General features: G+C 60.7%; 48 protein-coding genes and 4 tRNA genes (1 of these 52 only partly in view). 18 read left to right on the top strand and 34 right to left on the bottom strand.

Features of this window, described 5'->3' with window-relative positions; translation table 11 throughout:
* Window positions 1-139 precede the first annotated feature (139 nt).
* The 4 genes from rpoH to ftsY all read right to left on the bottom strand — a co-directional run bounded on the left by rpoH (window position 140) and on the right by ftsY (window position 4,436).
* Window positions 140-997 carry an RNA polymerase sigma factor RpoH gene (rpoH, locus tag M6G53_RS12725; protein WP_253331900.1) on the bottom strand — a complete coding sequence of 286 codons (858 nt, stop codon included), beginning with the start codon at window positions 995-997 and terminating at the stop codon, window positions 140-142.
* Window positions 998-1,313: 316 nt separating this feature from the next.
* Window positions 1,314-2,267: a permease-like cell division protein FtsX gene (ftsX, locus tag M6G53_RS12720; RefSeq protein ID WP_033636680.1), complete on the bottom strand. Its 954-nt coding sequence runs from the start codon at window positions 2,265-2,267 to the stop codon at window positions 1,314-1,316.
* The gene (gene ftsE, locus M6G53_RS12715) at window positions 2,257-2,928 is read right to left on the bottom strand and encodes a cell division ATP-binding protein FtsE (protein WP_004934337.1); all 672 of its coding nucleotides are present in this window, start codon (window positions 2,926-2,928) and stop codon (window positions 2,257-2,259) included. Before ftsE ends, ftsX begins: the two co-directional genes overlap by 11 nt.
* A gap of 5 nt (window positions 2,929-2,933) precedes the next feature.
* Window positions 2,934-4,436 carry a signal recognition particle-docking protein FtsY gene (gene ftsY, locus M6G53_RS12710; protein ID WP_253331898.1) on the bottom strand — a complete coding sequence of 501 codons (1,503 nt, stop codon included), beginning with the start codon at window positions 4,434-4,436 and terminating at the stop codon, window positions 2,934-2,936.
* 242 nt (window positions 4,437-4,678) lie between these two features.
* On the opposite strand from ftsY, the gene rsmD reads away from it, so the two are divergent.
* Both rsmD and M6G53_RS12700 read left to right on the top strand, forming a co-directional pair.
* Window positions 4,679-5,299, top strand: coding sequence for a 16S rRNA (guanine(966)-N(2))-methyltransferase (gene rsmD, locus M6G53_RS12705; RefSeq protein ID WP_253331896.1), 621 nt, complete (start codon window positions 4,679-4,681; stop codon window positions 5,297-5,299).
* Entirely contained in the window at window positions 5,289-5,561 is a 273-nt protein-coding gene (locus M6G53_RS12700) for a DUF1145 family protein (RefSeq protein WP_004934327.1), read from the top strand. The genes rsmD and M6G53_RS12700 overlap by 11 nt, the downstream gene beginning before the upstream one ends.
* A 3-nt stretch (window positions 5,562-5,564) precedes the next feature.
* On the opposite strand, the gene M6G53_RS12695 is transcribed toward M6G53_RS12700, so the two are convergent.
* Window positions 5,565-5,921: a DUF2500 domain-containing protein gene (locus tag M6G53_RS12695; RefSeq protein WP_253331894.1), complete on the bottom strand. Its 357-nt coding sequence runs from the start codon at window positions 5,919-5,921 to the stop codon at window positions 5,565-5,567.
* Between the two features lie 163 nt (window positions 5,922-6,084).
* Here M6G53_RS12695 and M6G53_RS12690 point away from each other — a divergent pair, with 163 nt between their 5' ends.
* Window positions 6,085-6,711: a lysoplasmalogenase gene (locus M6G53_RS12690; protein WP_253331892.1), complete on the top strand. Its 627-nt coding sequence runs from the start codon at window positions 6,085-6,087 to the stop codon at window positions 6,709-6,711.
* 37 nt (window positions 6,712-6,748) lie between these two features.
* Here M6G53_RS12690 and M6G53_RS12685 read toward each other — a convergent pair whose 3' ends face one another.
* Both M6G53_RS12685 and M6G53_RS12680 read right to left on the bottom strand, forming a co-directional pair.
* Window positions 6,749-7,126, bottom strand: a complete 378-nt coding sequence (locus M6G53_RS12685; protein ID WP_253331890.1) for an AprI/Inh family metalloprotease inhibitor — start codon at window positions 7,124-7,126, stop codon at window positions 6,749-6,751.
* Window positions 7,127-7,181: 55 nt separating this feature from the next.
* Window positions 7,182-8,645: a serralysin family metalloprotease gene (locus M6G53_RS12680; RefSeq protein WP_253331888.1), complete on the bottom strand. Its 1,464-nt coding sequence runs from the start codon at window positions 8,643-8,645 to the stop codon at window positions 7,182-7,184.
* A gap of 682 nt (window positions 8,646-9,327) precedes the next feature.
* Between M6G53_RS12680 and M6G53_RS12675 the strand changes: the two genes are divergently transcribed.
* Window positions 9,328-11,646 (top strand): zinc/cadmium/mercury/lead-transporting ATPase, encoded by a 2,319-nt coding sequence (locus M6G53_RS12675; RefSeq protein ID WP_253331886.1) that lies wholly within the window; start codon window positions 9,328-9,330, stop codon window positions 11,644-11,646.
* A gap of 59 nt (window positions 11,647-11,705) precedes the next feature.
* On the opposite strand, the gene M6G53_RS12670 is transcribed toward M6G53_RS12675, so the two are convergent.
* The 3 genes from M6G53_RS12670 to tusA all read right to left on the bottom strand — a co-directional run bounded on the left by M6G53_RS12670 (window position 11,706) and on the right by tusA (window position 12,485).
* Window positions 11,706-11,981, bottom strand: a complete 276-nt coding sequence (locus M6G53_RS12670) for a type II toxin-antitoxin system RelE/ParE family toxin (protein WP_253331884.1) — start codon at window positions 11,979-11,981, stop codon at window positions 11,706-11,708.
* A complete protein-coding gene (gene relB / locus M6G53_RS12665) occupies window positions 11,981-12,178 on the bottom strand; it encodes a type II toxin-antitoxin system RelB family antitoxin (RefSeq protein WP_253331882.1) in 198 nt (65 codons plus the stop codon). Before relB ends, M6G53_RS12670 begins: the two co-directional genes overlap by 1 nt.
* 61 nt (window positions 12,179-12,239) lie before the next feature.
* Window positions 12,240-12,485 carry a sulfurtransferase TusA gene (gene tusA, locus M6G53_RS12660; RefSeq protein ID WP_025304890.1) on the bottom strand — a complete coding sequence of 82 codons (246 nt, stop codon included), beginning with the start codon at window positions 12,483-12,485 and terminating at the stop codon, window positions 12,240-12,242.
* Window positions 12,486-12,705: 220 nt separating this feature from the next.
* Here tusA and M6G53_RS12655 point away from each other — a divergent pair, with 220 nt between their 5' ends.
* From M6G53_RS12655 to M6G53_RS12645, 3 genes are all read left to right on the top strand, one after another.
* The gene (locus tag M6G53_RS12655; RefSeq protein ID WP_253331881.1) at window positions 12,706-13,365 is read left to right on the top strand and encodes a 7-cyano-7-deazaguanine/7-aminomethyl-7-deazaguanine transporter; all 660 of its coding nucleotides are present in this window, start codon (window positions 12,706-12,708) and stop codon (window positions 13,363-13,365) included.
* Between the two features lie 56 nt (window positions 13,366-13,421).
* On the top strand, window positions 13,422-13,856 hold the full coding sequence (locus tag M6G53_RS12650) for a GNAT family N-acetyltransferase (RefSeq protein WP_253331879.1): 435 nt from the start codon (window positions 13,422-13,424) through the stop codon (window positions 13,854-13,856).
* Between the two features lie 80 nt (window positions 13,857-13,936).
* On the top strand, window positions 13,937-14,500 hold the full coding sequence (locus tag M6G53_RS12645) for a DcrB family lipoprotein (RefSeq protein ID WP_253331877.1): 564 nt from the start codon (window positions 13,937-13,939) through the stop codon (window positions 14,498-14,500).
* Between the two features lie 35 nt (window positions 14,501-14,535).
* On the opposite strand, the gene glpC is transcribed toward M6G53_RS12645, so the two are convergent.
* Genes glpC through glpA form a run of 3 tightly spaced genes read right to left on the bottom strand, consistent with a single transcriptional unit; the run spans window position 14,536 to window position 18,639 of the window.
* Complete coding sequence (glpC, locus tag M6G53_RS12640; RefSeq protein WP_253331875.1) at window positions 14,536-15,735, bottom strand: anaerobic glycerol-3-phosphate dehydrogenase subunit GlpC; 1,200 nt, start codon at window positions 15,733-15,735, stop codon at window positions 14,536-14,538.
* Entirely contained in the window at window positions 15,732-17,000 is a 1,269-nt protein-coding gene (gene glpB / locus M6G53_RS12635) for a glycerol-3-phosphate dehydrogenase subunit GlpB (RefSeq protein ID WP_253331906.1), read from the bottom strand. Before glpB ends, glpC begins: the two co-directional genes overlap by 4 nt.
* Window positions 16,990-18,639: an anaerobic glycerol-3-phosphate dehydrogenase subunit A gene (gene glpA, locus M6G53_RS12630; RefSeq protein ID WP_253331873.1), complete on the bottom strand. Its 1,650-nt coding sequence runs from the start codon at window positions 18,637-18,639 to the stop codon at window positions 16,990-16,992. The genes glpB and glpA overlap by 11 nt, the downstream gene beginning before the upstream one ends.
* 364 nt (window positions 18,640-19,003) lie before the next feature.
* Here glpA and glpT point away from each other — a divergent pair, with 364 nt between their 5' ends.
* On the top strand, window positions 19,004-20,359 hold the full coding sequence (gene glpT / locus M6G53_RS12625) for a glycerol-3-phosphate transporter (RefSeq protein WP_004934295.1): 1,356 nt from the start codon (window positions 19,004-19,006) through the stop codon (window positions 20,357-20,359).
* Window positions 20,360-20,442: 83 nt separating this feature from the next.
* The gene (gene glpQ / locus M6G53_RS12620) at window positions 20,443-21,522 is read left to right on the top strand and encodes a glycerophosphodiester phosphodiesterase (protein WP_049200045.1); all 1,080 of its coding nucleotides are present in this window, start codon (window positions 20,443-20,445) and stop codon (window positions 21,520-21,522) included.
* Between the two features lie 43 nt (window positions 21,523-21,565).
* Here the strand turns inward: glpQ and yigL are convergent, their stop codons facing one another.
* A complete protein-coding gene (gene yigL / locus M6G53_RS12615) occupies window positions 21,566-22,363 on the bottom strand; it encodes a sugar/pyridoxal phosphate phosphatase YigL (RefSeq protein ID WP_047729429.1) in 798 nt (265 codons plus the stop codon).
* 4 nt (window positions 22,364-22,367) lie between these two features.
* Window positions 22,368-23,411 carry a lysophospholipase L2 gene (gene pldB / locus M6G53_RS12610; protein WP_253331871.1) on the bottom strand — a complete coding sequence of 348 codons (1,044 nt, stop codon included), beginning with the start codon at window positions 23,409-23,411 and terminating at the stop codon, window positions 22,368-22,370.
* Window positions 23,412-23,558: 147 nt separating this feature from the next.
* Between pldB and rhtB the strand changes: the two genes are divergently transcribed.
* Complete coding sequence (gene rhtB, locus M6G53_RS12605) at window positions 23,559-24,179, top strand: homoserine/homoserine lactone efflux protein (RefSeq protein ID WP_253331869.1); 621 nt, start codon at window positions 23,559-23,561, stop codon at window positions 24,177-24,179.
* Window positions 24,180-24,227: 48 nt separating this feature from the next.
* Here rhtB and rhtC read toward each other — a convergent pair whose 3' ends face one another.
* Together rhtC and recQ are read right to left on the bottom strand one after the other, a co-directional pair.
* The gene (gene rhtC / locus M6G53_RS12600; protein WP_253331867.1) at window positions 24,228-24,848 is read right to left on the bottom strand and encodes a threonine export protein RhtC; all 621 of its coding nucleotides are present in this window, start codon (window positions 24,846-24,848) and stop codon (window positions 24,228-24,230) included.
* Between the two features lie 12 nt (window positions 24,849-24,860).
* Window positions 24,861-26,693: an ATP-dependent DNA helicase RecQ gene (gene recQ, locus M6G53_RS12595; RefSeq protein ID WP_253331866.1), complete on the bottom strand. Its 1,833-nt coding sequence runs from the start codon at window positions 26,691-26,693 to the stop codon at window positions 24,861-24,863.
* A gap of 199 nt (window positions 26,694-26,892) precedes the next feature.
* Here recQ and M6G53_RS12590 point away from each other — a divergent pair, with 199 nt between their 5' ends.
* Both M6G53_RS12590 and rarD read left to right on the top strand, forming a co-directional pair.
* Window positions 26,893-27,363, top strand: coding sequence for a thioesterase family protein (locus M6G53_RS12590; RefSeq protein WP_033636656.1), 471 nt, complete (start codon window positions 26,893-26,895; stop codon window positions 27,361-27,363).
* 66 nt (window positions 27,364-27,429) lie between these two features.
* Window positions 27,430-28,317: an EamA family transporter RarD gene (gene rarD / locus M6G53_RS12585; RefSeq protein ID WP_253331865.1), complete on the top strand. Its 888-nt coding sequence runs from the start codon at window positions 27,430-27,432 to the stop codon at window positions 28,315-28,317.
* Between the two features lie 16 nt (window positions 28,318-28,333).
* Here the strand turns inward: rarD and corA are convergent, their stop codons facing one another.
* On the bottom strand, window positions 28,334-29,284 hold the full coding sequence (gene corA, locus M6G53_RS12580; protein WP_004934262.1) for a magnesium/cobalt transporter CorA: 951 nt from the start codon (window positions 29,282-29,284) through the stop codon (window positions 28,334-28,336).
* 444 nt (window positions 29,285-29,728) lie between these two features.
* Here corA and M6G53_RS12575 point away from each other — a divergent pair, with 444 nt between their 5' ends.
* Window positions 29,729-30,202, top strand: coding sequence for a WbuC family cupin fold metalloprotein (locus M6G53_RS12575; protein WP_148875362.1), 474 nt, complete (start codon window positions 29,729-29,731; stop codon window positions 30,200-30,202).
* A 45-nt stretch (window positions 30,203-30,247) separates the two neighbouring features.
* Here M6G53_RS12575 and uvrD read toward each other — a convergent pair whose 3' ends face one another.
* From uvrD to lptM, 6 genes are all read right to left on the bottom strand, one after another.
* The gene (gene uvrD, locus M6G53_RS12570; RefSeq protein WP_038874108.1) at window positions 30,248-32,410 is read right to left on the bottom strand and encodes a DNA helicase II; all 2,163 of its coding nucleotides are present in this window, start codon (window positions 32,408-32,410) and stop codon (window positions 30,248-30,250) included.
* Between the two features lie 78 nt (window positions 32,411-32,488).
* A complete protein-coding gene (yigB, locus tag M6G53_RS12565; protein ID WP_253331864.1) occupies window positions 32,489-33,205 on the bottom strand; it encodes a 5-amino-6-(5-phospho-D-ribitylamino)uracil phosphatase YigB in 717 nt (238 codons plus the stop codon).
* On the bottom strand, window positions 33,205-34,116 hold the full coding sequence (gene xerC, locus M6G53_RS12560) for a tyrosine recombinase XerC (RefSeq protein WP_253331863.1): 912 nt from the start codon (window positions 34,114-34,116) through the stop codon (window positions 33,205-33,207). Before xerC ends, yigB begins: the two co-directional genes overlap by 1 nt.
* The gene (locus M6G53_RS12555; protein WP_038874100.1) at window positions 34,113-34,826 is read right to left on the bottom strand and encodes a DUF484 domain-containing protein; all 714 of its coding nucleotides are present in this window, start codon (window positions 34,824-34,826) and stop codon (window positions 34,113-34,115) included. Before M6G53_RS12555 ends, xerC begins: the two co-directional genes overlap by 4 nt.
* Window positions 34,823-35,647: a diaminopimelate epimerase gene (dapF, locus tag M6G53_RS12550; RefSeq protein ID WP_253331861.1), complete on the bottom strand. Its 825-nt coding sequence runs from the start codon at window positions 35,645-35,647 to the stop codon at window positions 34,823-34,825. Before dapF ends, M6G53_RS12555 begins: the two co-directional genes overlap by 4 nt.
* A 71-nt stretch (window positions 35,648-35,718) precedes the next feature.
* Window positions 35,719-35,925: an LPS translocon maturation chaperone LptM gene (lptM, locus tag M6G53_RS12545; protein ID WP_301286201.1), complete on the bottom strand. Its 207-nt coding sequence runs from the start codon at window positions 35,923-35,925 to the stop codon at window positions 35,719-35,721.
* A gap of 78 nt (window positions 35,926-36,003) precedes the next feature.
* On the opposite strand from lptM, the gene cyaY reads away from it, so the two are divergent.
* A complete protein-coding gene (gene cyaY, locus M6G53_RS12540; protein WP_004934237.1) occupies window positions 36,004-36,324 on the top strand; it encodes an iron donor protein CyaY in 321 nt (106 codons plus the stop codon).
* A 36-nt stretch (window positions 36,325-36,360) separates the two neighbouring features.
* Here cyaY and M6G53_RS12535 read toward each other — a convergent pair whose 3' ends face one another.
* Complete coding sequence (locus M6G53_RS12535; protein ID WP_253331857.1) at window positions 36,361-38,913, bottom strand: class I adenylate cyclase; 2,553 nt, start codon at window positions 38,911-38,913, stop codon at window positions 36,361-36,363.
* A 316-nt stretch (window positions 38,914-39,229) separates the two neighbouring features.
* On the opposite strand from M6G53_RS12535, the gene hemC reads away from it, so the two are divergent.
* From hemC to hemY, 4 genes are read left to right on the top strand one after another with little or no spacing between them, the layout of a single operon-like run.
* On the top strand, window positions 39,230-40,171 hold the full coding sequence (gene hemC, locus M6G53_RS12530; RefSeq protein ID WP_253331855.1) for a hydroxymethylbilane synthase: 942 nt from the start codon (window positions 39,230-39,232) through the stop codon (window positions 40,169-40,171).
* Window positions 40,168-40,908: a uroporphyrinogen-III synthase gene (gene hemD, locus M6G53_RS12525; RefSeq protein ID WP_253331853.1), complete on the top strand. Its 741-nt coding sequence runs from the start codon at window positions 40,168-40,170 to the stop codon at window positions 40,906-40,908. The genes hemC and hemD overlap by 4 nt, the downstream gene beginning before the upstream one ends.
* Window positions 40,909-40,930: 22 nt before the next feature.
* The gene (hemX, locus tag M6G53_RS12520; RefSeq protein ID WP_253331851.1) at window positions 40,931-42,055 is read left to right on the top strand and encodes a uroporphyrinogen-III C-methyltransferase; all 1,125 of its coding nucleotides are present in this window, start codon (window positions 40,931-40,933) and stop codon (window positions 42,053-42,055) included.
* Window positions 42,056-42,058: 3 nt separating this feature from the next.
* Window positions 42,059-43,255: a protoheme IX biogenesis protein HemY gene (hemY, locus tag M6G53_RS12515; protein ID WP_253331849.1), complete on the top strand. Its 1,197-nt coding sequence runs from the start codon at window positions 42,059-42,061 to the stop codon at window positions 43,253-43,255.
* Between the two features lie 724 nt (window positions 43,256-43,979).
* Here the strand turns inward: hemY and M6G53_RS12510 are convergent.
* The 9 genes from M6G53_RS12510 to wzxE form a co-directional block, all read right to left on the bottom strand.
* Window positions 43,980-44,056: transfer RNA gene (locus M6G53_RS12510), tRNA-Pro, on the bottom strand.
* A 74-nt stretch (window positions 44,057-44,130) separates the two neighbouring features.
* Window positions 44,131-44,217, bottom strand: a tRNA-Leu gene (locus M6G53_RS12505).
* 41 nt (window positions 44,218-44,258) lie between these two features.
* Window positions 44,259-44,334: transfer RNA gene (locus M6G53_RS12500), tRNA-His, on the bottom strand.
* A gap of 63 nt (window positions 44,335-44,397) precedes the next feature.
* A tRNA-Arg gene (locus M6G53_RS12495) sits at window positions 44,398-44,474 on the bottom strand.
* Window positions 44,475-44,609: 135 nt separating this feature from the next.
* Window positions 44,610-46,013 carry a bifunctional threonine/serine APC transporter ThrP gene (gene thrP / locus M6G53_RS12490; RefSeq protein WP_038874078.1) on the bottom strand — a complete coding sequence of 468 codons (1,404 nt, stop codon included), beginning with the start codon at window positions 46,011-46,013 and terminating at the stop codon, window positions 44,610-44,612.
* 365 nt (window positions 46,014-46,378) lie between these two features.
* Window positions 46,379-47,119: a lipopolysaccharide N-acetylmannosaminouronosyltransferase gene (wecG, locus tag M6G53_RS12485; protein ID WP_253331847.1), complete on the bottom strand. Its 741-nt coding sequence runs from the start codon at window positions 47,117-47,119 to the stop codon at window positions 46,379-46,381.
* 14 nt (window positions 47,120-47,133) lie between these two features.
* Window positions 47,134-48,501, bottom strand: coding sequence for an ECA oligosaccharide polymerase (wzyE, locus tag M6G53_RS12480; protein ID WP_253331845.1), 1,368 nt, complete (start codon window positions 48,499-48,501; stop codon window positions 47,134-47,136).
* The gene (locus M6G53_RS12475; protein ID WP_253331843.1) at window positions 48,498-49,583 is read right to left on the bottom strand and encodes a TDP-N-acetylfucosamine:lipid II N-acetylfucosaminyltransferase; all 1,086 of its coding nucleotides are present in this window, start codon (window positions 49,581-49,583) and stop codon (window positions 48,498-48,500) included. Before M6G53_RS12475 ends, wzyE begins: the two co-directional genes overlap by 4 nt.
* Window positions 49,580-50,720, bottom strand: the 3' portion of a protein-coding gene (gene wzxE / locus M6G53_RS12470; RefSeq protein WP_253331842.1) for a lipid III flippase WzxE. The gene runs 110 nt beyond the window's last position; the window shows 1,141 of its 1,251 coding nt (coding positions 111-1,251); its start codon lies off the right edge, out of view; its stop codon occupies window positions 49,580-49,582. The genes M6G53_RS12475 and wzxE overlap by 4 nt, the downstream gene beginning before the upstream one ends.

Below are 50,720 nucleotides of genomic sequence, written 5' to 3'. Positions count from 1 at the left end.
GGTGAGGGAATCGATAGAAATTTACAACGGAGAGCGGCCTCACCAGTCGCTAAAATATAAAACGCCCGATGCGGTGCATCAGGCGTTTTACAGGCATAAAAGTGTCAACCTATGCCAGGACTAGTCATATCGCATCGACTCAGGCTTCGATCGCCATTTTCAGTTTCTTCATGGCGTTCTTTTCCAGCTGGCGCACGCGCTCGGCGGAAACGCCGTACCGATCGGCCAGCTCCTGCAGCGTCGACTTGTTGTCGTCGTCCAGCCAACGGGCGCGGATGATATGCTGGCTGCGCTCGTCCAGACCTTCCAGCGCATAGGCCAGTTTGTCTGCGGCGTTGCTTTCCCAGTTATCTTCCTCGATGCCTTCGGCAAAGTCGGAGCTCTTGTCCTGCAGGTACAGCACCGGCGCCATCGCCTGGCCATCGCGGGCCTCGTCGTCCGGAGTCGGATCGAAGGTCATGTCCTGCGCCGCCATGCGCGATTCCATCTCGCGCACGTCTTTGCTGGTTACGCCCAGCTCGCGGGCTACCAGTTCCACTTCGTCCTGGTTGAACCAGCCCAAACGCTGTTTGGTTTTGCGCAGGTTAAAGAACAGCTTGCGCTGCGCTTTGGTGGTCGCCACTTTCACGATGCGCCAGTTGCGCAATACGTACTCGTGGATTTCCGCCTTAATCCAATGCACCGCAAAGGAAACCAGACGCACGCCGACTTCAGGGTTGAAGCGGCGAACAGCTTTCATCAGGCCGATATTACCTTCCTGAATCAGATCTGCCTGCGGCAGACCGTAGCCTGAATAGTTGCGGGCAATATGAGCGACAAAGCGCAGGTGAGACAGGATGAGCTGCTTAGCGGCATCCAGATCGCCCTGATAATGCAGCCGTTCAGCCAGCTCCCGCTCTTCCTCTGCCGTCAGCATCGGATAGGCGTTGGCTGCCCGGATATAGGCTTCCAAGCTACCTTGGGGTACTAAGGCTAAAGTTTGCATTTCTTTGGTCATTCAAACCCTCTCTATGAGAATACAAAATCATGCAGGTGATTATTACAGCGGGGAAATGATTGATTCTACGGCAGTTGCTGAAGCAAAAGCGGTTCCACACGCCGGGCACCTTAACATTTGCTGCAATTTTTGACCGTACTCCGCCCTATAAGTTCACCCTTTTTTAATCGCATTGTTGCTGACAATACGTGACGAGGGTGCAGGCCGATAGGGAATTTGTGCGCTAAGAAGAGAGGGTGGTGCTGACTTCGCTTGAGGTCACTCTTCTCCCGCAATGCGATCAAAAGCAGCAGGAGAAGAGTATACCAAAAAAATCTTACTGTGGTGTAAATCGGCGTAAATGTTGCACCGTCGCCAGCCAGGCGGCGATCCAGCCAATCATCGCCGAGATGATCAGCAGCAGCAGCGCCTCGTCCCAGCCCAGCCCGTGCAGGGTGAAGGTGGTGCCGAATACCTTGGCTACCCCGGCGACGACCGACTCCAGCTGCCACACCAGCGCACCGGAGAGCACCAGCGACAGCAGCGCGCCGGCAAAGCCGAGCATCGCCCCGCCGTTGAGGAACGGCCGCAGGATAAAGCCGTCGGTGGCACCGATCAGCTTCATCACGTTGATGGTGTCGCGACGGCTGAAAATGCTCAGACGCACGCTGTTGCCGATCACCAGGAACACCGCCACGATCATCAGCACGCCGATGATCGCCGCAATCTGGCCCGCCAGCCCGGTGAGCGCCGCCAGGCGGGCAAACCAGCTGTCATCCATACGCACTTCTTCCACGCCCTGCACCGCCGCTACGCGATCGCGCAGGGTGTTGAGGGTGTCCGAACTCTGGAAGCTCATCTTCGGCGTGACGATCGCCACCGCCGGCAGCGGGTTCTCTTCCAGCATGTCCAGCGCGCCGCCAAAGCCCGACCAGTTGCGGAACTCGCCGCGCGCTTCTTCACGCGACAGGTAGTTCACCTTCTCCACGCCGGCTTCCGCCTTGATGGCGTCGAGCACTTTCAGCGCCGCGTCGTCATCGAGCGATTTATCCAGGTAGACCGTCAGCTGCGGCGTCGGATACCACTGGCTGGCCGCGGTGCTGACGTTTTTCCACACGATGTAGCACACGCTCGGCAGCGTTAGGGAGATGGCGATCACCATCACCGTCAGCAGCGTCGCCAACGGCTGACGCAGCATGTCTTTGATGGCGTTCATCCAGGCGTAACGCCACTGTTCGCGCCAGCCGCCGCGCAGCGCCTTGCTCTTGGCGGTTTTAGCGTTATTGGCCATGGTGAGCGCCCCCTTGCATGCGGCCCTGGCTCAGCGTCAGGATGCGGTAATTGCGGCGGGCGATAAGCCCGGTGTCGTGGGTCGCCATTAATACGGTGACGCCGACGCGGTTGAATTCTTCAAACAGGCGCAGAATGCCTTCCGACAGCGCGTCGTCCAGGTTGCCGGTCGGTTCATCCGCCAGCAGCACAGCCGGCTTGTTCACCACCGCACGGGCGATGCCCACGCGCTGCTGCTCACCGCCGGACAGCTGAATCGGGAAGTTCTTCGCTTTATCCAGCAACCCGACCTTGTCCAGCGCGGCGGAGACGCGGCGGCGGATGTCTTCGGTGCTGGCGCCGGCGATGATCAGCGGCATCGCCACGTTGTCATACACCGTGCGATCCAGCAGCAGGTGGTGATCCTGGAAGATCATGCCGATCTGCCGACGCAGGAACGGCACCTCGCGGTTTTTCAAACGACTGATGTCGTGGCCGCCAAACCAGATGTGGCCGGCGCTGGGCCGTTCGATACCGCAAATCAGTTTCAGCAGGGTACTTTTCCCCGCGCCGGAATGGCCGGTCAGAAACGCCATTTCCGCCGGGCGCAGATGGAAATCGACCCCCTGCAGCGCTTGCCGTCCGCCCAGATAAGCTTTACTGACCTGTTCAAAGCGAATCATCCGTATTAATCCTCTCGGGCAAAAAGTGCCTCAATAAAATCGTCAGCCTTAAACGGCCGCAAATCTTCGATGCCTTCCCCGACGCCGATATAGCGAATCGGGATTGCGAACTGATCGGCGATGGCGAAGATCACCCCGCCCTTGGCGGTACCGTCCAGTTTAGTCAGCGTGATGCCGGTTAAGCCCACGGCCTCATTAAATAATTTCGCCTGACTGACCGCATTTTGGCCGGTGCTGGCATCGAGCGTCAGCATAACCTCATGAGGGGCCTGGTCGTCCAGTTTTTTCATGACGCGGACGATCTTCTTCAGCTCTTCCATCAGGTGCGATTTGTTCTGCAGACGGCCGGCGGTATCGGCGATCAAGACATCGATGCCGCGCGCCTTGGCGGCCTGCACCGCATCGAAGATCACCGAAGCGGAATCCGCGCCGGTATGCTGCGCCACTACCGGGATGCGGTTGCGCTCGCCCCACACCTGCAACTGCTCCACCGCCGCGGCGCGGAAGGTATCCCCCGCCGCCAGCATCACCGACTTGCCTTCCGCCTGGAACTGGCGCGCCAGCTTGCCGATGGTGGTGGTTTTACCCACGCCGTTCACGCCGACCATCAGGATGACATACGGGGTTTTCCCGCTGACATCCAGCGGCTGATCGACCTTGGCCAGAATTTCGGACATTTCCTCCTTCAGCTTGCCGTACAGCGCTTCGGCGTCTTTCAGCTGTTTGCGGCTGGCGTGCTGGGTCAGGGAGGTGATGATCTTGCGCGTGGTTTCTACGCCGACATCGGCGATCAGCAGCTGTTCTTCCAACTCGTCGAACAGGTCGTCGTCGATCTTTTTACCGCGGAACAGCCCCATAAAGCCGGAGCCGAGGTTCTGCTTGGTCTTCAGCAGGCTGCGCTTCAGGCGAGCGAAGAAGCCCTCTTTGGTCGGGCGCTCCTGTTCTTGCGCAGCGGCCGGCACCACAGGTTCAAGCGGCTTTTCTTCTTCCGGCTCAGGCTCGACGACCGGCTCGGGCTCGACGACCGGCTCAGGCTCAACGACCGGCTCAGGCTCAACGACCGGCTCGGGCTCGACGACCGGCTCAGGTTCAATCACCGGCTCGGGTTCGACGACCGGCTCGGGCTCGACGACCGGCTCAGGCTCAACGACCGGCTCGGGCTCGACGATCGGCTGCTGCTGCGCTACTACCTGCTCGGTCACGCTGACAATCTCTTCGGCCAACGCTTGCGCCGTTGGGTGCTCGGCCGCCGCCGGCAGGTTCTCCGCGATTTGTTCGCCGGCCTGACCGTTATCCCACTCTCCCAGGGTGTCGACGGAGGCGGCAGGTTCAGATTCCTGGGCGGGGAGCTTGTCATCCAGCTTGGCGGCGACCGGTTCAGCCGGCGTCTCCGCGGCCTGAGGCTCCGCCTGCTCTACCGGCTGCTCAGGTTGCTGTTGCGCTTCTTCCTTTTCCTTCTGGCCAAAGCCCAGCCAGGAGAAAAACCCACGTTTCTTATCTTTTGCCATGTTATGACTCTACTCCGTACCGAAGGCTCGCTTACCCTACATACCTGAAGGATATATGCTGACAATAATCCGCCGAGTCTATCACTTTCCCTCGCGCAGCAACACGCATCCGGCATGCTTTCCGGTGTGAAATCAGACAACAAAGTTTTACCGTTCCCCCCGACGCCCGTCACCGGTAGAATAGGGACAACTTTTCGTTAACCTCTGCGGCCCCGCGCCGCAAAAGAAATCAAACAACGCTTATGACAAGACTCTCGCCACGGGCGGCGGCCAAAAAACCGCCCCAGGCCGCAGCCGGACAGATCCGCATCATCGGCGGCCAATGGCGCGGTCGCAAGCTTCCGGTGCCGAACAGCCCGGGGCTGCGCCCCACCACCGATCGGGTGCGCGAAACCCTGTTCAACTGGCTGGCGCCGGTGATTCAGGGCGCGCGCTGTCTGGACTGTTTCGCCGGCAGCGGCGCATTAGGGCTGGAAGCGCTATCGCGCTACGCCGGCAGCGCCACGCTGCTGGAATTTGAGCGGCCGGTGGCGCAGCAGCTGGAAAAAAATCTGGCGCTGCTGCAGGGTAAAGGGGTGGTTATCAACACCAATGCGCTGGGCTGGCTGGCGGGCGAGGGCCAACCGTTCGACGTGGTGTTCCTCGATCCGCCGTTTCGCAAAGGCCTGCTGGCGGAGACCGCCTTACTGCTGGAACAGCGAGGCTGGCTGGCCGACGAGGCCTGGATCTATGTAGAAGCCGAGGCGGAAAGCGCCGCAGCGGACGTGCCTGCCAGTTGGCAGCTGCACCGGGAAAAGGTCGCCGGCCAGGTGGCCTATCGCCTTTATATTCGTTCGCAAGAGAAAACCGACCATGCTGATTAATCTGGGCCGCCTGCTGATGCTGTGCGTGTGGGGCTTCCTGCTCTCTAACCTGTTCCATCCGTTTCCCAAGCCGCTGAAGTATTTCATCGACGTGGCGCTGTTCTTTATGGTGGTGATGCACGGCCTGCAGCTGGTGCTGTTGAAATCCACCCAGCCGAAGGATCAACCGATCAGCTACTGGCAAGAAGCCAAGATCTTTATCTTTGGCGTGTTCGAGCTGCTGGCCTGGCAGAAGAAACAGCCGCCCATCAAGAAAAAGTGACCGCTACGGCTGAACGGTGAAAGAGACGAAGCGCGTGCCCTGCATGTTCAACGTGCCCTGCGCGCCTTTTTCTATCGGGTTGTATTGCCACTGTTTCAGCCGCAGCGTGACGTCTTCACCGCCCTGTCGCGGGCTGAACACCACCTCGTAATACATCGGCTCATTGACCAGCGGTTCGCGCTGCGGCGCGCGGGTCTTGGCAACCGGGAAACTCCGCTTGTCGCTTACCGTCACCTGCAGACTGCGCATCGGCGCACGATCGTTTTCCGCCTCCTGCTGGCGCTGTTTGAAGTAGCGCTGCGTGGCCAGCACGGCGATCAACGCAATCACGGCGACAAAAAATAACGGTGGTTTACTCATCGGTTTCCCATTTCCTTCGCGGCCAAATCGGCGTAAACATAGCATTCTCAAGAAAGCATTGTCGATCGTCGGCAGGCTACCTACACTGAAATGAAGAAGTGACATTGGTGACAGTTTGGAGCCGGTTGTGGTTGCGGCTCCCTCATGCATAAGGAAGACATAAATGAGTTGGCCGTTCCTTGCCGTATTCTTTTCCGGTTGGCTATTCGTCGACGCCTCTTACCGTGGGCCGCGCTGGCAACGCTGGGTGTTCAAACCCGTCACGCTGCTGCTGCTGCTGCTGCTGGCCTGGCAAGCGCCGGTGCTCGGCGCGGCAGGTTATCTGATCGTACTCGGCCTGTTGGCGACGCTGATTGGCGATGCGTTGCTCTTGTTGCCGCGTGAGCGGGTGCTGTACGCCATCGGCGCCTTTTTCCTGTCCCACCTGCTGTATACCTTGAGCTTCGCCAGCCAGATGACGTTCAGTCTGTTCTGGCCGCTGCCGCTGACGCTGCTGGCGATCGGCGCGTTGCTGCTGGCCACCCTTTGGACCCGGCTGGAAGAGATGCGCTGGCCGATCGTCACCTACGTGGCGATGACGCTGCTGATGGTCTGGCTGGCGGGTGAACAATACTTCCTGCGCAGCACCGATTTCGGCTTCTCGCTGCTGACCGGCACCTCGCTGCTGCTGCTGGCCAACGTGGTTTGGCTGATCAACCGCTACCGTTTCACCTTCCGCGCGGCGGACGCCATCGTGGCTTTCTGTTACTTCTCCGGCCACTTCCTGATCGTACGTTCGCTCTACCTGTAAATACCTGCCGCGGGTTCGGCGTGCCGAACCCGTTTTATCAAACCAGCGCTTTCAACGTCAGGGCATCATCGGCGCCCAGCTGATTGCGATACAAATCGCCGTCGCGCGAGAAGAATGCCAGCGTGCTGCCATCCGCCCGCAGCAGGGCGATGCCGTCCGGCGCCGGGCGCCAGCCTACCACCTCGGCCGCAAACACGCTTGGCAGACAACCCTGCCGATCCACCAGCTGGTAGCCGTTGGTCTCGCTTTGTTCATTCGCCAGAAACTCGATTTGGCATTGCCGTTCGCTGTCGGCGACCTGCCATTGCCCCGCCAGCGACTGTGCGGTCGGCAGCGTCAAACTGCCGGCCATGACCGCACTGGTCATCATCATGCCGCCCGCCGCCAGAGCGGTGCGCGTTAAAGTACCTTTCATACCGGGCTCCCGCATCACGCCCGGCCGAGACTGCGCCGGGCGTTCCATTACTGTGTTACACGATAAAGTCGGTGGCGACGTCTACCTGACCGACGATTTTCACCAGGAAGTCCGGCGCCTGATGCCCCCCGATGTTCACCGCCAGATCGGTCACGTTGTTGGAAGCATTGTAGCTCAACAACGCTTCACCGGCCGCGCCGCTGAAGTGATCGACAAAGTGGATGAAATCACTGCTCTGCGCTTCTTTGTTGAAGAACGACAGGTCAATTTTGTCGATCCCTTTCTGGAAGTCGCGGATCCAGTCCGAAGCGCCCGGTGCGGAATCGCTGGCGGCGGAGTAGACGAAGATATCCTTACCGGCGCCGCCCCACAGCTCATCCGCCCCACCGCCGCCGAACAGCACGTCGTTACCCGCGCCGCCTTTCAGCACGTTGTTGGCCGCGTTGCCGACGATCACGTCGTTGCCGGAACCGCCAATGGCGTTTTCGATGGTCACACCGGCGGCGATCGACACGTTGCCCTTCAGACCGCCCACATCGGAGAACGATTTCTCGTTCAGGTTGATGCGCTGGTTAGCGGTATAGCCGGAGAAGTCGAAGGTATCGTTGCCGCCTGCATCCCAGACCGCAAAGATCAGTTTTTGCGCGTTGCTGGTGGTGCTGAGGAAGTCACGACCGGTGTTAGAGTTAAAGCCGTATACGGTGTCGCCGGTACGGGTAGACAGGTTGGCGCCATACAGGTGCTGAATGGCGGCAATGTCGTCCAGCAGCGGAGCAGCGGCGTAATGACCGCCATTATCGCCACCGGTGTTGGTTTCACTCCAGTAGCTCATCAGGCTGAATTGACGAGTGTCTTCCGCATAGGTGGCGTCACGGTAGGTCGGGTTACCCTGACCAGCGTTGTAATCACCCGGGTGGCTCAGGCCCAACGCATGGCCAATCTCATGGGTGAACGTCTGACGGCCGTAGTCTTCGGTCGCCGGATGCTTCACGTTGGATTGGTTGACGTTGTACCAGGTCTGGCCACCCAGATCCTGGCCCTGCCAAATGGTATTCGGCAGGAAGGCGTAGGCCTGAGTGCCGTAATCATAATGGCCGGGACGGTCCTGGCTGTAGTTGCCGAAGGTGATGTTGGCCTTTTGACCGGCCGCCACTTCGGTGAAGGTGATGTTGGCAACGTCGGCCCAGGACTGCAGCGACAGCTTAGCCTGCTGTTGCTGTTCCGCGCTGAACTTGCTCAGCCCGGTGTCGCCGGCGACGTTGGTGGCAGAGAACTTATAGTCCGGGAAGGAGAAAGTTAATTTGACCGGCTGGCCAAATACCTTGTAACCGTTCCAGGTTTGGTTCTCACGGGTAATAAACAGCCCAGCCTGCTCGTTAGAAAATGAATCCTTCCCATTAATCTGAATCCCGTTACCACGCTCATGATAATGCAGCAGGTCGTCTACAGCATCGTAGCCGGTTGCTGCGGCTGCAAGGCTGGATTCAGTAATATCAATTGCCTTTTTAGTAGATTGCATTGGTTCGATTCCACTCATTACCTGATTGATATCAATCAGACAGATAGACACAACCTCCCCGTAAGCCACGGTTAATGAACCTTAAAGCTTGCTGGAAGGGGCTTATGCGCCGTTGCCGGCAGTGTGTTAGGTAGAATTAATGCATATATATCAGCAAATAAGATCACCATTAAAAATGGTAATCGATTCCAATTATAGGCAGGGCCACAAAACTGCACATAAAATAATCAACCATTTATTAGCTCAGCGAAAGATTGTTATGCTACTTTATTGTCTTATTTACAAAACAAATGAAACTTAAGCAGGATAAGTTGGCACCAAACTTCAATGACAACGCGGCCTGCAGGCACAAGCGAATCATGCTGGCTGACTGAGTGCAAAAAGATAAATTTTACTAAAGCGTTATAGATTAATAACTCTTTATTATTAGGTCTGGCGATTTTTTAGTTTCTATAGGAATATTATTTTCTTATTTACACTAACGGCGGCGAGCCTTTTCATTGAAATAGGTAATAAGTAAAACCAATAGATTGAAATCCGCATTATTCATTATTGAATGAATGCCCCTTTAAACCTTCGAACGCCGTTAGCAATAATTCTCATCCTGCGCTTGACTCTGGAGTGGACTCCAGGGTGTAGAGTCAGCTGAGCAAACCCGGTTAACTGCCCGAAGGGGGACGTTATGCACAATCAGCAAAACCATAATCATCAGGAACATCACCACGCCGAAGGTGGATGCGGCTGCAACCACAGCCACAGCAAAACGCAGCATGGCTGCAGCAGCGAGCCGAAAAACGCCGCCGCACAGGCCGAACACGCCCACCACCATCACGATCATGGCGATGGCGGCTGCTGCACCGCCGCACCCGACGATCCGGACGAGGAAAGCGACAGGCTGGCCGCCGCTCCCCCTTCCGGCAGCCAACGTTTCAGCTGGAAAGTCACCGGTATGGACTGCCCCAGCTGCGCCAAAAAAATCGAAAATGCCGTCACCGCTCTCCCCGGCGTCGACAGCGCGCGCGTGTTGTTCGCCACCGAGAAACTGGTGGTCGACGCACAGTCCGACATCAGCCTGCGGATCCAGGACGCGGTCGCTCAGGCTGGCTTTACCCTGCTCGGCACTCAGGCCGCCAAAACCGCCGCGCCGAAAACCTCACGCTTCGCCGAATTCGCACCGCTGCTGCTGTTAACCACTCTGATGGTCGTCAGCTGGGTGCTGGATCGGGTTAACCCGGAGCTGGGCCGCATCGCCTTTATCGCCACCACGCTGGTCGGGTTGACGCCGGTCGCCGCCAAAGCGCTGCGTCTGATTCGTTCCGGCACGCCGTTCGCCATCGAAACCTTGATGAGCGTGGCGGCCATCGGCGCGCTGTTCATCGGCGCCACCGCCGAAGCGGCGATGGTGCTGCTGCTGTTTATGGTCGGTGAACTGCTGGAATCCTACGCCGCCAACCGCGCACGGCGCGGCGTAACGGCGCTGATGGAGCTGGTGCCGGAAGATGCGCTGCTGCTGCAAGGTGCGGAGCGCAAACGCGTGCCGGTCGCCAGTCTGCGCCCTGGCGACGTGATTGAAATCGCGCCCGGCGGGCGCCTGCCGGCCGACGCCGAGCTGCTCAATCCGTTCGCCAGCTTCGACGAAAGCGCCCTGACCGGCGAATCGGTGCCGGTCGAGCGCCAACAGGGTGAGAAAGTGGCCGCCGGTAGCCTGTCCGTCGATCAGGCGGCGCAGATGAAGGTGATCTCCGAGCCCGGCAAAAACGCCATCGACCGCATTTTGCAGCTGATTGAAGAGGCCGAAGAGCGCCGCGCGCCGATCGAACGCTTCCTCGATCGGTTCAGCCGTTATTACACCCCGGCCATTATGCTGCTGGCCGTCGCGGTGATCCTGGTGCCGCCGCTGCTGTTCTCGCAGCCGTGGGATACCTGGATCTATCGCGGCCTGACGCTGCTGCTGATCGGCTGCCCATGCGCATTGGTGATCTCGACCCCGGCGGCGATCACATCCGGGCTGGCGGCCGCCACGCGGCGCGGCGCGCTGATTAAAGGCGGTGCGGCGCTGGAGCAACTGGGCCAGATACAAACTATCGCCTTCGATAAAACCGGCACCCTGACCGAAGGCAAGCCGACGGTGACCGACGTGCTGCCGATCGGCGCGCTCACCGAACAGCGGCTGCTGCAGCTTGCCGCCGCGGTGGAAGCCGGTTCACATCACCCGCTGGCGCAGGCGATCATCAGCCGCGCCGCCGAAAGCGGGGCTGAGCTGCCGCTGGCGCAGGCGCGCCGCGCGCTGGCCGGCGTCGGCGTGGAAGGGATCGTGGACGGCAAGACCGTGCTGATCAGCGCGCCGGGCAAGCTGGCACCGGGCCTGCTCGACGCCCAATGGCAGAGCCAGGTAGACAAGCTGGAAAACGCCGGCAAAACGGCGGTGGTGGTGCTGGAAGACGGCGCGCCCATCGGCTTGCTGGCGCTGCGCGATACGCTGCGCGGCGACGCCAAACAGGCGATAGCCGAACTGAACGCGCTGGGTATTCGCGGCGTGATGCTGACCGGCGACAACCCGCGCGCCGCCGTGGCGATCGCCGGCGAGCTGGGCCTCGACTATCGCGCCGGTCTGCTGCCGGAAGATAAGGTCAGCGCGGTCACCGAACTGAGCGAACTGCGCCCGACGGCGATGATCGGCGACGGCATCAACGACGCCCCGGCGATGAAGGCCTCCAGCATCGGCATCGCGATGGGCAGCGGCACCGACGTGGCATTGGAAACCGCCGACGCCGCCCTGACCCACAACCGGCTGGTAGGCGTCGCGGAGATGATCCGCATCTCGCGCGCCACCCACGCCAATATCCGGCAGAACATCACCATCGCGCTGGGGTTGAAAGGGGTCTTCCTGATCACCAGCCTGCTGGGGCTGACCGGTTTGTGGCTGGCGGTGCTGGCCGACTCCGGCGCCACCGCGCTGGTCACCGCCAACGCGCTGCGGCTGTTGAAAAAGCGCCAATAACGCGGCGCCAGGCCGGGTTCCTCAAGGGGAGCCCGGCATTATCGATTGCAGCGGCGATATTAAGGATATTGTCGGCGCGTATGTAAAACCCGCAACACCCGGATGTGAGTTTCCAGCACCTGGTAAACCAGGAGATAATGGGGATGCAGGGGGATTTCATGCGTGCCGTCCACTCTGCCACGCCGGAAAATTCGAGGATGTCTGGCGGCGGGAATGACGGCCTCCATGATGAGAACCTTCATTTTTCTGGTCGCCAGAGGGTCATCATTGGCGATGAATCCCACAATCTCCACCAGATCCTGACGTGCGGCTCGAGTCCATTCGATGTTGAGCATTATGCCTGCTTCGCTTTAATCCTGGCTTCTGCAGCAGCGATAACAGCATCCATTTCAGCCATCACGTCATCATGAGGAATACCTGGCTGCGGCTCATCCATGGCTTCCTGAACTTTTTCAAGAAACCAGCGCTCATAGCCCTGTGTACGTTCCTCATTTTCCATCTTGGCAACCGTAGGCAGTAGTAAAATACTCATCGTTTGTCCCCTTCGAACGCTCCCCGATCGCAGGGAGCTTATCTCACGAGGCGATTAAAAACTATACACCTTTACGTAACAGATAACGGTATGGCGCCTGCTCGGTCTCCTGCGCCACCAGCGTGTGCTCCATAAAGCGGCAGAACCCCGGTATATCGCGGGTGGTGGCCGGATCGTCGGCGATAATCAGCAGCGTTTCGCCGTTGTCCATATGGCGCACGGTTTTGCGCACCATCATCACCGGTTCCGGGCAACGCAGGCCCAGCGCGTCGAGCGTCTGGTCTGCCTGGGCAAATAAGTCAGTCATGCAATTTTTCTCGTTCAAAAACGATCGGCGAACGCTCGCCGCATCTCATTAGCGCCTAGTTTACGCCGGTAGTTTTTCTGCGCAAGATGCGTTAACGTTTGCGTTAAATTTAACCATTGCATTGGTTGCGCAAACGCGTATCATGCCGCCGCGCAGCGTTTTTTGCTGTTTTAACAAGACACACTGGGTTCCCTCACCCCACTGCTAAAAAGGCTACAACATGTATTCGTTTACCGCACAGCAGCGCTTCACGGCGTTGGTCTGGCTTTCGCTGTTTCATATCGCCATCATTACCTCCAGCAACTACCTGGTGCAGCTGCCGATCACCGTTTTCGGCTTCCATACCACCTGGGGCGCCTTTACCTTCCCGTTTATCTTCCTGGCAACCGATCTGACCGTGCGCATTTTTGGCGCGCCGCTGGCGCGGCGGATTATCCTGGCGGTAATGGTGCCGGCGCTGTTCATCTCTTACGTGATCTCCACCGTCACCTATCAGGGAGAGTGGCAGGGATTCGCGGCGCTGGGCAGTTTTAACCTGTTCGTGGCGCGCATCGCCGTCGCCAGCTTTATGGCCTACGTGCTCGGCCAGATCCTCGACGTACACGTCTTCAACCGCCTGCGCCAGCGCAGCGCCTGGTGGGTGGCGCCGGCGGCGGCGATGTTCTTCGGCAACATCAGCGATACGCTGGCGTTCTTCTTCATCGCCTTCTACAAGAGCAGCGATCCCTTCATGGCCAGCAACTGGGTGGAGATCGCGCTGGTGGATTACAGCTTCAAGGTGATGATCTGCCTGCTGTTCTTCCTGCCGATGTACGGCGTGTTGCTGAACATGCTGCTCAAACGCATCGCGGCGCGCAGCGGCAGCCTGCAGCTGAGCTGAGCTGAGCTGAGCTGAGCCGTGCTATTCTGGGCGGCCCTATCCTTTGGAGGCCGCCCATGACCCCAATCGTTCGCAACGCCACGCTCGAAGAAATCCACCGCCTTTACCAACGCATCCCCGAATTCGGCAGCCTGCATAGCCTGGCCGATCTGCAGCGGCGCATCGGCCCCGCCCCCGCCAGCCTGTTGATCGCCGAGATAGGCGGCCAGCCAGCCGGTTTCAAGCTCGGTTATCAACAGCGGGAAACGGTGTTTTACAGCTGGCTGGGCGGCGTGCTGCCGGCATTTCGTCGCCACGGCGTGGCACAGGCCTTGTTGGCCGAACAGGAACGCTGGGCGCGGGCGCAGGGCTATCGCCAGCTGACGGTTAAAACCCGTAACCGGTTCCGCGCCATGCTGACGATGCTGCTCGCCCACCACTATCAGATTGTTCAGCTGGAAAAGAAAGGCGAAGTGGCTGATTATCGGCTATTACTGGAAAAAAACTTGTGACAACATCTGCCTTGCATTTCAACCTGGAATAGGTTGCGATACGACAGTAAATCCCTACCGGAAAGGAAGAAGGAAGCCCGATGCGTAAAGTAGCGAAATTGATGGGTATCAGCCTGCTGGCGCTTGGCCTCGCGGCCTGCGACGGCAACACCAAAGACACCAAGGCAGCGCCAGACGGCGCGGCGGCCAGCGCGCCGGCCGGGCAGCAGGTGAGCCTGCTGGACGGTAAACTGGCGTTCACCCTGCCGGTCGGCATGGCGGATCAGAGCGGCAAACTGGGCAACCAGGCCAACAACATGCATGTTTACGCAGACAGCACCGGCCAGCGTGCGGTGATCGTGATCCTGGGCGACAAGACCGCCGACAGCCTGGAGACCCTGGCCAAGCGCCTGGAGAATACCCAGCGCGCGCGTGACGCCGACCTGCAGGTGATCACCAACAAGGCGCTCGACGTCAACGGCGTGCCGCTGCGTCAGCTGGACAGCATCATCACCAGCGGCGGTGAAAAAGCCTATTCTTCCGTCCTGATCGGCTCGCTGAACAACAATATGCTGACCATTCAGGTGACGCTGCCGGCGGACAATCAGCAACAGGCGCAGACCGAAGCCGAAGGCATCATCTCTACCCTGAAGCTGAAGCAGTAATCCCACAGAGGGCCGGCTTGCCGGCCCTTTCGTTTTTATGCCAGCGCCTGTGCCAGCAGGGTGATCGGATGTTCGCAGCGCTTGCTGGTGGACATTTCTATCTGCCATTTGCAGGTCTCGCAGTCGGTCACCACCAGATCCACCCCGCTCTCTTCTATCTGCCGGAACAGCGGCGCGCCGATGCCTTGCGAAGTGGCGTAGTTCTCCGATTTGAACCCGTAGGTGCCGGCGATGCCGCAGCACTGCGAATCCAGCACCACCAGCTCCAGTCCCGGTATCTGCCGCAGCAGCTCCAGGGTGTAGGCAGTCCACCCCATCTTCTCCATATGGCAAGGGGTGTGATAAGCCACCCTCAGCGGCGTGGGTTTCAGCGGCAGGCTGCGCCCCTGATTGATCAGGCGGTAGAGATAGCGCGTCGCCAGCTCCACCCGATCGCGCACCGGGGTGGTATCCACGTCCAGCAGATGAGGGTATTCGTCGCGCAGGGTGAAGGTGCAGCTCGATGAGGTCGCCACCACCGGAATGCCGCGCTCCAGCACCGTTTCATGCAGCGACTCGGCGTTGACCCTGGCCTGCTTTTTGGCCTGCTCGATAAACCCGTTGGCGATCAGCGGCACGCCGCAGCATTTCTCGCGTTTCAGCAGCTGCACGCCGATATCCAGCGCGTTGAACACGCGGATCAAATCCTTGCCCAGCTGCGGATGGTTATAGTTGACGAAGCAGCCGTGGAAAAACGCCACCTGCTCGGCATAACGCTGCTGAGCCTGCGCCTGTTGCCGGTACCAGCGGCGGAAAGTGCCGAACGAGTATTTCGGCAGTTCGCGACGGTGATCGATCTTCAGCGCCTTGTCCAACAGCTTGCGCACCGGTTTCAGCCCGGTAGCAGCGTTGACGATCGGCGCGAACGGCGTCGACAGCGAGCCCATGATGTCGGTGTGGCTGAGGATAGCGTCGCGCAGCGTCGGCTTGCTCTGGGCGAAGTCGGCGCGGGCGCGCTGAATGATGTCGCCGATTTTGACGTCGGACGGGCAGGCCACTTCACAGCGCTTGCAGTTGGTGCAGTATTTCAGCGCTTCGTCGTACAGCGCCGGATCTTTCAGCCGCAGCCGCTCGCCGTCCGGCCCCGCCTGTTTTGGCCCCGGATAGAGCGGGTTCACTTTGGCGACCGGGCAGTAGGTGGTGCAGACGGTGCATTTGATGCAGCTTTCAAAGCTGTGGTCCTGATGCAGGCTCATGCGTTTTCCTCCGCGGCGATCTGCTGCGCGACATGCAGCGCGCCGATCAATGACACGCCGGCGCCGCAGCCCTGCTGCAGCGGATCGTAGCCGCCGGCGACCGCACCGATGGCATACAGATTGTCGAATGGCATGCCCTGCTTCATCGCCCGCAGCCTGCCGTCGGTGCGCACGCCAAACCGCAGATAAGGCTGCGGCGCGAACAGCTCGCGCCGGCTCCAGTCGGCGCGATCCGCCCGGCTGTGCACGTCCAGCCCGAAGACCGGCTCACGCACCCCGTCGAAATCCGCCACCAGCCCGTTGCTGAAGAAGCTGCCGCTGGCCAGCACCACCTGCTGCGCCCGCAGCGGAATATCGCCGTGGTTGCGGGTATACAGGCCGGTGACGCGGCCGGCCTCGCACTCGGCGCGCAGCACGCTGTCGCCAGGCATGACAACGCCGCCAAGCTGCTGGAAACGCCGCCGCAGCGCCTGATGCAAGCGCATGCCGGGCACCGAAGGCGGCAGCGTCGGCAGCAAGCGAATCGGTTTGCCGACCGCATCCTGCAACACCGCCAGCGACGCATCGTCCTCCAACCCCAAACAGGCCGGCAGGAAGAGCGCGTCGGCCTCGCCCGCCAGCCGCCGCAGCTCCTCGGCCATCGGCGGCAGGCTTTCCATCAAATCCAGCACCCGGGCGATGTTCACCGCGCGGAATTCGCTGGGGTTATTACGCAATCTGTCCAGCGCCGGCATGTGCAAATAGGCCACATCCGTCTGCACGCCCAGCTCCCGGCTCAGGGAGTCGGCGGCCATCTGCGGCTGGAAGTCGAGGAACCCCTCGATGCCGATCACCGCGATGCGCCGCCACGGCAGTTGGCCGGTCAGCGGCAGCGTCGGGATCGCCTGCGGGCTGAGCCAGGTGGCGCGGCGCGTGCCCAGCGGCGTAATGCGCAGATGGTTATTGGCGCCCTCGCCCTGCAGGTTCAGCCCGCAGCGCTCCAGCAGCCGCTGTGCGGCGGCGGACAGCGCCGCCACCCGGCCGGACCCGATCAGGGCATACGGATGCTGCGGCGCCTGCTGCGCCAGCTGCGGTAACGCCGCCAGCGGCATCTCGACCGGCGTGCCGTCCGGCAATCTCGCCAGCAGATCGAGCGAACCGGAGGAGAAGTAGAGCGCGCTCTGGCCAGAACTGACCACCGCACAGCGTTTGCCCTGTTCGGCCACGGCAATGGCGCAGCTCAGGCCCGCCAGGCCGCCGCCAATCACCACTACGTCAAATCGCATCATCCGCCTCCTGCTCCTTATCGGCCTGGGCCTCAAGCCCGCATAACCCCTGGTAAACCCAGCTGGTAAATTCGCTCTCGCGCAGCGCATCGCCCCAGGCGATCGGCCGTACGCCTTTCCACCGTTCGTTGAGGAACTGCGACAGCTGCGCGATGGACTGCTGCGGCGTGCTGACCTTGAAGCGCGTCAGCAGCCCGGCGGCGCGGCAGGCGCAGAGTTCGCCCTGGCAGGTGCCCATGCCGACGCGGGTGCGGCGGCGCAGATCCACCAGATTGTTGACGGTCAGCGAGTTGACCGCATAGCGCACTTCCCCGGCGGTCACCGCCTCGCATTCGCACACCAGGCTGGTGTCGAGCCGGTCGGCCGCCGGCACCTGGCTGGCGCGATCGCCGTGGCGGTAAATGGCCGAGCCACGGATGCTGGCGGGCAGAGAAACCACGCTGCGCACCGTTTCCTCCGCCGACTGGCGGGAGCCGGGCAACGCGTCCTGCGCGGTGGTACACGGGCGGTTTACGCCAAGCTTTTCGCACACCTTGTCGGTGGCCCACTCCGCCATCAGGCGGTACGTCATCAGCTTGCCGCCGGTGATGGTGATAAACCCTTCCAGCCCGTCGCGGCTGGCGTGATCGAGCAGCACGATGCCGCGGCTGACGTTGCGCCCGCTGGGATCGTCGTCGCTGGCCACCAGCGGCCGCACCCCGGCATAGGCGCGCAGAATGCGGGTCTGCGCCAGGGTGGGCGCCAGCAGCGCCCCCTCGCGGATCAGAATGTCCACTTCCTGCGGGGTCACCAGCATGTTGTCAATTTGGTCGTAATCGATATGGGTCGAGGTGGTGCCGATCAGCGAGATGGTGTCGCCCGGCACCAGGATGTCGGCGTCCGCCGGTTTGCGGCAGCGGTTGATCACCATGTTGTTGATGCGGTGGCCGAGGATCAGCAGCGCGCCCTTGGCCGGGAACATGCGGATGCGCAGGTCGGCGTATTCGGCGATCTGCTGGCCCCAGATGCCGGCGGCGTTGACCACCACCGGCGCGTGCAGCTCATAGCGCCGCTTGCTCTGATGGTCGTAAACGCGCACGCCCGTCACCCGGTCGCCGCTGCGCAGTAGCCCCACCACCTGGTGGTAGGTCAGGATCTGCGCGCCGTGTTCGCGCGCGTCCAGCATGTTGGCGGCGGTCAGCCGGAAGGGATCGACGGTGCCGTCCGGCACCCGCACCGCGCCGATCAGCGCCGGGTTGGCCGCAGGCTCCAGCCGCAGCGCCAGCTGCGGCTCGATCGCTTCGGCGTCAATGTCGGCCTGGCGGCAGGCGGCGATAAACTGCTGTTGATAGTCCAGCGAGTCCTGCGGCAGGGTGATGAACAGCCCATCGGTGCGTTCGATGCAGTGGTGGGCAATGCGTTTCAGGATGCGGTTCTCTTCGATGCACTCGCGCGCCGACTCGCCGTCGGTCACCGCATAGCGCGCGCCGCTGTGCAGTAAACCGTGGTTGCGGCCGGTGGCGCCGGTGGCGATGTCGTGGCGCTCCAGCAAGATGCAGCGCAGGCCGCGCCGCGCACAGTCGCGGGCGATACCTGCGCCGGTGGCGCCGCCGCCGATGATGATCACATCCGTTTCGCCGCCGTCAAAATAGCTGCTCATGTCGCTCCCTCAGGATCGGTAGTTATGAGCCTATTGAGCCACGGTTATTAGGGCCTTTGTTTGATAAGGAACAATAACGAACATGAAACGAAATAAAAATGTCCACAAAAAACCATCAATGTGATCATAATCACGATTTTTGGACGTTTTTCTATTTCATAACGTTAACGAATCGCTCAAAATCCGCCGTGGTTTCATGAAAGTGTAACAATTGCGCCATTCGTCACAGCGACACCAGGCGTATTTGATGACAATGGCGCTCGTTATGGAACACAAAAACACCACATTCGATATCCGCTCAATCATCAAATGAACGTAAAAAGTCATATTGATGTGATAACAGATAAAGCCATCGGAGGCGCTCATGTTGAGTATTTTTAAGCCGGCCGCACACATCGCCCGTGTGCCGAGCGATAAGGTAGACCCGCTCTACCGTAAGCTGCGCTGGCAAATTTTCCTGGGGATCTTCTTCGGTTACGCCGCTTACTACCTGGTGCGTAAGAACTTCACCCTGGCTATGCCTTACCTGATCGAACAAGGCTTCAGCCGCGGTGACCTCGGCTTCGCGCTGTCGGGCATTTCCATCGCCTACGGCTTCTCCAAATTCATCATGGGTTCGGTCTCCGACCGTTCCAACCCGCGGGTATTCCTGCCTGCCGGCCTGATCCTGGCGGCGGCGGTGATGTTGTTCATGGGCTTCGTGCCGTGGGCCACTTCCAGCATCGCCATCATGTTCGTCCTGCTGTTCCTGTGCGGCTGGTTCCAGGGCATGGGGTGGCCGCCGTGCGGCCGTACCATGGTGCACTGGTGGTCGCAGAAAGAACGCGGCGGCATCGTTTCCATCTGGAACTGCGCCCACAACGTGGGTGGCGGCCTGCCGCCGCTGCTGTTCCTGTTGGGTATGGCCTGGTTCAACGACTGGCACGCGGCGCTGTACATGCCGGCCTTCGGCGCCATCCTGGTGGCCCTGATCGCCTTCGCCCTGATGCGCGACACCCCGCAATCCTGCGGCCTGCCGCCGATTGAAGAGTACAAAAACGACTATCCGGACGACTACAGCGAAAAAGACGAAGAAGAGCTGACCGCCAAGCAGATCTTCATGCAGTACATTCTGCCGAACAAGCTGCTGTGGTACATCGCGGTCGCCAACGTATTCGTCTACCTGCTGCGTTACGGCATTCTGGACTGGTCTCCGACCTACCTGAAAGAAGTGAAACACTTCGCGCTGGACAAGTCGTCCTGGGCCTACTTCCTGTATGAATACGCCGGTATCCCGGGCACCCTGCTGTGCGGCTGGATGTCGGACAAAGTGTTCAAAGGCAACCGTGGCGCCACCGGCGTGTTCTTCATGACGCTGGTGACCATCGCCACCGTGGTGTTCTGGATGAACCCGGCCGGTAACCCGACCGTGGACATGATCTGTATGCTGGTCATCGGCTTCCTGATCTACGGCCCGGTGATGCTGATCGGCCTGCACGCGCTGGAGCTGGCGCCGAAGAAAGCCGCCGGCACCGCCGCAGGCTTCACCGGCCTGTTCGGCTACCTGGGCGGCTCGGTCGCGGCCAGCGCCATCGTCGGCTACACCGTAGACTTCTTCGGTTGGGACGGCGGCTTCATGGTGATGATCGGCGGCGGCGTGCTGGCGGTTATCCTGCTGCTGCTGACCATGCTGAACGAGAAGAAACACCACGCGGAAATCGCCGCCGGCAAGCGCGGCTAACCGTCACACGACTTTTGCATGATTTAAAGGCCGCCCTGCGGCCTTTTTACTACCCTGCCCCCAACAACACGGAGAAAAACGGAATGCGGACTCAAGTCAAAGCCCTGCTGACAGGGATCATTCTCGCCACCTCAATGGTCAGCGCCGCCCAGGCGGCGGACAAAGTGGTAATCGCCCACCGCGGCGCCAGCGGCTACCTGCCGGAACACACCCTGCCGGCGAAGGCGATGGCCTACGCCCAGGGCGCCGATTACCTCGAACAAGATCTGGTGATGACCAAGGACAACGAGCTGGTGGTGCTGCACGACCATTACCTCGATCGCGTCACCGACGTCGCCGAACGCTTCCCGGATCGCGCGCGCAAAGACGGCCGCTACTACGCCATCGACTTTACGCTGGCGGAGATCAAATCGCTGAAGTTCACCGAAGGCTTTGAAATCGAAAACGGCAAGAAGGTACAGGGTTATCCTGGCCGCTTCCCGATGGGCAAATCCGACTTCCGCGTACACACCTTCCAGGAAGAGATCGAGTTCGTGCAGGGGCTGAATCATTCGACCGGCAAGAACATCGGCATCTACCCTGAAATCAAGGCGCCGTGGTTCCACAAACAGGAAGGCAAAGACATCTCCAGCAAAGTGCTGGCGGTGCTCAAGCAGTATGGTTACACCGGCAAGAACGATAACGTCTACCTGCAGTGCTTCGACGCCAACGAGCTCAAACGCATCAAGAACGAGCTGGAGCCGAAGCTGGGCATGGATCTGAAGCTGGTGCAGCTGATCGCCTATAACGACTGGCAGGAAACCTACGAGCAGAAAGCCGACGGCAAGTGGGTTGAATACGACTACGACTGGATGTTCAAGCCGGGCGCGATGAAGAAAATCGCTCAGTATGCCGACGGCATCGGGCCGGACTACCACATGCTGGTGGTAGCGGATCAATCCAAGCCGGGCCACGTGGTGCTGACCGACATGGTGAAAGAAGCGCACGCCAGCAAGCTGGCGGTGCATCCGTACACCATTCGCGCCGATGCGCTGCCGAAGTACGTGACCGACGTGAACCAGCTGTATGACGTGATTTACAACCAGGCCGGCGTCGACGGCGTGTTTACCGACTTCCCGGACAAGGGCGTGCAGTTCCTGCAGAAACAGGGCCAGCACAAGTAATGCCAAGGGCGCCTTTCGGCGCCCTTGTTATTTAAGGGGTATTTCAGAGGAACATCTTGCGCAGGTAGTGCGGCACCGCGTTATCGACGTTGGAGCCGATCACTTCCAGCTCCGGCAGCATATCCTTCAGGCGCTGATGCGCATCGCGCATGATGCAGCCCTTGCCGGCCATCGACAGCATCTCCAGATCGTTCATGCCGTCGCCGAAGGCGATGCACTCTTGCAGCGTATAGCCGATGATCTTGGCCACTTCTTCCAGCGCATGCCCTTTCGACACGCCACCCGCCATCACTTCCAGGCAGGTCGGGAACGAGAAGCTGACGTTGACCCGATCGCCCCAGCGCGCGTTGATGGCGTCTTCCACCTGCAGCAGCCGCTCGTGGTCTTCACAGGTAAAGTAAACCTTACAGACGCCGTCGGTTTCCAGCAGGCCCGGCTCGAACAGCTGATATTTGAACACCGACTCCCGGAAGAACTCTTCCTGCTCCGGGCTTTCACGGTTGATGAACCAGTCATCGTTACGGTAGACGTTGGTGGTGATCTCCGGATCGTCGTGCAGCATGCCGTACAGATCGCGGGCGATATCCCCGTCCAGGTTGTGACTGAAGATCAACTCGCCGGCGGTGTTATGCACCCGCGCGCCGTTGGAGGTGATCATAAAGGCGCTGATCTCCAGGCTGTCGCGGATCTGCGCCACGTCGATATGATGGCGGCCGGTGGCGAACACGAAATGCACGCCGCGCTGGGTCAGCAACTTCAGCGTTTCTTTGGCGTACGGTGACAGGGTATGGTCGGGAGACAGCAGCGTGCCATCTAAATCGGAAGCGACGACGTGATACATAGCGTTATGTTCTAACCTCTGATGGAGTTGTCGGCGGCAGCGCGCCGCCTAAGTGTTGAGCAAAGAAGCGCAGGATTGCGTTCAGTGCTTCGGCGCGCATCGCGTCCCGCTCGAACAGGATCTCATGGCGTGCGCCGTTGATAACCCACGGGAGCCCCCCTTCGCAAGGGCGCCCCGCGTCTGACAGAGCCTGACAAAAAGCCTGATGCGAACGGTTGTCGACCACCCGTTCCTCACCGGCCTGCAAAAGCAACAGCGGCGTTGTTATCTCCCCGGCCTGAGCGATAATCTGCCGGCCGGCGCGGATGCTCTCCCGCACCCAATGGTAGGTCGGCCCGCCCACCTGCAGCTCGGGGTAATCGGCGTAATAGCGCAGGCTGCGCCGATAGCGCTCGCGGCTGTGGGTCAACACGTTGACCACGTAGGGCAGCGGCCGCCACTGGCCGGTGCCCACCGCGTAGTAGTCGCGGATCGCCGGGCGGCTCTCCGCCCAGTCGAGGATGCGATCGGCCAGCCAGCCCGGCATCGGCAGCTGGATGCCGAACATCGGCGCGCAAAGCGCCGCAGCGTCGAACGCCTGCGGCCGGCGCTGCAGGAACTGCGCCAGGATCGCGCCACCCATCGAATGCGCCAGCGCGAAGCGCTGCCGATAACCGCGCGATTCGACCTCTCGCTGCCAAAGCTGCTCGAAATCGTCCACGTAGTCGGCGAAGTTTACCACATGACCGCGGTGCGTATCCGCCAGTAAACGGCCGGAGCGCCCCTGGCCGCGATGATCGACGATCACCACGTCGTAACCGCAGTGGAACAGATCGTAGGCCACCTCGGGGTATTTCACGTAGCTTTCGATGCGGCCGGGGCTGACCACCACCACCCGCTGATGCCGCGCGGAGCGAAAACGCACAAAGCGGATCGGCACGCCGTCCACGCCGCTGAACTCGCCCTCTTCCCGTTGCCGCCAGAAGTCCAGCAGCGGCCCGGTGGCGAAGGCAGCGAACTGCGTTTCACGCGTTAACCAGTCATCGGAGCTGAGAGTGAACGAGGTCATCGAGAGCGTTTTCCCTGTGGGGCCGGCGGAAAATGTGACCGCTGGCACAAGAAATCATACTAGCGTATTGTGATTCAATTCTTACAAAAAACGGCGCCGCCTCGGCGCATTGTGGCACAAAACGACACTTTCAGGGAGCCAAGAACCATGACCTTGGACTGGTGGTTAACCTACCTGCTGACCACGCTTATCCTCAGCCTGTCCCCCGGCTCAGGCGCCATCAACACCATGAGCACCGGCATCAGCCACGGCTATCGCGGCACCGCCGCGTCGATCGCCGGGCTGCAGGTCGGGCTGAGCGCGCACATCGTGCTGGTAGGCATCGGCCTCGGCGCGCTGATATCGCAATCGCTGCTGGCGTTCGAGCTGCTGAAATGGCTGGGCGCCGCCTACCTGGTGTGGCTCGGCATCCAGCAATGGCGCGCCGCCGGGGCGCTGGATCTGCATGCGCTGGCGGGCAGCATGCCGCGCCGCCGTCTGTTCCGCCGCGCGGTGCTGGTCAACCTGACCAACCCGAAAAGCATCGTGTTCCTCGCCGCGCTGTTCCCGCAGTTCATCTTGCCCAATCAGCCGCAGGCCGAGCAGTATCTGGTGCTCGGCGTCACCACCGTGGTGGTGGATATTCTGGTGATGATCGGTTACGCCACCCTGGCGACGCGCATCGCCGGCTGGCTGAGAACGCCGCGCCAGATGCAGCTGCTCAACCGGCTGTTCGGCTCGCTGTTCATTCTGGTGGCGGGGCTGCTGGCGACCGCCCGCAAAGCCTGACAAAAAAGGCCGGGCATCGCTGCTCGGCCTTTGGCAGTTCATTGCCGGTCAGCGGGTAAAGATCAGGTGTAACCCGAAGCCGGTGAACAGCACGCCCGCCATCCCGTCGATCCACTTGGCCAACCGCTGATAACCGCGGCGCATCGCCGGCAGCGCAAACACCACCGCCACCAGGCTGAACCAGACGAAGGTCTCGGCGACGATCAGCAGGAACAGCCCCCAGCGCGCCCCGGCGCCGACGCTGTCGCCGACGAACAGCGAGAACACGCTGCCGAAATAGATCACCGCTTTCGGGTTGGACAGATTGGTCAGGAAACCGCGAAGAAAGCTGCGCCCGGCCTTCGGTAACGCCACCCGGGCCTCCGCCGCGGGCTGCGCTTGCTGCGCCCGCGCGGAACGCAGCAGTTGCCACCCCATCCAGCACAGGTAAATGCCGCCGCCGACCATGATGACCTGGTGTAGCCAGGCCATCTTCTGCAGGATCAGATGCAGCCCCATCAACGCCACGCCGGCCCATACCACGATGCCGAGCGAAATACCGACCACGCCCATCATCGCCTCGCGGCGCGAGCGGCTGGCGGCGGTTTGCGACACGAAAAAGAAGTCCGGCCCCGGGCTCATCAACGCAATCAGATGCACCAGCGCCACGGTGAGAAACAGCATCAGCATGATTTATCGCCCTCAGTCTTCGTCATTGTCGAGATGATCGCGGATCATCGCCATAAAGGGCGCGCCGAAACGCTCCAGTTTGCGCTGGCCGACGCCGTTGACGCTCAGTAAATCGCCGGCCTTGATCGGCATCTGTTCGGCCATTTCCAGCAGCGTGGCGTCGTTGAACACCACGTAGGGCGGAATGTTTTCTTCGTCGGCGATCGATTTGCGCAGTTTGCGCAGCTTGGCGAACAGCTTGCGATCGTAATTGCCGCCGTAGGATTTCTGGTTGGCGCTGCTGCGCGACTTCAGGCTCTGGATGCGCGGCACCGCCAGCTGCAGCGCCACTTCGCCGCGTAACACCGGGCGCGCCGCCTCGGTCAATTGCAGCGCCGAGTGCATGGCAATATTCTGGGTGATAAAGCCCAGGTGGATCAGCTGACGCAGCACGCTGGTCCAGTGTTCGGTGGTTTGATCGCGGCCGATGCCATACACCGGCAGCTTGTCGTGGCCGTATTCGCGAATGCGCTGGTTGTTGGAGCCGCGCAGCACTTCCACGATGTACCCGAGGCCGAAGCGCTGGCCAACGCGGTATACGCAGGACAGCGCCTTACGCGCGTCCTCCAGCCCGTCATAGCGCTTGGGCGGATCGAGGCAAATGTCGCAGTTGCCGCAGTTCTCGTGCTTGCCTTCGCCGAAATAGTTGAGCAGCACCAGGCGGCGGCAGGTTTGCGCCTCGGCGAACGCGCCCATGGCGTTCAGCTTGTGGCGTTCGATGTCCAACTGCTGCCCGGCGGGTTTTTCCTCCAGGCAGCGGCGCAGCCAGGCCATGTCGGCCGGATCGTACAGCAGGATGGCTTCGGCCGGCAGGCCGTCGCGCCCGGCACGGCCGGTTTCCTGGTAGTAGGATTCGATATTGCGCGGGATGTCGAAATGCGCCACGAAGCGCACGTTGGGTTTGTTGATGCCCATGCCGAAGGCGACGGTGGCCACCACCACCTGCAGATCGTCGCGCTGGAACGCTTCCTGCACCTGCGCGCGGCGATCGTTGTCCAGCCCGGCGTGGTAGGCACCGACGCTCAGCCCGCGGCTTTGCAGGCGCGCGGCGGTGTCTTCCACCTTGGCGCGGCTGTTGCAATAAATGATGCCGCTCTTGCCGCGCTGATCCTGCACGAAGCGCCACAGTTGATCGAGCGGTTTGAATTTTTCCACCAGCGTGTAGCGGATGTTCGGCCGGTCGAAGCTGCTGACCTGCACCAGCGGGTCCTGCAGCGACAGCAGGCGCACGATATCGCCACGGGTGGCTTCGTCGGCGGTGGCGGTCAGCGCGATCACCGGCATCGACGGGAAGCGCTGTTTCAGCTGACCCAGCGCGCGATATTCCGGCCGGAAGTCATGGCCCCACTGCGAAATACAGTGCGCCTCATCCACCGCCAGCATCGCCGGCGGACAGTGATCGAGCAGGTTGAGGAAGCTTTCCATCATCAGCCGTTCCGGCGCGATGTACAGCATCTTGATGGTGCCGTTGCGGCAGCCGGCCATCACGTCCAGCTGCTCCTCGCGGGTTTGCGTCGAGTTGTAGCAGGCGGCGGAAACGCCGTAGGCCAACAGTTGGTCGACCTGGTCCTTCATCAGCGAGATCAGCGGGGAAACGACCAGCGTCAGGCCGTCCATCACCAGCGCCGGGATTTGGTAACACAGCGACTTGCCGCCGCCGGTCGGCATCACCACCAGGCAATCCTGCCCGCCGATCGCGGCATTGATAATCGTTTGCTGCCCCGGACGGAATTGCTGGTAGCCAAAGGTATCGCGCAATACCTGCTCGGCCAGCAACTCTCTGTTAATCACTGCTGCGGTTGACACACACTTCCCCATTTTTTCATCGGTACACACCCACCGGGTATGATTACATAATATCGTTCAGCATGACACCAACGCGCGTGCGACTCTTTTGCCTGAACAGGCTGGAAAGCAACAAAGGTTAAGCATAAAATCAACATTCCATTAACCTGGACTGACCAGTTAGCTCCCTTAAAACGCAAAAGAAAAACGGAAACCCGCTATGTCGACCACACCACTGACCCTGGAAGCCGCCCGCCGCAAGATCGGCGAAATCTTTGTCTACCACATGCCGTTCAACCGCGAGCTAGGCCTGGAGCTGCGCCGCTTCGACGATGATTACGTCGAGCTGAGCTTCACCAACCAGCGCAAGCTGGTGGGCAACGCCGCACAGGAAATTCTGCACGGTGGCGTGATCGCCGCCGTACTTGACGTCGCCGCCGGGCTGGCGTGCGCCGGCGGCGTGCTGACGCGTATGGAGCCGCTGATCGAAGAGGAGATCGCCGCCAAGCTGTCGCGCATGGGCACCATCGATCTGCGCGTCGACTACCTGCGCCCCGGCCGCGGCGAGCACTTCGTCGCCTCCGCCAGCGTGCTGCGCAGCGGCAACAAGGTCGCCGTCGCGCGCGTAGAACTGCATAACCACGACGGCCTGCATATCGCCACCGCCACAGCCACCTATCTGGTCGGCTGATGATTGTGTGCGGTGAGCGTCTTCAGTACACTCACCGCATCTTACGTTCCCCACCCGAGTGACGTCATGGACGCAAAGCAAACGCGTCAGGGCATTTTCTTCGCCCTGGCCGCCTATTTTATGTGGGGCATCGCCCCGGCCTATTTCAAACTGATCCAGCAAGTGCCCGCCGATGAGATCCTCACCCACCGGATCATCTGGTCGTTTTTCTTCATGCTGGCGCTGATCTCGCTGGGCCGCAACTGGCCGAAAGTGCGGGCCGCCTGCCAAAATCGCAAACGGCTGCTGCTGCTGGCGGTCACCGCGCTGTTGATCGGCGGCAACTGGCTGCTGTTCATCTGGGCGGTGAACAACCACCATATGCTCGAGGCCAGCCTGGGCTATTTCATCAACCCACTGGTTAACGTGCTGTTGGGGATGCTGTTTCTCGGCGAACGCTTCCGCCGCATGCAGTGGGTGGCGGTGGCGCTGGCGTTCACCGGGGTGCTGGTGCAGCTCTGGCAGTTCGGCTCGTTGCCGATCATCGGTCTGGGGCTGGCGTTCAGCTTCGCCTTCTACGGCCTGCTGCGCAAGAAAATCGCCATCGACGCCCAGACCGGCATGCTGATTGAAACGCTGTGGCTGCTGCCGGTGGCGGCGGCCTATCTGTTCCTGTTCGCCGACAGCCCCACCAGCCACCTGAGCGCCAACCCGTGGTCGCTGAACCTGCTGTTGGTCGCCGCCGGCATCGTCACCACCGTGCCGCTGCTGTGCTTCACCGCGGCGGCCACCCGGCTGCGCCTGTCGACGCTCGGTTTCTTCCAGTATCTCGGCCCGACGCTGATGTTCCTGCTGGCGGTCACCTTCTACGGCGAAACCGTCGGCCAGGACAAACTGGTGACCTTCGGCTTTATCTGGGCGGCGCTGATCCTGTTTACCCTCGACGCGCTCTACACCCAGCGCAAGCTGCGCTGAGCCCGGCCGCGCCGGGTTACAGCCAGTTCTTGCGCTTGAAGTACAGGTAAGGGGCCAGGCCGGCCAGGATCATCAAGGTGATGGCGCCCGGGTAGCCGAACGACCATTTCAGCTCCGGCATGAATTCGAAGTTCATGCCGTAGCTGGAGGCCACCAGCGTCGGCGGCAGGAACACCACCGACACCACCGAGAAGATCTTGATGATGCGGTTCTGCTCGATGTTGATGAAGCCCATCGCCGCCTGCATCAGGAAGTTCACCTTCTGAAACAGCGATTCGTTGTGCGGCAGCAGGGATTCGATGTCGCGCAGCACTTCGCGCGCCTGCTCCAGCTGACCGGTCGGCAGACGCGCCTTGCGCACCAGGAAGTTGAGCGCGCGCTGGGTATCCATCAGACACAAACGCACCTTCCAGCCGATGTCTTCCAGCTCCGCCAGCGTCGACAGCGCGGCGTCGTATTCATCGCCCTGATGCCCTTCCATGATCACCCGGCTGAGCTGTTCCAGATCGCTGTAGATGTTCTCTATCTCGTCCGCCAACTGCTCAATCTTGGTTTCGAACAGATCCAGCAGCAGTTCGTAGGCGTTGCCTTCGAGCATGGTCTGGTTGCGGGCGCGCATGCGGTACAGGCGAAACGCCGGCAGTTCACGCTCGCGCAGGGTATACAGGCGACCGTCGCGGATGGTGAACGCCACCGTGGAGTTGCCGGCGTGATCTTCCGCATCTTCAAAGTAGAAGAAGGAGTGGATATGCAGACCGTCTTCGTCTTCGAAGAAACGGGCGGAGGCTTCGATGTCGTCCAGTTCGGGACGCGTCGCCAGGCTTTGTCCCAGCTCATTCTGCACGCGCTCACGCTCGCCCTCTTCCGGCTCGACCAGATCAACCCACAGCGATGACGTGAGATCATCCGAGTCGTCCAGCTCCAGACGGGACAAGCGGCGGTTATCTAATTTAAAAGCGCTCAGCATGTGCCAAAACTCCGTGAAGGTAACGGGTGCGGACAACGCGTTGAAGCACAGAAACAGAGGGGATGCGTATCACCGATTTGTTTCAGACCATGAAGAGATCTGACTCATAGCGACGCTTTGCGGGGTCGCCGACAACCACGAAGGCTATCAGCAGAAACGGAGAGCCTTAGAAGTTATACCTGCGGCGCAGGTCAGTGAGCCAGTATCTACTGGGTGTGTCCAAGGCGTCTGTCCTCAATGATAATAGTGCGCGCATGTTACGCCGAGAGGAAAAAGCCTGTCAACACGTTAGGCGGGATAATTGCGCAACAAATCATCACTATGATCAATGGCAAAACGGGCCTTAAACCGTGCTGAAAAAGTCGCGGCGATCGCTTACCACCACCAAGAATGTTGTTAAGATGGCATCACCCTAATGGTACGACAAGCATGCGGATTTAAATGATGAAACAGATTACCGCCCATGAACTGACCGCGATGAGCGAACAGGCTGCCAGCGTGGCTCGCCTGCGTGCGCACCGCACCTTACACGAAGAGCTGAGCGACCCGGTGCAACGCCTGGCGATCGCCATGGAGCCCGGCACCTATATCCGCCCGCACCGCCACCCGCAAACCTGGGAGCTGCTGACGCCGCTGCGCGGCCGTTTTGTCGTGTTGCAATTCAACGATGACGGCGTGGTCACGCAGCGCACCCTGCTCGGCGAAGAGACCAAAGTGCTGGAGATGCCGGCATTTACCTGGCATGCGGTGCTGTCGGTCGATGCCGGCGGCGTGGTGTTCGAAGTGAAGCAGGGCCCGTATCAGGCGCTGACCGAAGAGGACTGCATGCAATGGGCGCCGCAGGAAGGCGGTGAAGGCACCGAAGCGGTGATGCGCTGGTATGCCACCGCGCAGGTCGGCGACCGTTTCCCTCACTGATAATGAACCATTGCAGGGGCGTGCCCCTGCAACTCTCCCCTTTCTTTATACCGTTTCCAGGCGAGCGTAGGCCGCCACCAGCCACTTGATGCCCTCGCCCGGGAAGGCGATCTGCAGCCGGCTGTGCTCGCCGCTGCCCTCCAGATTGACGATGGTGCCTTCGCCAAACTTGGGATGGCGCACGCGCTGGCCCAGCTTGTAGCCGGTATCGTTCTCGCTGATCGGCGTGCCCATGCGGCGGTGATTGACCGGGCGCGATACGCTGGCGCGCAGGCGCACTTCTTCCACGCACTCTTCCGGCAGCTCGCCGATAAAGCGCGACGGCCGGTGGTAAACCTCTTTGCCATACAGACGGCGCGTTTCGGCATAGGTCAGCGTCAGCTTCTGCATGGCGCGCGTGACGCCCACATAGGCCAGGCGGCGCTCCTCCTCCAGACGGCCGCCTTCATCCAGCGACATCTGGCTCGGGAACATGCCCTCTTCCATGCCGACGATAAACACCAGCGGGAACTCCAGCCCCTTGGCGGAGTGCAGGGTCATCAGCTGCACCGCGTCCTGATAGGCGTCGGCCTGGCCTTCGCCCGCCTCCAGGGCCGCGTGCGACAGAAACGCCTGCAGCGGCATCAGATCCTGATCTTCTTCCTGATAGCTGAACTGGCGCGTCGCCGTCACCAGTTCCTCAAGGTTTTCGATGCGCGCCTGCCCCTTTTCGCCTTTCTCCTGCTCATACATGATGAACAGCCCGGAATCGCGGATCACCCGGTCGGTCTGCACGTGGAGCGGCATGTCGGCGGTTTCATGCGCCAGCGACTCCACCAGTTCGATAAAACGCTGCAGCGCCGACGCGGCGCGGCCGGCCAACACTTTGTCCTGCATCAGCTCGCGCGTCGCCTGCCACAGCGTCAGCTGGCGATCGCGCGCCGCCTGGCGCACCACGTCGAGGGTACGATCGCCGATGCCGCGCGTCGGGGTGTTGACCACGCGCTCGAAGGCCGCATCGTCGTTGCGGTTGGAAATGAGGCGCAGGTAAGCCAGCGCATCCTTGATTTCCTGGCGTTCGAAGAAGCGCTGGCCGCCGTAGATGCGGTACGGCATCGCCGTCTGCAGCAGCGCCTCTTCCAGCACGCGCGACTGAGCGTTGCTGCGGTACAGGATGGCGCAGTCGTTCAGCGCCCCGCCGTTGTCCTGCCAGGTCTTGATGCGGTTGACCACGAAGCGCGCTTCGTCGAGTTCGTTGAAGGCACAGTAAATGGAGATCGGTTCGCCTTCGCCGCCTTCGGTCCACAGGTTTTTGCCCATGCGCCCGTCGTTGTTGGCGATCAGGGTGTTGGCCGCTTTCAGGATGTTGCTAGTGGAACGGTAGTTCTGCTCCAGGCGGATGGTTTCCGCGCCGGGGAAATCTTTCAGGAAGCGCTGGATGTTCTCCACCTGCGCGCCGCGCCAGCCGTAGATCGACTGGTCATCGTCGCCGACGATCATCACGTTGCTGTTGCCGCCCGCCAGCAGACGGATCCAGGCGTACTGGATGCTGTTGGTATCCTGGAATTCATCCACCAGCACGTTGGTGAAACGTTCGCGGTAGTGGTTGAGGATATGCGGCTTGTTCAGCCACAGCTCGTGCGCGCGCAGCAGCAGCTCGGCGAAATCCACCAGCCCCGCGCGATCGCAGGCTTCCTGATAGGCCTGATAGATGCGCAGCCAGGTGGCCTCCACCGGGTTGTTGTAGGTCTCGACGTGCTGTGGGCGCAGGCCCTCGTCTTTCTTGCCGTTGATGTACCACATCGCCTGACGCGGCGGCCACTGCTTCTCGTCGACGTTCAGCGCCTTGATGATGCGCTTGAGCAGCCGCAGCTGGTCGTCGCTGTCGAGGATCTGGAAATCCTGCGGCAGGTTGGCTTCCAGGTGGTGGGCGCGCAACAGACGATGCGCCAGGCCGTGGAAGGTGCCGATCCACATGCCGCCCTGGCTGGTGCCGATCAGATGTTCGATACGGTGGCGCATTTCCGCCGCCGCCTTGTTGGTGAAGGTCACCGCCATGATCGAATACGGCGAACAGTTCTCCACCGACAGCAGCCAGGCGATGCGATGCACCAGCACCCGGGTCTTGCCGCTGCCCGCCCCGGCCAGAACCAACAGGTTGCTGCGCGGCGCCGCCACGGCTTCACGTTGTTTTTCATTCAGGCTGTCGAGCAGATCGGAGACGTCCATAGGCACCACTAATGGTTAAGGGAAAACCCGCCGGCGGCGGGTTTTTCACTGGAAATTTATACAGAGTTCTGGCAGGGATTATAACAATGCTGTCAGCGATGCCAACTGCGAAATCTCAATATGCGGCAGCAGGCGGCTGTCGGCGGCCTGCATCAGGCTGCGTTGCCGATCGTTGATCCAACAGGCCTGCAACCCAGCGCGCAGCGCGCCGGCGACGTCGGTGGTCAGATCGTCGCCCACGTGCAGGATCTGTTCCGGCGCCACGCCCAGCCGCTCGACGGCCAGGTGATACATGTCCTGGTAAGGCTTGGCGCGCCCGTCCGGCCCGGAGCGCAACACGAACTGGAAGTAGCCGTCCAGGCCACACTGCGCCGGATCGGCGTTGCCGTTGGTGATCGCCACCAGCGGGTAGCGCGCGGCCAGCGCCTTCAGCGTGGCGTGGGTCGCTTCCGGTACCTCGATGCGGCTGCGCCACAGCGCGAAGTTTTGCATCGCCGCGTCGGCCCCGATCGCCGCGTCGACATCGCGCACTCCCTGCCGGCTCAGCGCCAGATGAATGGCGCGCCAGCGCCACTGGGTGACGTCGTGGTAGATCTCCGGATCCTGTTCGCGCAGCTCCTGGCGCAGGCGGTGGAAATCCGCCGACTGGAAGCTGTTCAGACCGGGATGGTAGCTCTGCAGGAAGGCCACCGACTGTTGTTCGGTCTGTCTAATCACCGGGCGATTGTCATACAGCGTGTCGTCCAGATCGAAAGTCAGCGCCGCCAGCGGGCGCAGCGGGCGATAAAAATGCATCAGGATTTCCCCCGTTTGGCGCGCGGATGCGCGGCATCGTACACGTTCGCCAGATGTTGAAAGTCGAGGTGGGTATAAATTTGCGTGGTGGTCAGGTTGGCGTGGCCGAGCAGCTCCTGCACCGCTCGCAGATCGCCGCTGGACTCCAGCATGTGGGTAGCGAAGGAGTGGCGCAGCTTGTGCGGGTGGATATGGCTGTTGACGCCCTGTTTTACGCCCCATTCGGCGAAGCGCTTTTGCACGTTGCGCGTCGAGATGCGCCGCCCCTGATTGGACAGGAACATCGCGTCATCTTCCGGCCCGAACAGATCGCGCATCGCCAGCCAGTGTTCCAGCCAGGTGACGGCGGTGCGCCCGATCGGCAATTTGCGCTCTTTGCTGCCTTTCCCCATCACCCATACCTCGCCGGCGGCCATATCGACATGGCGGCAATCCAGCCCCACCAGTTCGGAGAGGCGCAGGCCGGCGCCGTACATCACCTCCAGCATGGCGCGGTCGCGCACCGCCAGCGGATCGTTGAGATCGATCTCCAGCAGCTGGTTCATTTCATCGACATCGATGTTTTTCGGCAGATGGCGGCCGCTGCGCGGCGTGCGGATGCCTTTGGCGGGGTTGGCGTGCAATACGCCCTGGCTGACCAGCCAGTCGAGGAAACTGCGCAACGAAGAGAGCCGCAGCGCCAGGCTGGCGGACTGCAGGCCGGCGCGTTTGCTGCGCGCCGCCAGCATCCGCACCCGGGCGGCGTCCAGCGCCGCCCAGTCGGTGATACCGATCTCCTGCGCCAGGCGCATCAGCGCCGCCAGCTGACGTGAATAGCTGAGCTGCGTCAGCGGGCTGAGTTGCCGTTCTACCTTGAGATAACGCAGAAAAGCGTCCACCGGCTGCTGCAGGCTGGGCGCAATCGGCGTCATGCGCGTTCGACCCAGCGTTCCAGCAGTTCCGGCAGCATGCGCGCCAGTTGATTGAGCATCACCGTGCCCATGCCCTGCTGATAGTGTTGCGTATCGCGGCTGCTGAAGATCACCATGCCCAGCTCGCCGTCGTCGCCCAGCATCGACAGCGCCACCGAGCCAATCTGGCCAATCTGTTTGGCCTGCGGCAACAGCAGCAGCAGTTCGGGGCCATTCAGGCCGCCGAGGTAGTGTTGTTCGCTGCCCAGCCGCTGAATGCGGAACGGCTCGAACGCCGAACGCGTCAGCGCCAGGTGGGTAAAGTCGGAAGGCGCGCCGATCTTCCAGCGTTCGGCGAACAGGCGCACCGTGGCACCGGCCAAACCGAAGCCGCGCGCCCAGCGCTGCAGCCGGTTGAGCATGTCCTGCAGGCTGTCGGCAGTGGCCAAATCGGCCTGCAGGTGCAGCAACCGGGCGAACAGCCCCTCGTTGGCGCTGGCCTGTTCCATCAACAGCGTGATCTCTTCTTCCAGCCGCTCGATGTGGTTGCGCTGGCGGGCCAGGTGCCATTCCACCAGCGAAACGGTGCCGCGCACCGGGTGAGGCACACGCATCTGCTCAACCTGGCGTGCGTTGCGAATAAAGAAATCCGGGTTCTGCAGCAGATACTGCATCACGGTGTCGTCATCCAGCGCCAGGCCGGCAACGCTCTGTTCTTCTACGCTTTTCATAGATGAATAAATCCGTCATAGACATGGGTTGCCGGGCCGGTCATAAACAGCGGGTTGCCCGGCCCTTTCCAGCGAATATGCAGACTGCCGCCCGGCAGTTCTACATGCACCTCTTCTGACAGCAATTCCTGTTGGATCCCCACCGCCACCGCCGCACAGGCGCCGCTGCCGCAGGCCTGCGTTTCGCCGGCGCCGCGCTCGTAAACGCGCAGCTTGATGTGATCGCGGCTGACCACCTGCATAAAGCCGATGTTGGCCCGTTCCGGGAAGCGCTCATGCCCTTCCAGCACCGGCCCGAGCAGCTCCACCTTGGCGGTTTTTACATCATCCACCTGCAAAACACAATGCGGGTTGCCCATCGACACCACGCCGCACAGCACGGTCTGTTCCGCCGCGCGCATGATGTAGGTCTTTTCGGCTTTGGCGGCGCGGAACGGCACCGCCTGCGGATCGAAGTTCGGCTCACCCATGTTGACGCACACCCGATCGTCGTCGGTAACGCTGAGCACCATACGCCCGGTTTGGGTGCTGACGCGGATATCGCGCTTGTTGGTCAGCCCTTTCAGCCGCACAAAGCGCGCGAAGCAGCGCGCGCCGTTGCCGCACTGCGCCACTTCGCTGCCGTCGGCGTTGAAAATTCGGTAGTGAAAATCCAGCTCGGGATCGTAAGGCGGTTCTACCACCAGCATCTGGTCAAAGCCGACGCCCAGGTGCCGATCGGCCAGCCGGCGGATCAGCTCAGGTGAAAAATAGACATTCTGTGTAACGGCATCGACCACCATAAAGTCGTTGCCCAGACCGTGCATTTTGGAGAACTGCATATCATACTCCGCTATCTGGACGCGCTATCCGTCTTGATTTTGCGGCGGCGCCCGCCACCGCAAACAGGGTGTTACTGGTCGACCATCGACGGTTTTTGCTGAGAGCCAGACTGCTCCTGCTGATTCTTTTGCACCTGTTCGCCCGTTTGCACCGGCGGCTGGGCCGTTTTTTGGCCGGCGGAGTCGGCAGGGGGGAAGTAAAGCGGGCCCTTCAGACCACAGCCGGCGAGGCCGGTCAGCAGAACTGCCATCAGCGCATAGCGTAGTTGTTTTTTCATTTGCATTAATGCCTGTAATTCATGCGTCCAAGGTCTCTATAATCGCAGGTGGATCATGAAAAGCAATAGGAATTGAATATGAACGACAGCGAGTTTCATCAGTTGGCCGACCAGCTGATGCTGAATATTGAAGAGACACTGGACGATTTTGACGGCGATGCGGACATCGACTACGAAACCAATGGCGGCGTGATGACGCTGAGCTTCGAAAACGGCACCAAAATTGTCATCAACCGCCAGGAGCCGCTGCACCAGGTGTGGCTCGCCACCAAGGCCGGCGGTTACCACTTCAACTACCGCGACGGCGTCTGGCTATGCGATCGCAGCGGGCAGCCGTTTTATCAGCTGCTCAGCGAAGCGGCCAGCGCACAGGCCGGTGAGGAACTGCATTTTTCCTGAGGCGATGCAGGGCTCGGCAACCGAGCCCTTGCGGCGTCAATGCAGCTGGAACTGCTGTTTGAGCGGCTGCGGGGCGCCATCGGCCACCGTCACGCACAGGCTGGACAGCACATTGCTGCGGAACGGGATCACCTGCGTGCGCCCGTCGAGCTGCACGATCTGATAGAACTGCGGCAGGTTGAAGTTGATGAAGCTGGAGCCGTAGGTAAAGCGATCGTGCGATGAGGAGTAGAAGCGGCTGACGTCGCGCACCAGCTCCTCTTTACTGCCCTCGCAGTGGTGATACACCTCCACCCGATTCGACTCGTCCAGAATATAGATGTTGAAGCCCTTGTCGTCCGAGGTGTCTTCGAAGAAGAACTGGATGATCCCCTCGCTGGCGAAGCCATCCACCACCGGCGGCAGATGCACCTGATCGGTTTCCACCTTGATAGACAGGCCGTGCAGCTTGTTGTTGGAGATGGCGCCGTAGAACTCCACCGCGTTCTCCAGCTTTTGCACCGACACGCTCAGGCGCTCGAAGAACAGCCCCCAGGTCTGCCCGGCGACGCGTACCGCCTTGAAGCGGCCGGGCTCCAGGCGGGTGCTGGACAGGCGCAGCTCGATGCACTCCGACACCAGCTGCTGGATGCGGGTGCGGATCAGGCCGCGCAGGTGCTGGCTGTAGCAGAACACTTCCACCGACTCCGGCGGCGCGGCGTCCTGGTGCATTTTGCCGAGAATGGTTTTCAGCGCTTCCAGCACCGACTGCTCGCCGCTGAAGTGCAGGGTGCGCACTTCGTTCCAGGAGTTGCGGTACAGCAGATCGATGCTGCCCACCAGGCACTGCTGCTGCTGGCCGAAGCTGAACACGTCCAGCTTGCGGAAATCGAAGTGCACCACCTGATTGCGGAAGGCGGCGGTCGGATCGTTTTCCAGATTGACGATGATCGCCAGATGGCGAATTTCGCACGGGCTGTACAGCGCTTTCGGCGTCGGCGCCGGCAGGCGCAGCGGGAAGTGATGAGAAACGTCGGCCACCAGCTCCTGCAGCTTGGCGGTGTCGCACAGGTTGCCGCTCTTGATGTGCAGGCGGGTCTGCGGCGTCAGCAGGCCGTTGAAATAGGCCCAGGCCACCAGCTTGTTCAGGTAGCGGTTATATTCCAGCGGCTGATGGCTGACGATCGAATCCATGGCCGGTGCCTGATTATACAGATACCAGCCGGTGCGGTTGGCGCGGCCAACCGGCACGTGAATAAAGGTTAAATCGTTTTCCGACAGGTCCGGCGAAATCTGCGGGTTCACCAGCGTCACCTTGCCGGGCAGCGCTTCGAACGCCGCATACAGTTTGCGGGTCAGCACGCCGATATCCTGCGGGCTGGCGCTGACGCTGAGGTTATTGCGGCGGGCGAAACGGATCAGGTTGCGGTAGCTCTGCATCATCGCGTCGAGCAGTTCGTTATGCGCTTCGCGCACCCGCTCGATCTTCCAGTTGGCGCGGTTGTCCAGCATCGCCAGACGCTCTTCGCTCCAGCCCCACTCGCTGACCAACTGGCTGAGGATCTCGCGCCGCCAGCCGACGCAGGCCTTGGCCAGCGACAGCTTTTCACAGACTTTCAGGTAGAAACAGCGGCGGGCCAGATCGAGACGGGTGGTGTCGTTGATGTCGGTCAGGTAGCGAGTGACACGCTCGAGCATCATGCAGTAGGCGTCGAGCCCGAAGCTGACGATCTCGCCCTGATGCAGGCGGTGTTTGATGTCCGTCGCCAGCAGTTGGGTATTGGGGTATTCCCAGGAATAGGCTTCCAGCAGCAGGGTCTTCAGCACCGCCTTGTAAGGCGAATCGATGCTCTTGTACAGCTGCCACAGGCTGGCGCCGAAGTACTCTTCCGCCGACAGCGAGCTCAGGCCGCCGAGATCCAGCCACTCGTTCGGCGTCAGCGCGCCCTGCGCGTACAGCGACAGCACGTATTCATCGTAGTGCGCTTCTTCTTCGCCCGGCACCATGTTCCACAGGATGCGTTTGCCGGCCAGGCGCACCGCGGTGCGGTAGAATTCGTCGAGTAACAGGATGTGCTGCGTCGAGCCGCAGTCTTCGCCGCCCAGGCTGCCGCTTTCATTATGGCGGAAGCGGTTTTCGTCGATCAGGAAGAAGCTGACTTCCACCCCCATTGAGGCGGCCCACTTCTCAAGCAGGCTGCATTTTTGCTGCAGGCGGGTGCGTTCTTCGTTGTCCAGCCAGGACTGGTGGCAGACCCAGATGTCGAGATCCGAGCTGCAGCTTTGGCCGATAGACGAGGTGCTGCCCATCGAATAGACGCCGGTGATCGGCAGCTCGCCGCTGGCCGGCTTGTCAAACGGGCTGCCCCATTTGTCTTCTAAATCGTTCAGATAATCTTGTTGAGTTTCATCAGGCGTGTAGAGGCAAATGCCGTGGGGAACGTTACCGTTCAGGTAACCCGGCATCAGCGGGTGGTGGTGGTGCAGTAAGGTGGGCAGCAGACTGTATACCCGTTGAAACGCGGGCTTCATAGCCGCCAGGGCGCGATCGACGCGTAGCTGATTGATCGCATCCAGTCTCTGCTTCAATGTCTCGATGTAGAGGTACAAGACGTCTCGCCTGATTATCCCGGTGTTTAGAAAAAAACCCGTATTCCATAAGCGCCGTTAGTGTAAGAAGAATATTTGGCGACTTATTGCTGGAAACGTGATCAATTTAACACCTTGCTGATTGACCGTAAAGGAGGTAACGCTTCACAATTATTGTAGCGCTTCCCTAAACGATTTACCCGCAGTGTTAACTGCCCCAAAGCACATCACACGTCCCTTTGATTCCGTTGTCCTTTTTCCGCCTCCGGCTTCTTGCACTGACAGTATTGGCTCTCAGTGGTAGGATGGATGGCGAAATATAAAAACGGTAACAAGCATGTTAGACAAAATTATTCGAATTGCCACCCGACAAAGCCCGCTTGCACTTTGGCAAGCACATTATGTGCAGCAACGTCTGATGGCCTGCCATCCCGGCCTGCAGGTCGAGTTGGTGCCGATGGTGACGCGCGGCGACGTTATTCTGGATACGCCGCTGGCGAAAGTCGGCGGTAAAGGCCTGTTTGTTAAAGAACTCGAGCTGGCGCTGCTGGAAGGCCGCGCCGACATCGCCGTGCACTCGATGAAAGACGTGCCGGTCGATTTCCCTGCCGGCCTGGGTTTGACCACCATTTGCGAACGCGAAGATCCGCGCGACGCTTTTGTTTCCAACCGTTTCGCCTCGCTCGATCAGCTGCCGCAGGGCAGCGTGGTCGGCACTTCCAGCCTGCGCCGCCAGTGCCAGCTGCGTGAACGCCGCCCGGATCTGATCGTGCGCGACCTGCGCGGCAACGTTGGCACTCGCCTGGCCAAGCTGGACAACGGCGACTACGACGCGATTATTCTGGCGGTGGCCGGCCTGAAACGCCTGGGGCTGGAGCAACGCATCCGCAGCCCGCTGAGCGCCGAAGAGTGCCTGCCGGCCGTTGGCCAGGGCGCGGTCGGCATTGAATGCCGCCTCGACGACAGCGCCACCCGCGCGCTGCTGTTGCCGCTAAACCATGCGGCCACCGAAACCCGCGTACGCGCCGAGCGGGCGATGAACACCCGTCTGGAAGGCGGCTGCCAGGTGCCGATCGGCAGCTATGCCGAACTGGATGGCGACAGCCTGTGGCTGCGCGCCCTGGTCGGTGCGCCGGACGGCAGCCGGATGGTGCGCGGCGAGCGCCGCGGCCCGGCCACCGAGGCCGAACGGATGGGCGTTGAGCTGGCGGAAGAGCTGCTGGCGCGCGGCGCGCGCGAGATCCTGCGCGAGGTTTATCAGGGAAATCCGCCGGCATGACGATCCTGGTAACCCGCCCATCGCCTTCGGGCGAGCAGTTAGTGAGCCGGCTGCGCGCACTCGGCCGGGTTGCCTATCATGCACCGCTGATCGACTTCGCTCCCGGTGGCGATCTGCCGCAGCTGCCGCAGGCGTTGCAGCAGCTGAACCCCGGCGATCTGGTGTTCGTGCTGTCGCAGCATTCGGTGAACTATGCCGATTCGGTCATCGGCCGCGCCGGGCTGAGCTGGCCCGCGCACCTGGCCTATTACGCCATCGGCCGCACCACCGGGCTGGCGCTGCACCGCATCAGCAGTTTGCCGGTGGAATACCCGCGCGAACGCGAGATCAGCGAAACGCTGCTGCTGCTGCCGGCGCTGCAAAAGCTGGCGGGCAAACGCGCGCTGATTTTGCGCGGCAACGGCGGCCGCGAGCTGCTGGGCACCACGCTAAGCGAGCGCGGCGCCGACGTCAGCTATTATGAATGCTATCAACGCAGCCCGGTGCACTACGACGGCAGCGAGCAAAGCGCCCACTGGCAGCGCGCCGGTGTGGATACGCTGGTGGTGACCAGCGGTGAAATGTTACAACAGCTCTATACTTTAGTTCCTGATTACTATCGTTCTTCATGGCTGCTGCGTTGCCGCCTGGTAGTAGTGAGCGAACGCCTGGCTACCCTCGCCCGGGACTTGGGCTGGCGTACGATTCGGGTAGCTGACAACGCCGATAATGACGCGCTGATCCGCGCGCTACAATAATCTGACTATGGGATGTGCCACTATGACGGAACAAAATACCCCATCCGCCCCGGTTGAAGAGCCAACCACCGCGGTTGAGAGCTCCCAGCAGCCAGCCGCTGCCAGCCGCCAAGGAAAGAACACCGGCCCGGTGCTCGGCGCGATCGCTATCGTGCTGGTCATCGCCCTCGGTGCGGGCGGCTATTACCACACGCACAAGCAGGCGCAACAGCTGATCGCCGCCAATCAGGCGCTGCAGCAGCAGCTGGAAGGCGTGAAACAGAGCCAGCAGCAGGAAAGAAATGCGCTGGAAGGCCTGTTGCAGCAGCAGGGTAAAAGCCTGGACGCCGCCGATCGCGAGCAGGCGAATTTGGCGCGCCAACTGAGCGAACTGCAGGAAAAAGTGGCGACCATCTCCGGCAGCGACGCCAAAACCTGGCTGCTGGCGCAGGCTGATTTCCTGGTGAAAATGGCCGGCCGCAAGCTGTGGAGCGATCAGGACGTGACCAGCGCCGCCGCGCTGCTGAAAAGCGCCGACGCCAGCCTGGCGGACATGAACGATCCGAGCCTGCTCGACGTGCGCCGCGCCATTACCGAAGACATCAGCACGCTTGCTACGCTGACCCAGGTCGATTACGACGGTATCATCCTCAAGGTCAATCAGCTGTCCAATCAGGTGGATAACCTGCGTCTGGCGGATAACGACACCGACGAAGCGCCGATGGATCAAAACAGCAGCGAACTCTCCAGCTCGATCGGCGAGTGGCGGCAGAACCTGGCCAAGAGCTGGCGCAATTTCATGGCCGACTTCATCACCGTCCGCCGCCGCGACACCAGCGCCGAGCCGCTGCTGGCACCGAACCAGGACATCTACCTGCGCGAAAACATCCGTTCGCGCCTGCTGGTGGCCGCACAGGCCATCCCACGCCACCAGAACGAGACCTACAAGCAATCGCTGGAAACCGTCTCTACCTGGGTGCGCGCCTATTTCGACACCACCGATCCGGCGACCAAGGCTTTCCTGGAAGAGCTGGACAGCCTGAGCCAACAGTCGATCACGATGGACGTGCCGGATCAGCTGAAAAGCCAGCCGCTGCTGGAAAAAGTGATGCAGACCCGGGTACGCAACCTGATGACCCAGTCCCCTGCCGCTCACCAGGAGGGTTAAGCCATGTTACGCGTGCTATTTCTGTTCCTGGTGGTGATCGCCAGCGTGGTGCTCGGGCCGATGTTGGCCGGGCATCAGGGCTATGTGCTGATCCAGACCGACAACTACAATATTGAAACCAGCGTCACCGGCCTGGTGATCATGCTGGTGCTGCTGTTCGTGGTGCTGCTGGCGATCGAGTGGATCCTGCGCCGTCTCTTCCGTACCGGCGCCCGCACGCGCGGTTGGTTTATCGGCCGCAAGCGCTCCCGCGCGCGCCAGCAAACCAAAGCCGCACTGATCAAGCTGGCGGAAGGCGACTACAAGCAGGTTGAAAAGCTGATGACGCGCAACGCCGATCACGCCGAACAGCCGGTCGTGAACTACCTGCTGGCCGCCGAGGCCGCACAGCAACGCGGCGACGACTTCCGCACCAATCAGTATCTGGAGCGCGCCGCCGAGGCGGCCGACACCGATCAGCTGCCGGTGGATATCACCCGGGTTCGTATCCAGCTGGCGCAGGGCGAGAACCACGCCGCACGCCACGGCGTCGATCGCCTGCTGAACCAGGCGCCGCGTCATCCGGAAGTGCTGCGCCTGGCGGAACAGGCCTATCTGCGCACCGGCGCCTATGCGTCGCTGCTGGAAGTGCTGCCATCGATGCGTAAAATCGAACTCCACAGCGAAGAGCAGCTGCAGGCGTTGCAGCAACAGGCTTATATCGGGCTGATGAATCAGGCGATGGCGGACGAAGGCAGCGAAGGCCTGAAGCGCTGGTGGAAAGATCAGAGCCGCAAGACGCGTCACGAAGTGCCGCTGCAAATCGCCATGGTGGAGCACCTGATCGAATGCAACGACCACGAACTGGCGCAGGAGATTGTGCTCGACAGCCTGAAGCGCCAATACGACGAGCGCCTGGTGCTGTTGCTGCCGCGGCTGAAGTCCGGCAACCCCGAGCAGCTGGAAAGAGCGCTGCGTCAGCAGATGAAACAGCACGGCGCGACGCCGCTGTTGAACAGCACGCTGGGGCAGTTGCTGATGAAGCACGGCGAGTGGCAGCAGGCGGCCGACGCCTTGCGCGAAGCGCTGAAACAGCGCCCGGACGCCTACGACTACGCCTGGTTGGCCGATACGCTGGAGAAACTGCATCGTTCGGATGAAGCGGCGCAGATGCGGCGTGAGGGGCTGATGTTGACGCTGAAACAGAACGGCGGCGAATAACGCCCTGCCCGAGAGAGAAAAGCGCGGCCCCGATGCCGCGCTTTTTTTTTGCCCAATGGTGTTCTGCGGCGCAAAAAAAAACACTTGCCGCAGGGCAAGTGTATAAAGAAGCAATCAGGTCTAGGACAACAGGGGCGGTGCCTCACTCAACGTTCTGCCCTGAGCGTGATGACGGGTTAGTCATCGTTCTCGTGGGCGATAGGCACCCTAAATCGGCTCTGCGTCATTCCCAGGGTTTATGAAGCCTAAGGCGAACATAAGAAATGGAATGAGCATCTACGCAATAGATAATGCACTTGGCATGCCAACTCTTATATTGAGGCCATTCTTCTTAGAAGATGGCATTCAACACATTGAAATATATTTATTTTTTATTTCACCCTGCCTTTCCTGCCCTATGCCACTCCCTGGCATTCCTTGCCTGCGGCCGGTATGAGGATGTCGCCTTGAAACGACGGCTTAAACCAAAGCTATTTTTTTATTTTAAAATCAATGAATTATTTGTCTCAACCTGACGACAGCGCCGGATGCCGTTGTCGCTGAAAACCGACAGGCTGCAGGCAGGCACAAGGTGCCAATCCCCAGAGACGCAAAAAGCCCGCGCAGTGCTGCACGGGCTTGTCGATGTTCATCTCGCTGTGCGAGGCTCGAACCTCCTGCGGAGGTGCTCATCCTCATAAACTGCAGGCGTAAAAAAACCGACTTGCGTCGGTTTCTTTGAATGTGGTCGGCGAGAGAGGATTCGAACCTCCGACCCACTGGTCCCAAACCAGTTGCGCTACCAAGCTGCGCTACTCGCCGATTTGTGTTGCTCATACTACCCGATTTATCAGACTGCTGTCCATATAAATCTTATATTTATCAGTTATTTTGCGTGGTGCGAAGAGAGGGACTTGAACCCTCACGTCCGTAAGAACACTAACACCTGAAGCTAGCGCGTCTACCAATTCCGCCACCTTCGCACTGTCACAAAATACTGCTAAATCTTCACTTCGTTAGGAAGTGGGGTGGCTAATGGGACTCGAACCCACGACAACTGGAATCACAATCCAGGGCTCTACCAACTGAGCTATAGCCACCATTACTGCTACTTCTTACTCACGCGGTAATATTACCACCGCAGCTCCTGCGCACAAACTTAATGGCGCGCCCGACAGGATTCGAACCTGAGACCTCTGCCTCCGGAGGGCAGCGCTCTATCCAGCTGAGCTACGGGCGCGTAGCGCCGTTGCGGGAGGGGATACTACGGATTTACGCCAATCCTGTCTAGTGCTTTTTCGCAGAAATGTCGCGTTTGATTACGCTTTGCTCACTCCCGCGCACAAAAGCGCACTCCGTAGCCCCTTTTCACCGTTTATTGGCGCGTTTCTACCCGATTTTCAGCCGGATGATGTTTTTTGTGCATGCCGAAAGCGAAGTAGCACAGGCTGACGCCGGCCAAGAAAATCGCCCCGACCAGCAGGGAAATCCGCGTATCCGGGTTGATTCCCATGCCGACCAGCACGCAAATCAGAAAAGCGATGGTCAGATAGTTCACATACGGGAACATGATCGACTTAAAGCTGTGATTTTTGATCGCTTCCTTATGGGCGCGGCGGAAATAGAGTTGGCTTATCAGCACCACGAACCACGGCACCATGCCCGGCAGCACGCTGGCGCTGTAGACATAGACGAACACCTGTTCCGGATTCGGGATGATGTAGTTCAGCGCGGAACCCACCAACAGGCAGCCGATGGTGACGGCGATGCAGTTCACCGGCACGCCGCTGGCGGAAAGCTTGGTCAGCGCCGCCGGCAGCTGGCGGTTCTTGGCCAGGGCGTACAGCATGCGGCCGCCGCTGTACATGCCGCTGTTGCAGCCGGAGAGCGCGGCGGTCAACACCACGAAGTTGATGATGCCGGCGGCGGCAACGATGCCGATCTTGGCGAAGGTCAGCACAAACGGGCTGCCGGTGGTGCCGATGCCGTTCCACGGGAAGATGGTGACGATGACGAAGATCGCGCCGACATAGAAGATCAGGATGCGCCACAGGATATTGTTGATCGCGCGTTTCAGCGTTACCTGCGGGTTCTTGGCTTCCCCGGCGGTGATGCCCACCAGCTCCACCCCCTGATAGGACGCCACCACGATGCACAGCGCGAACAGGAAGCCTTTCCAACCGCCGGCAAAGAAGCCGCCGTGCGCCGTCAGATTGGCGAAACCGATAGGTTCACCGCCATTGCCGAAGCCGAAGAAGATCACCCCCAGCCCCACCAGAATCATCACGATGATGGTGGTCACCTTGATCATGGCGAACCAGAACTCCAGTTCACCGTACAGGCGCACCGCCGCCAGGTTGGCCAGCGCCACCATCGCCACGGCGATCAGCGCCGGCACCCACTGCGGTATTTCCGGGAACCAGAACTGCACATACACCCCGATGGCGGTGATCTCCGAAATGCCGACGGCAATCCACATAAACCAGTAGCCCCAGGCGGTCAGGTAACCGAAATAGGGATTCATGTACTTATGGGCGTAAACGGCAAACGACCCAGCAACCGGCTCGAGGAACAGCATTTCCCCCATCGAACGCATAATGAAGAACACGAACAGCCCGGCGATGATGTAAGCCAGCAGCACCGACGGCCCCGCCCACTTCAGCGTACTGGCCGAGCCCATAAACAGGCCCACGCCGATGGTGCCCCCCAGAGCGATAAGCTCGATGTGCCGGGCCTCAAGGCCCCGGTGTAGCCCTTGCGGTTTCTCTTTGTGTGCCATAAGTCCTCAATAATTTTTCTCGGGTTGTGTTTGCCTGCCGGCCGCTGCCGGTCGTTATTGTCATTATTAAAAGAATAAATCATCCCCTGCCGATCGGGTTGGCATCAACGGGTAGTCGGAGCGAAGTTACCGTGAGAAGAACGTCGTTCAGCGCTGTCGCATCAGGCTTCAGCGGCCAGGGATAATTTCCGGGCGGTATCGTTTCGCATTTCGCCGCTATAAGCAAACCGCAATTTAAAACTTTATGGAATAAATGCAGCGACGTTTAGGGCCGGGGGTTATAGATATGCGGGATAAATGCGCAAAAGCAGATTATTGGTACAGCAAACCGGAGCGGAACGGCACTTTCCGCCCCGGATGGGGGGTTACATTTTGCCGCTGTAGTAATAACCGACAAACTTCAACAGCTTCAACTGCCGACCGATGCGGCTGGGCTGGCTGAGCAGGCGGTAGAGCCATTCCAGACCGAGGTTCTGCCACACTTTGGGCGCCCGCTTCACATGGCCGGTAAACACGTCGTAGGTGCCCCCCACGCCCATATACAGCGCCTGCGGATGCACCTTGCGGCAGTCGCGCATCAGAATCTCCTGCTTCGGCGATCCCATCGCCACCGTCACGATAGCGGCGCCGCTGGCGCGAATGCGCTCGAACAGAACGTCTCGCTGATCCGGTTTGAAATAGCCGTCCTGGCTGCCCACCAGGTTGACGTTCCACTGGCTGCGCAGCTTCTGCTCGGTTTGCGCCAAGACCTCCGGCTTGCCACCGACCAGGAAGACCGGCGTGCCTTCACGGCCGGCGCGCTGCATCAAGGCTTCCCACAAATCGGCGCCCGCAACGCGCGACACCTCCGCCGCCGGGTATTTGCGGCGAATCGAACGCACCATGCTGATGCCGTCGGCGTACTTGAACTCCGCCTCATCCAGCAACGCATGCAGCGCCGGGTCCTCTTCCGCCTTCAGGATCTTTTCCGCGTTCATGGCTACCAACGTGCCCTGTTTTACCCGGCCGCCGTCGAACAAAAAGTCCATGCAGTGCGCCATATCGCGAAAGCCCCACAGGCTGAAACCGCGCAGCTCATACTGCGGCACCGAAATCTTTGCTTCCATCGTTCTCATTACCCTTACAAAAGACCGTTCGCCCGAGGCACAGACGCCAGCGCGCGAGCGCGCGTGACCCTGGCCCTGATCAGCCCGGCGGTATCGAACAGCCAATACAGCAACTTCGCCAGCACCAGACAGGCGCCGAAAATAATGCAGAAGAACACCACGCGCGACACGAACGAATCCACCCCTTCGCGCGCCAACACAATCATGTTGAACACCGCGCCAAAGCAGAACCCTTGCAGGATAGCCGCCTTATAACGGTTCGGTTCGGCCCTGCCCAACTCGTACAGCCAGTCGAACCACTTGATGATCATACCCACCAAAATCGCGCCGAGCGGAATAAACAGCGCGCCGCCCATCACCACCAGCGAACCGATCAGCGTCGGTGAAATCGCCAGCCCGGAATGGTTGTTCAGCACTTCCCAGGTGAAATAGTTGGCCGAGTTCAGCACCACGTCCGGCCGGCCCGGCCATAGCCAGGTCGGGATAAAGACGTAGAAATCACGCACGATCGGCGCCAGGCCCTGGAAATCGATCTTGTCGTAATTTTGCAGCAGCAGCGCCAGGTTTTCCCACGGCGAGAAGGTATCGCGGGTCAGGTAGAGGAAGGTATAAAACGCCTCCGCGCCGCTGACGTCCAGGCTGTAGCGCTTCAACGCCAGCCAGAACATGCCGACCACGCCGACTATGCCCGCCGCCGCCAGCATCCACAGCGTGATCCAGCCGCGCACGATGCCGATAAACAGGAACAGCGCAAAGGCAATGATGATGTTGGCGCGGGTGCCGCCGACGATCACGTAGGTCAGAATGCCGAACGCCACCGTCGCCACCAGGAACAAGAACCAGGCGCGCAGATCCTGCCGCAGGAAATAGACCACCAGCATCGCCGGAATGAAGAAGTAGAAGAACCGCTTGAGCGCCACGCCGGAAACGTCGCTGGAGAAGATCTGGCTGTAGGAATTGAGCTTGAACAGCAGGAAGCCATTCTGCATGAAGAACATCCCCACGGTGCCAATCGCCACCAGCGCCAGCAGCACCCAGGTAATATGGGTCTCGACCCGGTTCATGGTGAACAGCGCCGCACGCGGCTCTGTGCGGCGTTTACGCAGCCGCGTCTTGTAGGTGACATAATAGATGGCGTAAAACGCCGTCGCCGACAGCAGGGCGTACAGCAGAAACTCTACCGGCACCACCTCGACGTCAAACTGGAACACCAGCAGGCAGGTCAGCGGGAAGCCGAAATAAAACGTCAGCAAATACAGCAGCGAGAAAAAGACGTTGAAGTTAAAGCGCACGCGCCGAAACTCCTGGTAGGTCAGCGTCAGGATAAACGTCAGGCTGACCAGATAGACGACGAACAGGCCGCCGAATTGCGCCAACGTCATGAGCTCTCTCCCGCCGCCAGCGCCAGGGCTTGCCGCCAGCCGTCGACATAGTTCGGATTGAAGAAGGCGATCGCCTGTTTATCCACCGCCGCCAGCTGGCGCTGCGCTTCGCGCACCACCGCCTCGTCCAGCGAATCGCCGTAGAACAGCACCGGCAGGCGCTGTTCCGCCAAATCCTGCCAGAACGGGTTTTGCCGGCTGAGCACGAAAGGCACGCCGAACTGAATCAGCAGGCACAGGGTGCCAATACCCTGCTGGCGATTGAAAATGAAATAGCCGAGATCGCAGGCGCGCAGCATATTGAGGTAGTCCTCAAACGCCACCTGCTGCGTGAGCAGCTGCAGGTTTTTCTCGCCGAACAGCGGCAACCCGGCGGCGCGTACCTGCTCGATGTAAGCATCGTTGTCGGCCGGATAGCCCATCGGCAGGATCACGCGCACGTCGGCACCGAACTGTTGATGTATCGCCTGCAGCGCTTCGATATGTCGATTGCTGCGATCGCCGGAATTGCCCACCAGAATCGTCATTGGCCCGGCCAGGTTTTTCTCGACGTGAACGTCGGTCAGCGCCGGATCCATACGGGTCGGGAAGTACAGCAGCGAAGCCGGCACCCGCGCATGGCGCTGCTGATAGTGAATCACGTCGCCGCGGGTGGCGAACACGTTCCCCACTCGCCCCTGTGCAATACGGCGCAGCAGATAGAACAGCCGGAATTTCCAACTGGTAGCGTCTTCATACAGATCGGCGCCCCAGATATGCCAACTGACCTGACGCGCCTTGATCTTGCCGCTCAGCAGCGCCAGCCACAGCCCCGGATTGAACTGGCCGTGCAGGAAGAAGCGCGCATCGCGATCGGCCTGCGCGCGGGCGATCACCGCTGCCGCCAGGCTTTTCTTGTCCGCGTAAGGCTCAATGTTCAGGGCAGGGAAATCCCCCAGTGCCGCCACATCCCTGGCCGCCACCATAAAATGCCGCGTCTGCTCAGCCGGCAGACGCGGCGCCAGCACGTCGTTGAAGAAGCGCAGCACCGTCTGGTTATGATGCGGGATATCGGATCCCAGAACGTGAATCAGTGTGGTCATACTCGTCTACGATAAATAAGAAACACGCAGCTACAGAGCGTGAAATACACGATGTAGGTTGCCATATAGGCCTGAGCCGCCCCCAGCGCGCCATGCAGCGGGATAAGCCAGTGCGAGAACAGCGTCAGCAGCAGAAACTGGCTGACTTCCGTCAGGATATAAAAACGCAGCGACGCTTTGGCGATCACCAGATAGCCGAACACATAAGCCCCGACTTTCAGCACGTCGCCCACCAACTGCCAGGCGAACAGATCGCGCATGGCGACGAATTTGTCCGAGAACAACAGCCAAATGGCGAAATCGCGCAACACCCAAACCGTAAAGCTCGCCGCCGCTACCGCCGGCAGCACAAATTTCAGCGAACGCACGATCTCTCGTGAGATGGCGCCCTTATCCGTCAGCCGCGACAGCGTCGGCAGCAGATAGACGGTAAACGAGGCGGTGATAAACTGCAGATAGGCATCGGAAATGCTGCTGACGCCCTGCCAAATCCCCACCTCATCCCAACCGTAATGGGCGGCCAGCAGGTTACGCATCATCACGTAAGCCACCGGCAGCGTCACCGAGGTGATCAACGCCATGAGGGTGAATTTGCCGAGGTTGCCGGCCACCAGCTTGTCCCAGCGCGGCGCCAGATAACGCAGCGGCAGCGTTTTACGCCGCCACAGCATCAGCCCGGCCGGCAACACCACCAGCGCCGGCACCAACGCCAGCCCCGCCAGCGCGCCTTCATAGCCGCCCAGCTTGAAACACAGGTAATAAGCCACCACGCCAATCAGGCTGCCGCCGATCACCGCCAGCGCATTGCCCATCGCGTCGCGATAGCCTTTCAGCACCGCCATAAACAGGTTGGCGTAGGCGATGCCCATCTGGATGAAGGCCACGGCACGCACCACGCCGACGTAATCGGCATGCCCGAACAGCCCGATGCTGATAGGCTCGGCGGCAAACAGAAACACCAGCGCCAGCAGGGTCGAAAAACCCAGTACGATGCTTGACGCGGTGCCGACCGCCAGCCGCAGACGCTGCGGATCCTGGTGGTGCTCCGCCACATACTTGGTGACGCCGTTAAAAATGCCCGCGCCGGACAGCACGCCCAGCACGGTGATCAACTGGCGAAAGTTACCCGCCTGCCCC

This window comes from Serratia nevei (assembly GCF_024160145.1).
Lineage (GTDB): Bacteria > Pseudomonadota > Gammaproteobacteria > Enterobacterales > Enterobacteriaceae > Serratia > Serratia nevei_A.
Note: the sequence above shows the minus strand (reverse complement) of the source record. Positions and strands in the feature narration are given on the sequence as shown.

Coding starts and splice junctions, on each gene's coding strand:
- M6G53_RS12645 (WP_253331877.1), top strand. CDS start 13,937: ATGCGTAAAGTAGCGAAATTGATGGGTATCAGCCTGCTGGCGCTTGGC.
- M6G53_RS12575 (WP_148875362.1), top strand. CDS start 29,729: ATGAAACAGATTACCGCCCATGAACTGACCGCGATGAGCGAACAGGCT.
- ftsY (WP_253331898.1), bottom strand. CDS start 4,436: ATGGCAAAAGATAAGAAACGTGGGTTTTTCTCCTGGCTGGGCTTTGGC.
- glpT (WP_004934295.1), top strand. CDS start 19,004: ATGTTGAGTATTTTTAAGCCGGCCGCACACATCGCCCGTGTGCCGAGC.
- lptM (WP_301286201.1), bottom strand. CDS start 35,925: ATGAAAAAACAACTACGCTATGCGCTGATGGCAGTTCTGCTGACCGGC.
- wzyE (WP_253331845.1), bottom strand. CDS start 48,501: ATGACGTTGGCGCAATTCGGCGGCCTGTTCGTCGTCTATCTGGTCAGC.
- ftsE (WP_004934337.1), bottom strand. CDS start 2,928: ATGATTCGCTTTGAACAGGTCAGTAAAGCTTATCTGGGCGGACGGCAA.
- rhtB (WP_253331869.1), top strand. CDS start 23,559: ATGACCTTGGACTGGTGGTTAACCTACCTGCTGACCACGCTTATCCTC.
- wecG (WP_253331847.1), bottom strand. CDS start 47,119: ATGGAAGCAAAGATTTCGGTGCCGCAGTATGAGCTGCGCGGTTTCAGC.
- M6G53_RS12700 (WP_004934327.1), top strand. CDS start 5,289: ATGCTGATTAATCTGGGCCGCCTGCTGATGCTGTGCGTGTGGGGCTTC.
- pldB (WP_253331871.1), bottom strand. CDS start 23,411: ATGACCTCGTTCACTCTCAGCTCCGATGACTGGTTAACGCGTGAAACG.
- relB (WP_253331882.1), bottom strand. CDS start 12,178: ATGAGTATTTTACTACTGCCTACGGTTGCCAAGATGGAAAATGAGGAA.
- rarD (WP_253331865.1), top strand. CDS start 27,430: ATGGACGCAAAGCAAACGCGTCAGGGCATTTTCTTCGCCCTGGCCGCC.
- uvrD (WP_038874108.1), bottom strand. CDS start 32,410: ATGGACGTCTCCGATCTGCTCGACAGCCTGAATGAAAAACAACGTGAA.
- M6G53_RS12670 (WP_253331884.1), bottom strand. CDS start 11,981: ATGCTCAACATCGAATGGACTCGAGCCGCACGTCAGGATCTGGTGGAG.
- corA (WP_004934262.1), bottom strand. CDS start 29,284: ATGCTGAGCGCTTTTAAATTAGATAACCGCCGCTTGTCCCGTCTGGAG.
- M6G53_RS12650 (WP_253331879.1), top strand. CDS start 13,422: ATGACCCCAATCGTTCGCAACGCCACGCTCGAAGAAATCCACCGCCTT.
- rhtC (WP_253331867.1), bottom strand. CDS start 24,848: ATGCTGATGCTGTTTCTCACCGTGGCGCTGGTGCATCTGATTGCGTTG.
- glpB (WP_253331906.1), bottom strand. CDS start 17,000: ATGCGATTTGACGTAGTGGTGATTGGCGGCGGCCTGGCGGGCCTGAGC.
- M6G53_RS12675 (WP_253331886.1), top strand. CDS start 9,328: ATGCACAATCAGCAAAACCATAATCATCAGGAACATCACCACGCCGAA.
- tusA (WP_025304890.1), bottom strand. CDS start 12,485: ATGACTGACTTATTTGCCCAGGCAGACCAGACGCTCGACGCGCTGGGC.
- hemY (WP_253331849.1), top strand. CDS start 42,059: ATGTTACGCGTGCTATTTCTGTTCCTGGTGGTGATCGCCAGCGTGGTG.
- yigB (WP_253331864.1), bottom strand. CDS start 33,205: ATGCATTTTTATCGCCCGCTGCGCCCGCTGGCGGCGCTGACTTTCGAT.
- M6G53_RS12680 (WP_253331888.1), bottom strand. CDS start 8,645: ATGCAATCTACTAAAAAGGCAATTGATATTACTGAATCCAGCCTTGCA.
- glpQ (WP_049200045.1), top strand. CDS start 20,443: ATGCGGACTCAAGTCAAAGCCCTGCTGACAGGGATCATTCTCGCCACC.
- xerC (WP_253331863.1), bottom strand. CDS start 34,116: ATGACGCCGATTGCGCCCAGCCTGCAGCAGCCGGTGGACGCTTTTCTG.
- M6G53_RS12655 (WP_253331881.1), top strand. CDS start 12,706: ATGTATTCGTTTACCGCACAGCAGCGCTTCACGGCGTTGGTCTGGCTT.
- rpoH (WP_253331900.1), bottom strand. CDS start 997: ATGACCAAAGAAATGCAAACTTTAGCCTTAGTACCCCAAGGTAGCTTG.
- glpA (WP_253331873.1), bottom strand. CDS start 18,639: ATGAGCAGCTATTTTGACGGCGGCGAAACGGATGTGATCATCATCGGC.
- M6G53_RS12690 (WP_253331892.1), top strand. CDS start 6,085: ATGAGTTGGCCGTTCCTTGCCGTATTCTTTTCCGGTTGGCTATTCGTC.
- M6G53_RS12685 (WP_253331890.1), bottom strand. CDS start 7,126: ATGAAAGGTACTTTAACGCGCACCGCTCTGGCGGCGGGCGGCATGATG.
- M6G53_RS12590 (WP_033636656.1), top strand. CDS start 26,893: ATGTCGACCACACCACTGACCCTGGAAGCCGCCCGCCGCAAGATCGGC.
- dapF (WP_253331861.1), bottom strand. CDS start 35,647: ATGCAGTTCTCCAAAATGCACGGTCTGGGCAACGACTTTATGGTGGTC.
- M6G53_RS12695 (WP_253331894.1), bottom strand. CDS start 5,921: ATGAGTAAACCACCGTTATTTTTTGTCGCCGTGATTGCGTTGATCGCC.
- hemX (WP_253331851.1), top strand. CDS start 40,931: ATGACGGAACAAAATACCCCATCCGCCCCGGTTGAAGAGCCAACCACC.
- yigL (WP_047729429.1), bottom strand. CDS start 22,363: ATGTATCACGTCGTCGCTTCCGATTTAGATGGCACGCTGCTGTCTCCC.
- hemC (WP_253331855.1), top strand. CDS start 39,230: ATGTTAGACAAAATTATTCGAATTGCCACCCGACAAAGCCCGCTTGCA.
- glpC (WP_253331875.1), bottom strand. CDS start 15,735: ATGAGCCTGCATCAGGACCACAGCTTTGAAAGCTGCATCAAATGCACC.
- M6G53_RS12555 (WP_038874100.1), bottom strand. CDS start 34,826: ATGAAAAGCGTAGAAGAACAGAGCGTTGCCGGCCTGGCGCTGGATGAC.
- M6G53_RS12475 (WP_253331843.1), bottom strand. CDS start 49,583: ATGACCACACTGATTCACGTTCTGGGATCCGATATCCCGCATCATAAC.
- thrP (WP_038874078.1), bottom strand. CDS start 46,013: ATGGCACACAAAGAGAAACCGCAAGGGCTACACCGGGGCCTTGAGGCC.
- ftsX (WP_033636680.1), bottom strand. CDS start 2,267: ATGGCCAATAACGCTAAAACCGCCAAGAGCAAGGCGCTGCGCGGCGGC.
- cyaY (WP_004934237.1), top strand. CDS start 36,004: ATGAACGACAGCGAGTTTCATCAGTTGGCCGACCAGCTGATGCTGAAT.
- hemD (WP_253331853.1), top strand. CDS start 40,168: ATGACGATCCTGGTAACCCGCCCATCGCCTTCGGGCGAGCAGTTAGTG.
- rsmD (WP_253331896.1), top strand. CDS start 4,679: ATGACAAGACTCTCGCCACGGGCGGCGGCCAAAAAACCGCCCCAGGCC.